This is a genomic window from Archangium sp. (assembly GCF_036277355.1).
Taxonomy (GTDB): Bacteria; Myxococcota; Myxococcia; order Myxococcales; family Myxococcaceae; genus Archangium.
Genome location: NZ_DASUNC010000037.1, coordinates 1 through 54,596, shown reverse-complemented (window position 1 = coordinate 54,596; position 54,596 = coordinate 1). Strand labels below are relative to the sequence as shown.

Sequence of the window (54,596 nt, the reverse complement as noted above, 5' to 3'; positions counted from 1 at the left end):
CAGCCAGTCCGTGGGGCCCTTCTTCGTCTCGAGGCCGATCAGCTCGAGCAGATCGTCTCTGTCCATCTTCTTCAGATCCTTGGCGCTGAACATCGCGGGCACTCCATGTGCGGCGGGTGGGAAGGCAAGTCAATCACACCTGGGAACCCTGGGGGCGGTCCGAACCACCGGCGTTGCCGGTCCCGGCCATGCGGGCCCCCGTCTCGACGCCGCGCAGCGCCGCCTCGGCCATGCCGATGAGCTCGTCCTTGACCATGGGCAGCGCCGCCAGCCGCACGCCCAGCCGCAGCAGCCGGCCCGTGGTGCGCGTGAAGAGCCCGCCGCCGAGCACGTAGCCCACGCCGAGCGCCGCGGCCATCATCAGGTACGGATTGCGATCCACGCGGCCCTTGAGGTCCAACGTGTCCTGCAGATCCGTCACCGCGCCGCGCGCGTCGTCCCACAGCTGCTGCGCGTCCGAGCCGATCCGGTCCACCCGATGGCCGAAGCCGTCCTGCCCCTGATTGCCCTGTGCCTGGCTGCCGTTGGAAGACGGGCCGCCATTGCCCGGGTTGCTCTGGAAGGTCGTCATGTAGGAACTCCGATGCGTCGAGAAATCGGTGACGGGCTCAGCGGCGCGAGGCGATGCGGCCGATGATGAAGCCCACGGCCACGGCGCCCAGCAGACAGGTGCCCGGGTTGGCGCGGATGAAGCTCACCACGCGCGTGTTCACATCCTCCAGGTTGCGCCGCGCCTCGTCGATCTGCGGCAGGAGGTTCTCCTGGAGCTGGCGGGCCTTGTCCTGAATCTGCTGCGGGTTGACGTCCATGGAAACCGTCTCCTCTCGGGGTGTTGGGAAGGGTGGTGGCGAAGATGGGGCGTCTCAGCGCCTTTGGCTATTGCCGATGAGGAAGCCGACGAAGAAAGCCGCCCCCAGGCACGTGTAGGGCCGCTCTCGCACCCACTGGCGCCAGTCCGTGCGCCGCGCCACCTCCTGGCGCAGCTCGCCCACGGACAGGGCCAGCTCGGCGCGGGTGCGTTCGATCTCCGCGCGGATCTGCTCGGCCGTCTGGGGCACGACACGCGCCTTGCCGTCAGCGGCCATGGCCGGCCTCCGGGGGAAGGGTCGCGGGCTGGACGGCCGGCACCGGAACCGGCGTCTGCGCGAGCGCCGTCACACTGCGGTTGAGCTCCTCGGCGGTGTCGTCCATGAGCCGGAAGGACTTGAGCCGCGAGGCGGCTCGCGCGATTCCCATTCCTCCGCCCACGAGGTTGACGGCGCCCACCAGCGCGAGCGCGCCGTCCCAGCCGATCCACCGGGCCAGGAAGGCGGACAGCGCCGCGCACAGGAAGCAGTAGCCCACCAGCACGAAGGGCACGAAGGCGGCGATACGCGCCACGTCCGTGCCCATGACGCGCGCGTCCTCCATCAACTCCACGCGCGCCAGCGTGAGGTGCTGAGTCACCAGTTTGCTGAAACCATCCGTCAAGCGCCCGAGGAGCGCGCTCAATCCGCGCTCCGTCTGTTCGGTGCCCAAGCCCATCTGCTCCCCAGCCGTCGCTCTCATTCGGAGGTCCCAACGTAGGATCCTCCCTTTCTCCGCGACAACCCCGCCACGGAGGAATCTGTCCGGCGTTCGTCAGCGTCGGCCATCGGACGGACCGGAGGCCCCAGGCTAGCCGATGAGCTCCACCGGTGCCGAGAGGGGGGGCCGGGCCTCCAGGGGCGCCTCGAAGCGCATCACCAGGGGCAGGTGATCCGAGGCCACCGCCGAGAGCGGGGTGCGGTGGGCCTGGAGCGACAGCGGCTTCACGCCCGCGTCCACGTAGATGCGATCCAAACGCAGCATCGGGAGGCGGGAGTGGTAGGTGCGCACCCGGATGCCCAGCTCCAGGGCCACGTCGTGGATGGCCTGGCGCACCAGCCCGGGCACCGCACCGGGGCCCCAATAGTTGAAGTCTCCACACACGACGACCGGATCATTCCGCACGGCGTCGCGGAGGATGTCGGCGGACAGCAACAGCGCCTCCTGACGGCGGCGCTCGCTCATGCTCAGGCCCAGGTGCAGGCAGAAGAGGTGGAGCTGCCGGCCATTGCCCAGGTCCAGGTCACAGCGCAGGGCGCCCCGGGGCTCGCGGCGGGGCACGCTCAGGTCGTAGTTCTTCGACTTGAGGATGGGCAGCCGCGAGAGGATGGCGTTGCCGTAGCGGCGGCCGTTGCGCACCACGTTGGGCCCGAAGGCCATGTGCAGCCCGAGCAGATCCGCCAGGTGCTCGGGCTGATCCTCGCGCGACGTCACGCCCCGGTAGTCCCCCACTTCCTGCAGGGCGATGACGTCCGCGTTGATCTCCCGCAGCACGTCCCCCACGCGGTTCAGATCGAACTGGCCATCCGTCCCGATGCCGCTGTGGATGTTGTAGGAGACGAGCGTCAGCTCCACGTGTGGCCTGTTCCCGGGCGACTAGCCCTGCACGAGCCGCATGCGCTGCGCGGCGAGACGGGCCGCTTCCATGGGCAGCGACAGCAGCCGCCCCGTGGCCCGGGTGGCGTCCTGGATGCCCGACTGGAGGGCGCGGAACTGGCGCAGGGCCTCGTCGAGCACGTCCCGGAGCGCCGCGCGCGAAACCATCGTCGGCTCCTCGGACACCGGCAGCGCGCCGATGGGCTGGCCCCGGTTGGTGGCGGAGGGCTTCACCGGCGCGTTGGCCGACAGCCCCGCCAGCGCCTCGAGCTGCGCGTTCATCGCGCGTACCTGGAACATCTCCTCCGTCTCCGCATGGCTGCGGCCGTAGTGGATCTCCTTGTCGGATCGGCGCTCCACCGCATGCCGCGCGGACAGGGCCTGCTTGTCCCGGCGGCGCACCCCACGGGCCGGAGTCGACGTCTTGGGTGCGTTGAAGTGCTCGAAACGGAAGTTGCGCGGCATCCGATTATCTCCCCCTCAGAAACAGAAAACGGATGACGCGCAAGCTAGGGAGCCATGCGAGCAGAGGGAACTTCGAGGCTCACATGGGCCCGCTCGTCCGCCTGCTCCTCGAAGGACGGAGCATGCGCCCCTCCTTCCTCCGGCAGGTGGCGCTGACAGCCACGCGGCGGACATTCGGGGGGTTGTCGCTGCCGGCATTCGTTGACGCCCTCCCCTTCCGCACGCATATCTCGCCCCCGTGCACACCGCCCCGCTCAGAAGGCTTCCGTTCCTCCTGCTGGCCCTCGGACTGTCCGCTCTCGCCGCCGAGGAGCGTCCCCTTCTCTCCCTTCAGCCCGCCGCCGCCCGTCCGGGAGATCCGGTGCTCGTCACCGTGCGGGGCCTCACCCAGGTTCCCACCGGGACGCTCGGAGAGCGCCCCCTGCGCTTCTATCCGACGCGCGAGGGGTTCCAGGCCCTCACCGGCCTTCCGGTGGAGCTGACGCCGGGACCGGTGCCGGTGAAGGTGTCCGTGCCCGCCCAGGGGCTCGTCACGCCCACGGAGCTCACGGGCACGCTGGACGTGGTGGCCGCGGGCTGGCCCTCGCGCACGCTGAAGGTGGCCAACAAGTTCACCGTGAAGAAGCCCGAGCCCGAGGTGCAGGCGCGCATGGAGGCGGACAAGGCCGCCTTCGCCGCCGCCTTCGCGCAACCCTTCGCCGCGCCTCTCTTCCAGGACAACTTCGCCTGGCCGCGCCAGGACACCATCACCGCGCCCTATGGCGATCTGCGCACCTACAACGGCAAGAAGCAGAGCCAGCACTACGGCACGGACATCCGCGGTGCCACCGGCACGCCCGTGTACGCGGCCAACGCGGGCACGGTGGTGATGTCGCGGGATGCGTACGCCTCGGGCAACACGGTGCTCGTGCACCACGGCGCGGGCCTCTACACGGCCTACTTCCACCTGTCCGCCACGGACGTGAAGGACGGCGATCGCGTGGAGCGCGGCCAGCTGCTCGGCAAGGTGGGCGCCACCGGCCGCGTCACCGGCCCCCACCTCCACTGGGGCGTGAAGGTGGATGACATGTGGGTGGACGGCGAGACGCTGCTCAAGCTCGACTTCACCGGCGAGCCCGCCCCCGCCGTCACCCAGCGCGACAAGGAGTAGCGGTCCTTCAGCGATCTTTCCACTTCGGGGGCCGCTTCTCGATGAAGGCGGTGACCCCCTCGGCGGCGTCCTCGGTCAGCACGTTGAGGGACAGCTGCGAGGACAGGTACTCCAGCGCGGCCGGCAGCGGCATGTCCTCGGCGGTGAAGAAGGCCCGGCGTCCGAGCGCCAACACCGCCTGGCTCTTGCCGGCCAGCTTCCCGGCGAGCCCCGTCACCGCCGTGTCCAGCTCCGCCGCGGACACCACCCGGTTGAGCAGCCCCAGCGCGAGCGCCTCGCGCGCCGCCATCCGCTCGCCCGTCAGCACCATCTCCAGCGCCCGCTTGCGGCCCACGTGCCGCTGCAGCAGCGCCATCATCATCATGGGGAAGAGCCCCACGTCGATCTCCGGCGTGCCCAGCTCGGCGTGCTCGGCGGCCACGGCCAGGTCACACGCGAGCACCAGGCCCAACCCGCCCGCGAGCGCATGCCCGTTGACGCGTGCCACCGTGGGCTTGCGCACGTCCTGCAGCCGCAGCAGCAACCGGCCATAGGCGCGGCGGCCCTCGTGGGAGGCCAGAAAACCCCCCTCCCCGCCCATCTGCCCGAGGTCTCCTCCCGCGCAGAACACCTTCTCTCCCGCGCCGGTGAGCACCACCACGCGCACGGCGGCATCCGCCTCGGCGCGATCCAACGCGGCCATCAACTCCCGCAGCACCTCGGGCGAGAGCGCGTTGCGCGCCTTCGGCCGATCGATGGTCAGGAGCGCTTGCCCGCCTTGGGCCTGGTACCGGACGACACCTTCTCCTGCTTCCATGACGCCTCCGCGGGAGTGGCGGCGCCGGGAAGGACGCCGCGAAGGAAGGACTCGGCGATCTGCAGCTTGGCGCGCTCCAGCGCCTCGGGGCCACGGTCCTCCATCAGGCCGGACACGAAGGCGGTGAGGCCCAGCTCGATGGCGCCGAAGAGGAGCGAGGCGCACAGCATCGGGTCCAGGTCCGCGCGCAGCTCGCCGGTGGACTGGGCGCGCGCGAACATGTCCGCGGCCATGCGGATGGTGTCGAGGTAGGCCTGCTGACGGCTGACGACCTGGGTGCCCGCGGGGCTGCGGGCCACCTCGAGGATGAGCACCTTCACCGCGCGCGGGTCCACCCGGTAGGCCTCGAAGGCCACGTCCGCGATGCCGCGCACCTTCTCCTCGAGCGAGGTGCTCTCCTCCTCCGCCACCGCGCGCATGCGCGAGACGAAGCCGCTCCACCCCGTCTCCACGACGGTCTCCAGCAGCTCGTCCTTGTTCTTGAAGTAGTGGTAGACGAGCCCGTAGGCCACGCCCGCCTCTCGCGCCACGTCCGCGATGCGGCACCCGTGGTAGCCCTTGCGCGCGAACACGTCGATCGCCGCGCGCAGGATGGTGCGGCGGCGCTCACTCTCCCGGTTCCCTGCCGCCTCCGACTTGCTCTGCCGCTGACTCACGCGGTGTCTCTCCCCGGCCCGTTGATTCGCCAATCAGCCGGGGAGGACGCTACGGATGCAGGGGCCCGGGGTCAATGCCCTTGCCGGGCCTCTGACTACTGGATGGTGCCCTCGACGATGGGAGCGAACACGAGGGCCTCGTGACCCTCCTCCGGCGAGGCGGTGAACCGGCAGGGCGCGCTCACCGAGTAGGCGATGGGCCGCGGGTAGTCCGGCGCCGGAGGGTTGGCGGCGGGATCGCGCACGTCCTCCACCGAGTACGTCATGAGCGTGTAGGCCGGGTAGGTGAAGGCCTTGCCCGAGAGGAACGTGGACACCTTCACGGGCCCCACCGAGCCATTCTCGCAGCCGTCCGACTCCGCGTTGCGGGCGATGCTGTTGAACCAGGGATCCGCCAGCAGGAACGAGGCGACGTACGCGTCGAACTTCAGCATGTTCCGCACGTTCCGGGGCGGGGTGCCACTCGGCGCCGGAACGAGCTGGCGCACCACGGCCTTGGGATTGCGCGAGTTGATGGCGCGGTCCAGCTCGTGCGGCCAGCCCGTCCAGAGGATGCGCTCCTGCACCCAGATGAGCGTGATGGAATCGTACTTGCCGTTCTTCCCGTCCCACTTGCCATTGCCGTTGGCGTCGACGTAGCGCTCCTTGGCATCCCAGGTGCCGTTGTCGTTGTTGTCGACGAAGGGCTCGGTCAGGTCCACGAAGGGCTCGTCCGCGTCGCGCACGCCGTTGTTGTTGTTGTCGTCGAAGGCTTCCTCGCCCGAGGTGACGGCGATCATGCTCACCAGGTTGTCGCGGGGGTTGTTCTCCTTGCCCGGACGGACGGGATCCTGCCGGCGCGGCTCCTGGAGGGTGGGCTCCGCGAGGTAGCCGGCGATGGGATCGTCCTGCCACATGAACGGGTGCATCCACAGCGGCGCGATGTACTCGCCGGTGTGGGTCTCGTCGTTGAGCGGATTCCAGGAGAAGGTGCCCGGGGTCACGTCGTCGGGCATGGGCAGCGAGGTCTTGTAGAGGACCTGGGCATTGCCCACCACGTCGGTGACGCTGGTGGCGCTGGGGCCGATGGTGCCGGCCTCGGTGAGGAAGGACACCTGCGCCCCGGCGATACCATCGCCGTTGCGGTCGGCCACGTGGGCGATGCAGTTCAGCTTCACACCCGCGATGAGGTGACGCGTCTCATCGTAGGCGCCAATGGCGTGCACACCACCGGAGCCATCACCGGAGACGGAGCCGCACTGGAACGTGAACTGGCGGGAGTTGGAGGAGGAGCCGGCGAAGGTGACCGCGGGGCTGGTCACCATCAGGTCCTCCACCCGGGCGATCACCACCACGGAGGAGACACGGCCGCCCTTGGCCACCACCTGGGTGGAGGCAATGCCGGTGCCCACGTCCGTGGTGGCCTCCGGGGGGTTGATTTCGACACCGGAGACGGGCGCCTGCGTCTCGAAGACGATGCGCACGCCCGGCTGCGGCTGACCACGAGAGTCGATGGCGCGAAAGCGCAAAGTGGTGATTTCCCCCAGCTTGGGCTGAAGGGGAGATTGATCCACGAACTCCAGCGTGGCCGGGAGGGAGGGCTGGCATGCCGCAAGCACTCCACTCGCGATCGCCATCCACACGGCGAGACCCAGACGCATCTGAGAAGACTCCTTAGAAGAGGACTTCCATCTTCCCGGTCTCAGATGCGTCCAGTCAAGGACAGCGGCCTTTTCAGGGCTGCCTGGGTCAGGCCGCGGAGCCGCTGAACATGGCCCGGGCCACGCCCAGCAGGCGGTCGACATCCCGGGCTGTCAGGCCCCTCGCGCGAGCGAAGTCCGACAACGGCCGCAGCAAATCCTCCGTCTGCGCCGGTGTCTCCTCCGTTCCCGCGAAGAGCTCGCCCAGGCTCACGCCCAGGGCCAAGGCCAGGGCGGCAAGGGTTTCCACATGCGCAACGCGCTCTCCCCGCTCGATCATCGAGAGGAAGGAGACGCTGATTTGCGCCCGCTCCGCGAGCTCCTCCTGCGTCCAACGCTCCGGGCGCTGGGTGCGAAGTTCACGAATACGCTGTCCGATACGTTTGCCGAGTTCCGACACGAAAGACCTCGTCCTCCTCAGGGGGAATCCAGTCAGGGAGTGAAGAACCACGCACACGCGACCAGGATTCCTGCCTCCCGGTTCCGAACGCCCCGAGCTCCGTAACCGTGAGGTTCACTCCGAAGTCCAGGCCCGCTCGCCCCCTTGTCGAGTCCTGCCGCCCCTACGAAAAACGGAGGGAGGACACGCCGCGAGCTTGTGGCGGTGTGACGGTCTCGTATCGCATCCCGAGTCCAAAGCCGAGCCCCTCGTTCACACGCGTGGTACGTCATCGGCCGTGCGGCCGGTGGGCATCCGTGTGAGCGAGCACTTCCAGGAAAAATATTCAGTCTGGAATGGGGGCAGCCGAGCTGACACTCGGCCGCATGAGGGAAAAGCCTTACGTCCCGGGACGGCTGGCGCCGCGTGCGTCAGCGGCGGGAGGGGCGCTGGAACTCGATGAAGACCTCGTTGCCCTCCTGGCGCGTCTCGAACGAGACCTGCTCCTTGAGCTTGATGGCGACCCGGACGGTGCGGGAGGGACCCGCATCGGCATTCACGGAGGCCACCGCCGTGTCGAAGAAGGAGGTGTTGAGCGAGCGGGTGTTGTTGGACTCGGAGATGCGGGTGTTCTCCAGCTCCAGCACCACTTCCTTGTTGCCCTCGGTGACGTTGTAGCGGACGGGCTCGTTGGTGCGCACGAAGACGCGCGCGCGAGCCGGCTGGAAGCCCACCAGCGTCATGACCTTGCTGCGCGAGGAGCCGCCCGCGCTGTCACCCTGCTCGGGCTCCCGGCGCGGCGTCTCGGCCTGGGCAACGCGAGTCTGGCGCGCCTCGGCCTGCTGGCGCTTCTTCTCCTCGGCGGCGGCGCGGCGCTCCTCGGCGGCGGCGCGAGCCTCCTCGAGCTTCGCCTCCCGCTCCTCGGCGGCCTGGCGCTTCTTCTCCTCGGCGGCGGCGCGGGCCTCGTCCTGCTGGCGCTTCTTCTCGGTGGCCGCGGCCTGGGCCTCCGCCTCGCGGCGAGCCTTCTCGTCGGCCTGCTGGCGCTGCTTCTCCGCGGCGGCGGCGCGGGCCTCGTCCTGCTGGCGCTGCTTCTCCGCGACCGCGGCGGCTTCCTTCGCCGCACGCTCCTCCTGGAGACGCCGCTGCTCGGCCTCCTTGGCCTGCTGGGCCGCCACCCGCGCGGCCTCCTCCTGCGCCTTGCGATCGGCCACCGCCCGGGCCTCGGCCTGCCGCCGGGCCTCGGCATCCGCCTGGGCCGCCGCGGTCGCCTGGGCCGCGGCCTTCTCCTGCTGCTGCCGGTCCGTCTGGGCCGCCGCGGTCGCCTGGGCCACGGCCTTCTCCTGCTGCCGCGGGTCCGCCTGGGCCGCCGCGGTCGCCTGGGCCGCGGCCTTCTCCTGCTGCTGCCGGTCCGTCCGCGCCGCCACGGCCGCCTGCTCCGCGGTGGTACCGGGCGGGGTGGCCGCCGCCGCCGGAGCCGTGCCCGCCGGAGCCGTGCCCGCCGGAGCCGTGCCCTGGGCGGCGCCAGGCCGCTCCGCCACGGCCGCGCCCCCACCGCCCGCGATGGTCACCACCAATGAATTGCCGGCGGCCTGGATGTCCGTCTCCACCTCCCGCTCGTAGCCGATGAGCACCCGGGCGATCGACGACTCGTCCGAGCCGTAGCTGGCCGTGCGGATGCCGGTGATGGTGCCATTGCCGACGGCGAGCTCCTCCTTCACGCCGGAGAAGACGGCCTCGGAGATGTCGATGACGAGCCGGGGCGGATCCGTCATCGTGAAGGTGGTGAAGTTGGGCTTCCGGGTGCCCACGATCTCCACCCGGCCGCCCGTCACGTTGACGGCCGTGATGGTGTTGAGATTGCCCGGGGCCTGCCCCTCCTGCGCCAGAGCCAGGGCTGGCACCATCACGCAGGCAAGCAACGCAACCAGGATGGCCTTCATCGGCGACTTCCCTCTGGACGGACGCATGGCGTCTCGAAGCTAGCACGCGGTACTCGGGCTCCAACTTTCCAGCAATCCCGCCGCGAGCGTGGTGGGTTCGTGCCCTGAAAATGGCCATCGGGCCGGGCACTTCCCACCTGGAACGGCCACACCCCGGCATCCGGTTCATCGGCCTCGAGCGGTGGCACTGGTAGACGTCTACCAGTGATGTAGGCCAATGTGCGTCTTCACTGGTAGACGTCTACCAGTGAAGCCCTCGGACGGCAGCACTTCCCTCGCGCGGCGGCCCGCTCAGCGCAGCCGGGGCAGTGCCGGCTTGCGGGTGCGGTGGGTGCGCGCGTACTCGATGAGGTTCTTGATGTCGTAGCAGATCTGCCGGATGTCGTGCCCCATCGTCAGCTCGATGTGGCTGTTGCCCTTCACCGGCCGCCACAGCAGGTACTCGCTCTGGGCCGCGTGGTACACGCTGCGCGTGGACTCCACCGAGGCCAGCGGATCCATGTCCCCGAAGATGATGGCCATGGGGATGTGGATCTTCGAGAAGCCCCGCTTGAAGTCGTACCCGGTGCGGTAGCAGACCATCTCGCCGCGGCGGATCCACCGGGCGAACTGCTCCACCACCTTGCGAGGCTCGCGCTCTCCACCCTCGCGCAGCAGCCAGCGCACGTCCTTGGAGCTGACGCGAGCGGGATTGCTCAACCGGTTGATGCGGGTGGTGAGGCGGTTGAAGACGGGATGGTCCTCGGCCCGGGCGAGCTGCTTCTCCGCGAACTTCAGCCAGTCATCCACCGGGATGTAGTGGAAGCGGTGCTGCTGGGGACCGTCCCTGGGCTCCAACCACCGGGCCAGCTTCTCGTTGACGGCGGAGGCCCCGCGCGCGAGCAGCATGCGCCCGGTGTGCCCGACGCGCTCCTCCAGGTTGAGGCCGGCGATGGCCGTGTCGATGGCCGCGCCCAACAACGGAGTGCCCAGGGCCAGCACGCGAAGCGCCGCGATGCCGCGGCCCAGGTCCGCCGGAGAGCCGATGGTGATGAGGCCATCGAAGTCGTCGTGGATGCCGGCGTAGCCGTAGCCGAGCATGCCGCCCATGGAGTGGCCGCAGTAGAAGATGCGCTCGCGCCGGGTGATGCGTTTGACCCCCGACACGGCCGCCGGCAAGTCATAGAGGAAGTAGCTGTCGATGTCCCAGCCGTAGTCCAGGTCCTGCGGCAGCGGGCGGCGGAAGCGCGCGGCGCGCTCCTTCTGGAACTCGATGGAGCTCTTGCCGTGGCCGCGCAGCTCGAGGATGTGGATGTCCACCCCGAAGAAGAGCAGGTTCTTGACGAACTGGCCGCTCGTCCAGGCGTGCCGGTTCTGCGAGAAGCCGTGCACCAGCAGCAGCGGCTCGCCGAACAGGGGCTGCGCGAAGGGCTGCTTGACGGGGCGATAGCGGGTGATGACGAGGGACCAGCCATCGGCCGTCTCCACCACGTACTTCGTCTTCTGGTAGAGCGACCGGAAGTCGAGCTCATCGACCGTCGGTGTATGGGGACCCGTTGGAGTCGCCGCTCTCCAATCCGGCAAGCGCATACCGTGAATCTACGAACTGTGATGCAACGCGCCAAGGTTTCCACCGAGCCTGGCGCGCACGGACCCCACCAAAAACAGTGAACCCGTGCACAGGATGACGTCCGCCGGCGCGGCGCGAGCCCGTGCGCCCGCCAGCGCCGCGTCCAGCGAGGGCCAGGCGTACACGTCCGCACACCACGCACGCGCCTCGTCGAGGTAAAGCTCGGGAGCCAGCGAGCGAGGGGTATCGAGCGGCGTGAGGTGGACCGAGGTACAGCTTGGCAGGAGCGCGCGCAGCATCGGTCCGCGGTCCTTGTCGGCCACGACGCCGAAGACGCAGTGGACCTTGCGGCCCGGGTACAAGGAGCGCAGGCCCGCGAGCAGCACTTGCACACCGGCGGGGTTGTGCGCGCCATCCAGCAGCACGGGGGGCGAGCCGCCCAGCTCCTCCAGGCGTCCGGGCCAGCGAGCCCCGGCGATTCCCGCCCGCAGGGCTTCCGGGGAGACGGAGACACCGCGTGCGGAGAGCTGCTCCAGGCAGGCGAGTGCCACCGCGGCGTTCTGCCGCTGGTGCTCCCCTCGGAGGCCCAGGGTGAGGCCCTCCAGCGAGAGGCCCGTTCCCTCGTAGGCGAGGCGGCCGTCCGGGCGAGGAACCACGGAGAAGTCACGGCCCTCGAGGAGCAGGGGCGCGCCCACCTCCCCAGCCCTGCGCTCGATGGCGGCGAGGGCCTCGGGCTCCTGACGGCTCACCACCACGGGGACGCCCGGCTTGAGGATGCCGGCCTTCTCCCCGGCGATGGCCCCCAGGGTGTTGCCCAGGTACTCCATGTGATCGAAGGACACCGCGGTGATGGCGGTGACGAGCGGCTCGCAGGCGCTCGTGGCATCCAGCCGGCCACCCAGGCCCACCTCCACCACGGCCACGTCCACGGCCTCGCGGGCGAAGTGCCAGAAGGCCACCACGGTGCCGAACTCGAAGTACGTGAGCGAGGTGGCCGCGGCCGGGTGCCGCTCGAGCACCTCCAGAATGCGCTGGCCGAACACCTCGTCGGAGATCTCCTCCCCGTTCACGCGGATGCGCTCGTTGACGCGCACCAGGTGGGGCGAGGTGTAGAGCCCCACCCGGTGGCCCGCGGCGTGGAGCGCGGCGGAGGAGAAGGCACAGGTGCTGCCCTTGCCGTTGGTACCCGCGACGTGGAGCACGGGGTAGCGGCGCTCGGGGTGGCCGAGCGCCTCCAGGGTCTCCCGCACGCGCTCGAGGCCGAGCTTGATGCTGGAGGGGCTGAGCCGGGAGAAGAACTCCAGGGCCTCCGCCGGCGTCCGGGGCAGCGTCATCACTCGCGGGGACTAGCCGAGCAGGGTGACGAGCTGGCCGAGCTTCGCGCGCAGCTCCTTGCGGTGCACGATGGCGTCGATCATCCCGTGCTCCACGAGGAACTCGGAGCGCTGGAAGCCCTCGGGGAGCTTCTGGCGGATGGTCTGTTCGATCACGCGCGGGCCGGCGAAGCCGATGAGGGCCTTGGGCTCGGCGAGGATGATGTCACCCAGCCACGAGAAGGAGGCCGCCACGCCGCCGGTGGTGGGGTGGAGCAGCACGGAGATGTAGGGCTTGCCCACGTTGCGGAAGCGGGCGATGGCCGCGCTCGTCTTGGCCATCTGCATGAGGGAGAAGATGCCCTCCTGCATGCGCGCGCCGCCCGAGGCGGAGAACACGATGGCCGGGCACTTCAGCTCATGGGCGCGCTCGAAGACGCGGGTGACCTTCTCGCCCACCACCGAGCCCATGGAGCCGCCCATGAACTCGAAGACGAAGCAGCCCACGGACACCGGCTTGCCCTCGATGCGGCCCACGCCGGAGATGAAGGCGTCGTTCTCGCCGAGCGCCTTGCGGGTGGAGCGCAGCCGGTCCTTGTACTTCTTGGAGTCGGTGAACCCGAGCGGATCCTGCGGCTCCAGCTCCTTGTCGAACTCCTCGAAGCTGTCGGGGTCCAACAGAGACGTCAGGCGGGCGCGCGCCGTCCAGGGGAGGTGGTGCTCGCAGTGGGGGCAGACGTTGAGGTTCTTCTCCAGCTCCTGCCGGTAGATGATCTCGTCGCAGCTCTCGCACTTGGCCCAGAGCCCCTGCATGCGGCTGGGGGCTTCGATGGGCTCGGGGGCGGTGGCGATACGGGGCTTCTTGGAGAACCAGGCCATGGGAGGGCGGTTAACCGCACTCCCCGGGGCCCGTCAAGCCTCAGAACTCGAAGGTATCGCCCAGCTCGAGGATCTCCACCGGCATCTCCCGCAGCTCCTTCTTCAACTGGGGAAGGAAGGCCGGCTTGAGGTGGTAGACGAGCACGTTGCAGCCGTTGCGCTGGAACTTGGTCAGCTCGTCCTCGAGCATCTTCGGCGTGAGGTGGCCGGAGACCTCGGCCAGTTGATGCAGTGCGTTGGGGAAGCTCGTCTCCACCAGGAGCGCCTTGAGGGTGGGCGTCTGGTTGAGCACCTTCCACAGCTTGTCCGTGGGCCCGGTGTCCCCGCTCATGGCCATGGAGGTCCGGCCGCGGGTGATCACGAAGCCGCAGGACTCCACCGGGTGGTGTACGGGGATGGACTGCACCGTGTACGGGCCCACCTGGAACGTGCTGCCGGCCCGGAAGGGCTTGATGCGCAGCACCGGCTCCTTGCGCGTGGGAATGCGCGTGAAGTCCGGCCAGAGCGCGTTGTTGAACATGTTCTCGCGCAGCGCACGGGCGCACTCGCGCGAGGCATGGATGGTGACCGGCTTGTCCCGCCGGCCGATGATCAGATCCGCCATCAACGGCAGATCCTTCACATGATCGAAGTGGCTGTGGCCGACGAGGATGTCGTCCACCTTGCAGAGCTGCTCCAGCGACAACGTGCTGGTGAGCGCGCCCGCGTCCAGCGCGAGCACGTCATCCACCAGGAAGCACGTGGTGCGGCACGAGGGAAGCTCACCGCCATGGCAGCCGAGAACCTGGAGCTTCACGCTAGAGCTCTCCGAACTTCCACTTCATCTCCAGGTATTGGAGGAAGTCGTGGACGCGCGCGGTGTCATACACGGTGAGTCTGTCACCCGAGCGCTCCACCAGGCCAGCCCGCTCCAGACGATCCAGCATGTTGCGGATGGCCGGCTCGCCCACGCCGATCTGCCGGGGCAGCTCGCGCACCGCCAGCTCGATCTCCACGCCTTCCTCCATGGGCCGCCCGCGCGTCTGGCACACCTGGAGGATGTGGTGCACCACCCGGCTCGCCGGATCCGCGTGCAGCAGGTTCTCGATCTGCGCGTCCGCCTCGGACAGCCGCTCCGCCAGCTTCTTGATCATCCGCACGGCGATCTCCGCGTTGCCGCGGATCATCCCCTCGAACGTCTTGGGATCGATCACCAGGAGCTTGGCGTCCTCGCTCACGCTGGCCGAGGCATTGCGAGGCTTGTTGGAGATGATGGCCATCTCGCCGAAGAACTCGCCCGGGCCGAGCACGGCCAGGACCTTCTCCACGTCCCGCACTCGCTTGGAGATGGCGATTCGTCCCGACTGAATGACGAACATCTCCTTGCCGGGCTCGCCCTCTCGAAAGAGGACGGTGCCCTTCGGGAATTCCTTGCCGAATCGCTGAAAGAGGGTTTCCTCGGCGCCCATCGCAGGGCGAGTTAAGCCGTCCCCACTCGCAGGGTCAAATTCCGGCCGGATTTTGATGGCTTGTGGACCCTCGGTGTCGTCCAGACGCCCACCCCACCCGAGGCGCCTGGGAGCCCCCTTTGGAGCCCCCGCGTCCAGGACGACGCGAATGTGACACCCGGGGTGCTTCCGGCCGAGACAAGCAGAGGGGGAAGCCGATAGAAGGCCCGGCCGTGGGAACGACCTACAAGCAGGCAGGAGTGGACATCGAGGCGGGCGATGCGTTCGTGGAGCGCATCAAGCCCTATGCGGCGCGGACGGTGAGGCCGGAGGTGGTGGCCGGGGTGGGCGGCTTCGGGGGACTGTTCGCCCTGCCGCCCGGGAAGTACCGCGAGCCGGTGCTGGTGGCGGGCACGGACGGGGTGGGCACCAAGCTGAAGGTGGCCTTCCAGGCGGGCCGGCACGGGACGGTGGGAATCGACCTGGTGGCCATGTCGGTGAACGACATCCTCACCTGCGGGGCCGAGCCGCTCTTCTTCCTGGACTACTTCGCCACGGGGCGGCTGGAGGTGGACGCCGCGGCCGAGGTGGTGAAGGGGATCGCCCAGGGCTGTGAGCAGGCGGGGTGCACGCTGCTGGGCGGGGAGACGGCGGAGATGCCGGGCTTCTACGCGCGGGGCGAGTACGACCTGGCCGGCTTCTGCGTGGGCGTGGTGGAGCGCTCGGAGATCATCGACGGCAAGAGCGTGGCGCCGGGCGATGCGCTCATCGGGATGAGCTCCTCGGGCCTGCACTCCAACGGCTACTCGCTGGCGCGCAAGGTGCTGCTGGAGGACGCGAAGCTGAAGCTGGACGCGGTGCCCGAGGGCCTGGAGCGGCCGCTGGCGGACGCGCTGCTGGAGCCCACGCGCATCTACGTGAAGGACGCGCTGGCGCTGGCGAAGGCGGTGAAGGTGAAGGGCTTCGCGCACATCACCGGCAGCGGGATTCCGGGCAACCTGCCGCGGTGCCTGCCGGACGGGACGCGGGCGGTGCTGGACGAGAAGACGTGGAAGCGGCCCGCCATCTTCGAGCTCATCCAGAAGCTGGGCGGAGTCGAGCGCCAGGAGATGTACGACACCTTCAACATGGGCCTGGGGCTCATCGCGGTGGTGGCGAAGGCGGACGTGCCGGCGGCGCTGGCGCTGCTGAAGGGGCGCGGGGTGGAGGCGGCGGAGGTGGGCCGCGTGGAGGCGGGCCAGGGCGAGGCCACGGCGGTCATCGAGGCATGAGCGGCCGGACGAAGCTGGGCGTGCTGGTGTCGGGCAGTGGGAGCAACCTGCAGGCGCTGCTCGACGCGTGCGCGCGGCCGGACTTCCCGGCCGAGGTGGCGCTGGTGGTGTCCAACGTGCCCACGGCCTTCGCGCTGGAGCGGGCGAAGAAGGCCGGGGTGCCGGCGGTGGTGCTGGAGCACAAGGCCTTCGGCTCGCGGGCGGACTTCGAGAAGGCGCTGGTGGAGAAGCTGGTGTCGGCGGGCGTGGAGTGGGTGTGCCTGGCCGGCTTCATGCGGCTGCTGGGCGTGGACTTCCTGGGGCGCTTCGCGGGCAAGGTGCTGAACATCCACCCCTCGCTGCTGCCGGCCTTCACCGGACTGCATGCCCAGCGGCAGGCGCTGGAGCGAGGGGTGAAGATGGCCGGGTGCACGGTGCACTTCGTGGACCCGGGCATGGACACGGGCCCCATCATCGCGCAGGCGGCGGTGCCGGTGTTGCCGGGAGACGATGAGGCGGCGCTCACGGCGCGCATCCTGAAGGAGGAGCACCGGCTGTATCCGCTGGTGGTGAAGCTGGTGGCCACGGGCGCGGTGCGGCTGGAGGGCGGGCGCGTGGTGACGACGGCGGGCCCGGCCGTGGGCGAGCTGAGCCTGCGCAACCCCGGGGAGCCGGGATGACGCGCGAGGAGCGGCTGGCGGCACTGCGCGAGGCGCCGGTGGTGCTGGTGAGCGCGTGCCTGCTGGGCGAGGCGTGCCGGTACGACGGCAAGTCGAAGGGCTCGAGCCCGGTGATGAAGGCGCTGGAGGGCAAGGAGGTGGTGCCCGTGTGTCCGGAGACGGGCGCGGGCCTGGGCATCCCGCGGCCGGCGGTGGAGCTCAAGGGCGGCGCGGGCGCGGAGGTGCTGGCGGGCCGGGCCCGGGCGGCGGAGGTGGAGTCGGGGAAGGACCGGACGGAGGCCTTCCGCCTGGGCGCGGAGCTGGCGCTGGCGGCGGCGCGGCGTTTCGGGGTGCGCGTGGCGGTGCTCAAGGAGCGCAGCCCCTCGTGCGGCACCCAGGGCACACACGTGGATGGCCAGGTGGTGCGGGGCCAGGGCGTCACGGCCGCCCTGCTCTCCCAGGCCGGGCTCATCGTGGTGAGCGACGAGGAGCTGTGACGGCTCGCTAGAAGAGCGGCCCGGCACCCGGCGGAAGGCCGCCTCGACCCCGGGCCGCGCCCTTGTTAGACCTTCCCCCACCCACCGAGCGTGGGCTGCCATGGCCACCATCCTGGGACATACCGTCGAGCCACCCGGCCCCTGCAACTACCTGCCGGACCAGACCTCCTCGCTGGAGCAGCTGGTGATGCAGGACGTGACGGCCGAGGAGTACGAGCGGATGCTCGTGCGCGGGTGGCGCCGCTTCGGCCCGCTGTACTTCCGGCCCGCGTGCCAGGCGTGCAACCGGTGCGTCTCGCTGCGCATCCCCACGGCCACCTTCCAGCCCAACCGCAGCCAGCGCCGGGCCCGGGCCGCGTGCGCCCACTTCCGCGTGGAGGTGGGCCCGCCCCGCGTGGACGAGCCCCGGCTGGCGCTCTACCGCGCCTGGCACGCCGAGCGGGAACAGACGCGCGACTGGGACGCCTCACCGCTCGGGATGCGCGACTACTTCCTCCAGTTCGCCTTCCCCCACCCGTCCGCGCGCGAGGTGGCGTACTACGACGACACCGCCGAGGGCGGGCCCCGGCTGGTGGGCCTGGGCATCTGCGACGAGACGCCCCACGCCTGGAGCGCGGTGTACTTCTTCTTCGATCCGGCATACGCGCGCTGCTCGCCGGGCTCCGCCAACGTGGTGTTCCAGGTGGAGCTGGCGCGAGCGCGGGGCATCCCCCACGTGTACCTCGGCTACCGCGTCCAGGAGTGCGCGTCCCTGCGCTACAAGGGCACCTTCCGCCCCCACGAGCTGCTCGAGGGCCGTCCCGCGCCGGGAGAGCCCCCGCGCTGGCTTCCCCCGGAGCCCTCCGGAGAGCCCCCGCCGTAGCGGCTCCCCTCCCTCCTTTTTGGACCCCTTGGGCGGGAAAGCGCTGCCGGGCCCACGGCAACGTGTGTAGTGTGCGCCCCGCAATGTCGACGCCTGTCGCCAGATCCAAGCCGCTCCCCTCCACCACGGCCCCCTCCCGGCACGTCTATGACGTGATCGTCCTGGGCAGCCAGCTGGGCGGGGCGCTCGCCGCGGCACTGCTCGCCAAGCGGGGGTACAGCGTTCTCCTGGTGGAGCACGACGGGACCGGGCCGGGCTACGAGCACGACGGCTACGTGCTGCCCTACGCCCCCTTCGTCGCCCCGGCGCTCAAGACGATGCCCGCGGTGGAAGAGTCCTTCACCGAGCTGTCGCTCACCGCGGCGCTCCAGCGCAACCTCCAGCCCCACTCGCCCGAGTTGCAGCTGGTGATGCCGCGCCACCGCGTGGACCTGCACACCGACGCCGCCCGCCGGCGCGCCGAGCTGGTGCGCGAGTTCGACGCCGACGCCGAGCGCATCCTCGCGGACCTCACCGCCACGGCCCTCCAGCACGAGCCCTCCGACGCCTTCTTGAAGCAAGGCCCGCCGCTGCCGCCGGACGGCATCCTGGAGTCCTGGAACCTCAAGAAGCGCGTGGGCCAGCACCCCGGGCTCCAGACGGAGCCGCGGCTGGCCGGAGAGGACGAGCCCTCCAAGCTGCTGCGCGGCCTGCTGCCCTTCGTCGTCCACCTGGACCAGCCCGCCTCGCCCCTGGCGCGCACGCGCCCCCTGTCCCAGGCCCTGCAGAGCCCCTGGCGCTACCCGGGCGGCCGCGATGGCCTGCGCAAGCTGCTCTTCGAGCGGCTCGTGGAGCTGGGGGGAGACCTGCTCAGCCCCGAGAACACGGACACCTACGTGGTGGAGGAGCTGCACTTCGAGGGCGGCCGCTTCTCCGCGGTGAAGCTGCTGCGCTCGGACACGCTCTACCGGGCCTCGTGCCTGGTGTCCGCCACGGACGCGGGGGCGCTGCGCCGGCTCATCACGGACCGCAAGAAGCACCGCGGCCTGAGCGAGCAGCTGGATCTCTCCACCCTCAAGTCCTTCCTCTTCGCGGTGAACTGGGTGGTGCCCGAGGCGGTGCTGCCCCGCGGCATGGGCGAGCTGTTGCTGATGGACACCCAGGACGCCGAGCTCGGCCCCCTGCTCGTCCAGCAGCACCCCGCCCGCACGCCCGAGGGCAAGGAGGACCCCGCGCTGCGCGTCATCTGCGCCGGGGGTTTCGTCCCGGCGAGCGTGCGCGACCTGGGTGAGGGCTATCTGCAGTCGCTGGCCATGCGCATCGACGCCCACCTGGACGCGCTGATGCCCTTCACGAAGGACAAGCGCCTGCTGCGCTCGGCTCCCTACCTGGATGCCGGAGCGGTGCGGGGCAGCCGGCTCATGCCCCACCCGCATTACGTCTTCGACACGGAAGCGGTGCTGGGCGTCTCGGGGTTGAAGCAGCACACTCCCACGAAGAACCTGCTGCTGGCCGGGCGCGAGGTCCTCCCCGGCCTGGGGCTCGAGGGAGAATTCCTGGCCGGAGCCCGGGCGGTGCGCCTGGTCCAGGAGATGATGAAGAAGAAGGCGGTCCTCAAGCGCTGAGGGCCGATCAGACTGGATTTTCCAGTGGTTTGTAGGTAGGTTCCGCCGCTCTCTTAGGGCGGGCTCTCATTTCGTCCCTGATTTCAAGGAGTTGGCAGTCATGGCCTGGAAGTGTGACATCTGCGGGAAGCGGCCGCTCGTGGGCAATAACGTCAGCCACGCGAACAACAAGACGAAGAAGCGGACCCTCCCGAATCTGCAGAAGATCCGGGCGTCCGTCGAAGGGCGCACGGAGCGCGTGCTGGCCTGCACCCGCTGCATCAAGGCGGGCAAGGTGACGAAGGCCGCCTGAGGTAGCCCGTCGTGAGCTCGCGGGTGGGAAGATCGCGTTCGAAGAAGACCGCGCTTCCGCCCAGCGAGCGGCAGCACCCCCGGTCGGAGGATCTGGACCTCGTCTCCACGGAGGAGATCGTCCGCCGGTTGCATGAAGAAGACGTAGCCGCCGTCCGTGCGGTCCGTCCCGCGCTCGCGGAAGTCGCGCGAGTGGCTCGGATCGTCGCGGATGCATTGCGGGACGGTGGCCGCCTGCTCTACGTGGGCGCGGGCACCAGCGGGCGCCTCGGGGTGCTCGATGCGAGCGAGTGCCCGCCCACGTTCGGAGCCTCCCCTTCCCAGGTGCAAGCGGTGATCGCCGGTGGACGCCGGGCGATGACGCGCGCGGTGGAAGGCGCGGAGGACGACGTCGAGGCCGGTGCCGCGTCGATGATCCGGCTGCGCGTGGGCCCCCGGGACGTGGTGTGCGGCATCTCCGCGAGCGCCCGGACGCCCTTCGTGCTGGGCGCGCTGGACGAGGCGCGGCGGCGGGGAGCGCGCACGGTGCTGGTGTGCTGCAACCGGCCGGGCCCGAAGGCGAAGGCGGACCACGTGCTGCTGGCCGAGACGGGGCCGGAGCTGGTGGCGGGCAGCACGCGGCTGAAGGCGGGCACGGCGACGAAGCTGCTCCTGAACGCGCTCACCACGACGGCCTTCGTGACGCTGGGGAAGGTGTACCGGGGACGGATGGTGGACGTGCGGCCCACGAACGAGAAGCTGCGGGCCCGGGCGGCGCGGATGGTGGCGGAGCTGACGGACCTGAAGCCGGCGGCGGCGAAGCAACTGCTGGAGCAGGCGGGCCACGAGGTGAAGGTGGCGCTGGCGATGCACTTCACGGGACTGACCGCGAAGGAAGCCAGACGCCGCCTGAAACAGACCCCCCTGCGGAACCTGGCCGACAACCACCCCTCGCCCTCCGGGAGAGGGACGGGGTGAGGGTGCCCGGGCCTCGGGTTCACCCCCGAGAGCCCCCACCGTCCCTACCCGCGCAACCACTCCACCGCACGGTCGAACACGGCCGTGAACCCACGCTCGACCTCCGCCTCATCGGCGCCCTGCAGGGGAAACGGGTTCGCGTGGTCATACGCGTACGCCATGTCCAGGATCTCCACCCGAGCGCCAGAGCCCGACAAGGTCCCCGCGACGGCCTCGGCCGGCATCACGCTGTCCTTGCGCAGCGGAATCGCCCGGACCCGCGGACCGATCCGCTGAAGAGCGGCCTCACGAGCGGCATGGAGCCGGTCATCGCGCACCATGAGCTCGAAGGCCTGGCCCACGGCGTCCTCGGAGATGAGCCGGCTCAGCTCGGGCCGGAGCTGCTTGTGCGAGTCGAGCTGATCGAGAAACACGTGCAGCGCGCGAGCGGCCGCGCTGTCGAGAATCTCCCGGGCCAGGGGCGACGTCTGTGACAGCAGACAACCCCCGCAGAAGTTCACGAGCCGGGAGTCGGCGAACCGCCCGCCCTCATCGGCCATGAAGAGGAGCTCGGCCAGGAACGCGCCGATGGAGTACGCGAAGACGTCCAGCCGGGCGCCGGGAGCCAGGAGCGGCTCCTCTCCGCGGTGGACGATCTCGGCCAGGCGCGAGACATCCTTCAGGGTGCGGACACCGGACCAGACGAAGCGCTCCGGCCGGGCGTGGATGCGGGTGCTCAGGGCGGCGTTCGCGAAGCTGGAGGCCTCGAGCTCCGGCATGCGGCGCATGCGCTCGCGGCTGAGCAGCCGCATGGAGCGAGGGTCCGACCAGAGCGCCGGGGACCTGTCCATGTGGAAGGCGACGGGGAAGAGGATGACGGGGACGCCGAGCCCCTCGACGAGGGCCCTGGCCCACGGCAGGTACTTCTCCCAGCGGCGCTCGTTGAGGCCATGCAGGAGGAGCACGCCTCGAGAGCTCCGCTCGCAGCCGGGCGGAGCGAGGACGCGGTACGGAAAGTCGAGGTTCTCCTCGACGCCCTCGTCCCGGTCGAGCAGGCCCTTGTGGGACTCCGGCTCGAGAGCGGCCTCGGGCACCGGGAACGGCGGGGGGCTTCCGCCGGACGGCTCGGACGCGGAGCGGAACCGGCGCTGATGCAGGACGAGCCCGGTGTCCATGCTTCCAGCACCCCGCCCGTCCTGAAAGGCCTCGGCGAGCCTGCGGTACGTGCCGATGTAGCTCATGCAACCCCTCCCGCCGGGAGACCGCCCTCCCGCGCCCCCATGGTGTCATGAGGACGAAGGGCAGGACAGGGCCACCCATCACCCTGCCCTGCCCCCGGTTCATCCCGAGAAGGTGGCGTTACGGCGCGGAGCAGCTGTTCGCGCTCTGGCCCACGGCGAACAGCAAGGCCTCCTTCAGCGTGCCCGGCTGATCCGCGCGGTAGAAGCCGCCGCGGCCCGCCAGCGCGATGCTCTGGAGCATGGGGCTGCTGTCACCGTAGCCGACGACGAACGTCCGCACCGTCTGGCTTCCACCCATGTCGCTCCGCAGGTCCGTATGCGACAGGAAGAAGGCCACGTCATCCATGAAGTTCTTGTTGCCCACGCCAAGGCCGGTCGGCCAGTTGTAGTCGGTGTAATCACACGCCTCCTTGGTGACGCCAAACAGGTGGCAGTAGTTCACGCCTCCCACGTTGGGGTTCGTAATAGGGTTGGCCGCATCGAACGTGAGCAGCGAGCCATCCGGGTGCCTGGCGCCATTGGCCTCGAGAATGTCCATCATCTTGGTGATGGGCACCGAGTTGTCGAACCGGGGCGCGCCAGCGCTCACCACGATGATGTTGTTGCTCTGTGAGGCATTGCAGACGGATCTGTCAGACCCGGTGCCCTCCCAGGGCTGGCCCGGCAGGTACTTTCCGGTATAGGGGTCCGTATAGGGCGTCTTGAGCCACTCCTTGGCGTCCACGGCCCAGAAGGCACCCGGCTTGCCGGTATACGGGTCGTCGTAGGTGCCACCATTGCAGCAGCCCGGCCAGCCGAAGTATCCGGGATTGAGGGGCTGCTGGAACCAGGACCCCCACCGGTTGTCCGCCACCTGCGAGGAGAAGTAGCCACCCAGCCCGAAGAGGGCCTCGCCGATGGAGCGCTCGTTGTTGCGGAACCTCACCTCGTTGACGGCTTGCCTCAGCCTGGGCCGGTTCAGCGCCGCCTCGTTGAAGACGGGGTAGGACTGATCGCACGACGGACGGAGCTTCTCGCGCATCTCCGGCGGGTCGAACCAGCCATGATCCTCGCCGAACGTGGCCACGCCCATGCGGACGTTGAGCACCGAGCTGATGACGTCCTTGAGCGCCTTGCGCGCGATCACGAACTTGGGCGGACGCACGTTGAGCACGCGGCCACTGACCACCCACTTGCGGAACGCCTCGGGGGGAAGCGCCGGCTCGTCCAGCGCCTTGGTGGGGCCCGCCTGACCCGGATTGGTGGCCTGGGTCCTGGAGGTCACGATCGGACCCCGCCACCACCCCTTGGTGTTCAGACACGTCATGCACTCGTTCATGAGCGGCGCGTTGCCGGTGGACCCGCCATAGGGGTAGTCCGTCGTGTCCCAGCCCACGCTCGCGTAGCAGGCCGACAGCGTATCCCCGTAGCTGTTCAAGGGGCCCGCGAAGTCGTTGCCGTTGATCGACCACGGGCCCTCCTTCACGTTCCAGGCGAGGCGCCGGCCGCGCGAGAAGTAGAACCGGTTCGGGTCGAAGAACGGCGACTTCAGGTCGCTGTCCGAGTCAAAGGGAATGGCGCCATTCTTCGCCGGATCCACGCTGGCCTTGTCGAACCAGCTCATCGCGGACACCAAGGCCGGGTCCGAGCAGCCCGTGTTGATGGCCAATCCCGCGGACCCTTCCCCTCCGAGGTCACCCCGGGCGGGGTTCGTGGGCGTGGGGTAGTAGCCGGGCGTGAAGGCCTCGGGCAGGTACTGCGGGTAGTTCTGCATGGCCTCGCTGTTGTCCAACAGGAAGACCACACCCGGTGGCACCTCCTGCGCCTGGACCGGAAGGGACAGCAGCCCCGAGACTCCAGCCGCCACCACGCCCACCGTCAATCCCAGCCGCTGGCCGAGCGGCCGCCTCGAAAAAGCTACACGTCTGCCCAAATCACTGTGCATGTCACGGGCTCCTGGGGAGGAATCTTCCAACGCCTCACACGGCCACGGCCGGTCTCGAGGCGCAATCTTGATACCGCAACGAGCAAGCACTTGTACATGCCCAAATCAAATCCTGACATCGAATTCCCGTCCCCATCCACCCCCGAAACAAAGGTGCGGTGAGAGCGAAAGACGCCTCATGTCAGGCCATGCAGTGATTGCGGTACGCAATGTTTGCGGTGTGCAGGCTTTGCGGTGTGCAAGGCTTGCGGAGTCCGTCCGGAGTCCCCCGCGCACGCCGTACGTATTTCTCTGTATGGCCGCCGGAAACGACGAAGGCCAGGACAGGGGCCTCACCGCGCCCTGCCCTGGCCTCGTCTCATCGCGTCAACGGGGTGCTACGGCGTGGAGCCCGGGGACGAGCGAAGGTCGTTGAGCGCGTGCCGGAGGGCATCCCGCAGCTCGGCGACGTTGTTCGACCGGTAGACCCGCCACCACCAGTCCCACGGTCAATCCCATACATCGATTCGATTCATTTCTCATATCACGGCCTCCAGACGTCCAAACCACACCACCACGGCCTCGACCGGCCTCGAGGTTTCCTCCCTGTTCGGGGAGGAGCGCGGGTCTGACGTGGATACACCCGGTGCCTGACACGCTCGGAGACACGCACGCGGGGTCCCGGCCAGGACTGTCCGTCATCGCCATGTGACTCCGGGTGCGGGCGGATTTGCTGGCGCGGGCCCGGAGAGCGGTGCACATTGCCGCCGCCTACCCCACGGCAACACTTCAAAAGGAGTCCCACGAATGAAGCTCTACTACTCCCCGGGTGCCTGCTCGCTGTCGCCGCACATCGTCCTGCGCGAGACGGGCCTGACCTTCGACGTCGAGAAGGTGGACCTGCGCAGCAAGAAGACGGAGTCCGGCAAGGACTTCACCACCATCAACCCCAAGGGCTACGTCCCGACCCTGCAGCTCGATGACGGCAGCATCCTCACCGAGGGCCCGGCCATCGTTCAGTACATCGCCGACAAGGCGCCCCAGTCCAAGCTGGCCCCGGCCAACGGCACCCTGGAGCGCTACCGCCTCCAGGAGCTGCTCAACTTCATCAGCACCGAGCTGCACAAGGGCTTCAGCCCCCTCTTCAACCCCTCCTATCCCGAGGACGCGAAGAAGATCGTCACCGAGAACCTCTTCAAGCGCTTCAACTACCTGAACACCTTCCTCGAGAAGGGCCCCTACCTCACGGGCGAGCAGTTCACCGTGGCCGATGCCTACCTCTTCACCGTGCTGGGCTGGACGGCGTTCGTGAAGATCGACCTGGGCCAGTGGCCGGTGCTCAAGGCCTACCACGCGCGCGTGGCCGGCCGTCCCGCCGTGCAGGCCGCCCTCAAGGCCGAGGGGCTGCTGAAGTAGTCCCCTGCTGTCCCGGTGCCCGGGCCTCCACGGTCCGGGCACCCCGTGCGCGAGAGGAATGGGCAGCGCAGGCGCGGCCGTGCTCTAGTCGGCGCCCCTGTCCCGGACCGGAGACCGCACGGTGAAATCCCTCCCCCTCCTCGCCCTCGTCCTCGCCGCGATTGTCTGGCCCGCTGCCCCCGCGCGCGCCGCGAAGGCCCCCCTCCCCGCCCTCGAGGGCCTCGACGCGCTCTACCCCGAGCTCGACGCCCTCTACAGGGATCTGCACCAGAACCCGGAGCTCTCCCACCAGGAGGAGAAGACATCGGCGAAGCTCGCCGAGCGCCTGCGCGCGCTGGGTTTCGAGGTGACACCCAAGATCGGCGGCCATGGCGTGGTGGCCGTGCTGCGCAACGGCAAGGGCCCCACGGTGCTGCTGCGCACCGACATGGATGCCCTCCCGGTGGAGGAGAAGACGGGGCTGCCCTACGCCAGCAAGGCGACGGCGAAGGATGAGACGGGCCAGGGCGTGTCCGTGATGCACGCCTGCGGGCACGACGTCCACATGACGGCCTGGGTGGGCACCGCCACCCTCCTGGCGCGCGCGAAGGACCGGTGGCGCGGCACGCTCGTCATGGTGGGCCAGCCCGCCGAGGAGCGCGGCAGCGGCGCCCGGGGAATGCTCGAGGATGGGCTCTACAAGCGCTTCCCCAAGCCGGATTTCGCCGTGGCCCTCCACAACAGCGCCACCGCCGTGGCGGGCTCCGTCGAGTACGTGGCCGGCTACGCCCTGGCCAACGTGGACTCCGTGGACATCACCCTCTACGGCAAGGGCGGGCACGGCGCCTACCCGCACACCACCGTGGATCCCATCGTGCTCGCGGCCCGCACCATCCTCTCGCTGCAGACGCTGGTGAGCCGGGAGAAGTCCCCGCTTGAGCCCGCGGTGGTGACGGTGGGCTCCATCCACGGCGGCACCAAGCACAACATCATCCCGGACGAGGTGAAGCTCCAGCTCACCGTGCGCTCCTACAAGCCCGAGGTCCGCAAGCAGCTGCTCTCCGGCATCGAGCGCGTGGTGAACGCCGAGGCCACCGCGGCCAACGCGCCCCGCAAGCCCGAGGTGACCGTCTCCGAGGGCACTCCCGCCACCTACAACGATCCGGAGCTGACGAAGCGGCTGGCCGGCGCCGTCACCCGGGTGCTCGGCAAGGAGAACCTCCGCGAGGCCACGCCCGTCATGGGCGGCGAGGACTTCTCCGAGTACGGCCTCGCCGGAGTCCCCGCCGTCATGCTCTGGCTGGGCACCGTGGAGCCCAAGCGGCACGCGGAGGCGAAGGCAGCGGGAGAGACGCTCCCCTCGCTGCACTCGCCCCTCTTCCACCCGGACCGCGAGCGGACGCTGCGCACCGGCGTCACCACGCTGACCACCGCCGCCCTGGAGCTGCTGGGCAAGCCCTGATCACTTCGCCAGCAGCTCCAGCCCCGAGATGGAGGGCGCGAAGAAGTACTCACCTCCCGTGGGAATGACCCAGTCCCGCTCCGGCTGGCCCATGACGGCGGTGGATACGCGCTCGAGCCGGGGATTGCCCTGGCCGTCCACGAACGTGAGGTTGAACTCGCGGACGCGGTCCCGGGCGCCCTGGGCGTTCGGGTTGTTGTTCTGGCCGATGATGGGATCATGCCCGCCCCGCTGCGTGGCGTCTGGAGGCTGGCTCGACTCCTTGAAGCCCGGGTTGTTCACCCAGGCGCGGGTGACGAACTCGAACTGATCCACCAGCGACGTCTCGTAGGCCAGGAAGAGCAGCCCGCGATCATCCTCGAGCTCGCCCGCGCGAGTGGGGCGCCGGTCGCGGGCATCGGGCCGGGGATGGGCCGGCGTCGAGTCCGAGGCCCTCCCGTAGGGGAGTCCCCGCCGCAGCATGCGGTGGGTCTGCGTCGTGGTCTCGTTGAGCAGCGTCTGTGGGATGTTGGGGGGATTCGAGGTGGACACGTCATCGCGCGGGTACGCCTTGCGCACATGGCCGGTGAACGGGCAGAGCCGGCCCGCGACGTCCGCGGGTGCCGCCTGGAAGAGCGTGCCCGGGTGCCGGGGATCCTCGTCCGTGCTGTCGAACGGGCCCGCCGCGTCCGAGGGCAGGAGCGGATCGGACGCATCCTGGAACTCGAAGTGGTTGTTCACGCTGTCATCGACGGCCATGGCCGGGTTGTCCCGATCGTTCTTCGTGGGATCGGCGCCGCCGGTGCGCATGACGGGGGCGCCGCTGCGCCAGCGGCCGACGAACCGCGCACCCACGAGATCCGCGGCGGAGTCCCCCACCGGCACGCCCGGAGGAGGCGGCTCGCTCTGGGGAGGCGGTGCCGGCACCTGGAACTGCTGGGCCACCTTCTCGAGGAACCTGTGGAACAGCCCCACGTTCTGCCGCAACCGCCGGATGACGAGGTAGGAGCCGTCATCGGCCCACTCCGGACCCGCCTTGGCGATGGGGCCCGGGGACTCGAAGTCGATGGCGTTGTCCCCCTCGCCGCTCTCGTTCGGGACGCCCCCCGGGTAGCCAAAGACGAACTCTCCCGGCCAGATGAGCTCGTGGCCCGGCTTGCCCTGCTCACGGTTCTTGGGGTTCTGCCGGGGCGTCAGCACGTCGTGCGGATCGTCGGAGAGCCGGCCGCGGACCCCTGGCTGGGACACGCCGTCCAGGAAGCCGAAGTGCTCGTGCCCGGCCAGCTTCTTCTGGGCCGGCAGGTTGTGGCCGCGCTGCACCTTGACGGCGCCGAAGCTCCCGAGCCCGGGACGGTGGCCCTCTCCCCGGAGCAGACGGTGGAGCGCCGTGCCTGGGACCTCCCGCACCTCGCGCTTGTCATCGCTGGCGATGATGAGCACCAGGTGGATCTCCTCGCGGGTGCCGCCGATCACCCAGTTGTCCGGGTGGCCCTCCTCGTGCTTCTGCTCATCCGCGGCGGGGTCGCCCAGGATGCCCTGCTTGGAGCGGCTCGCCATGCCCTGCAGGAACGCGGGATCCTGGAAGCCGAGGTCCAGGGAGGGGTCGAACTTCTTCATGACCTCGAGGCCACGCGCGGTGAAGGCGATGTTGATCCACGTCGCCTTGAGCCCGAGCGGCTCCTGCTGCTGCCGCGAGCGCATCTCCTTGTAGAGCCGGTTGAAGGCCACCACCTCCGCCGTGGTGGCGATCAGGGGGATGGTCTCCCGGAGCCACTTCTTGAAGGCCCGGACCGTCGGGAACTCCTGGTCCGGCGTGGCACCCGGTTGATTGTTCCGTCGCAAGGTGAGGAACACGAGCGCCTGATGGTCCTTGTTGAACCCTCCCAGGATGTTCCCCTGGATGTTGTCGATCTTGAGAACCGGCTCGGCGGAGGCATCGGGAAAGGCGGGATCCGTCCCCGGAGGGAAGATGGGCTCCGGGAAGGGAGCCTCGCGCACGGGTTCCACGGCCCCCGAGGAAGAGGAGTCCCCTGGTGCCGGAGGCGAAGCCGGGCCACGGGCCTCGAGCGCGGGAGCCGACGGCTCGGGGCTCCCGATGGAGTTCTGGGTGGTGGTGTCGTCCTTCATGGTTTCTCTCCCTTTTCCACCCCTGTGAGGGGTTGATAGTCAGGTAGAGGCCACTGAAGGGATTTGTGAGCGGAGGCGGTTTCAGGGGACCGCCCGCTGCCCCGGCGAAGGCCTCGTCGAGAAGGCTCGCGGACCAGCCCCCCCCTGCTCGGGCTGCTGCCCGGCGAGCGCCTGGCCGGTCTTCCTGGGCCTGGACCCGCGAGGAACCATTCCGGGCAGGCGTGCCTCAGCCGCAGACGCCGCAATCACTCATGCAACTCTCGGCGATGGTCCCGGTGCCGCACTTCTCGGTGATCTGACAGGTGCCATCTCCGCACGTGTAGATCTCCTCCTTGCGGATGCGGGTGGTGAGGGGCTGGTAGGTGACGCCGTTGTAGGTGCAGGACGTGTAGAACGTCTTCGACACGTCCTGGACGCAGAAGTTGCCGCAGTTGCCGCGAATCCGGACGAGCGGCAGGCACTCCTGGCTCGTGTTGTTCTCCACGGTGGAGAGGGCGCAGCCGCGTGCGGTGCTGTCCTCGACGTGGAGCGGAGGGGCATCACTGACGGCGTAGATGCCCTCGTTGTTGAAGAGGTTGCCGAAGAAGCAGCCCTCGCGCTCGGAGAACGTCGTGAGCTCGGAGGACGTGTAGGGGATGGTCACCGCCTTGGCGTTCTTGCCCAGCACGGACATGGGGATGCGGACGCCATACTTGTTGCCGTGGGCGGCGAGGCAGGCGGAGACGACCTGCTGCTCCTGCACGGTGGAGGGCTTGCCGCTGGCCCAGTCCGGCGCCAATCCCAGATTCCCCATCCAGGTGTAGGTGATGCCCGTGCTGGGACTGGTATAGGTGCGCGTCTGCCCCGAGGGGACCGCGCACTGCACCATGTAGCTCATCAGCATGTTGCGCAGCGCCGGTTCCTCCTGGAACCAGGAATGGAACGCCGTGGAGTTCAAGCCGTTGAGCGTCAGCCCATTGAACGCGAGGCCGTTGAACGCCAGTCCATTGAACGCGAGGCCGTTGAACGCCAGTCCATTGGAGACAGCGATCTCCTGGGACCGGGCCTGGAGGGTGGAGGACTCGGAGGGAACCTCCTCCGCCGGACCGCACGCACACAACAGGAGCAGCACCCACCCCAAGAGGGTCCACTGCCGGTAGACCGCTTGCGTGGAATGGCTCCTCAGATGGCCAGACAGCGCGGAGGCTGGAGTCAGCATGTCGTGCTCCTGTGGGACGGAGTTGGACCGTGACGCGGGGACGTCACCACGACACTCAAATTGCAACATCCGCTTAAACCTGGAAGTCCGATTGAGCAGGTTTTTTCGTGATTGTGATGTGAACGACAGGAGAGCGGGTCTCCCGTCGTCCACTGAAGGACAAGCGGGTCCAGGTCAGCGGTGGATCCGCCCCATCCGGCCGCTCTGGTAGTCCTCGAACGCCTGGAGGATCTCCGCCTGGGTATTCATCACGAACGGCCCGTAGCGAACCATCGGCTCCTTCAGGGGCACTCCCGACAGCAACAGGAGCTGCAGGGGCTCCGTCCCCGTGTTCTCCATCACCACCGTGTCCGCGTCGTTGGCGAACAGCACCGCCTGCCCGTCCACCGCCCGCGTCCCCTCCGGGCCGAACCGGCCCTCACCCCCGAACACGTAGGCGAAGGCGTTGTGGTCCCCCGGCACCCGCTGCTCGAAGCGGCCTCCCGGCTCGAGCGTGAAGTGCAGGTACTGGATGGGCGTGCGCGTGTCGATGGCCGCCCGCACGCCGAGTGACTCGCCGGCAATCACCTTCACCCTCACCCGGCCATCCGGCGTCGAGGCCACCGGGATGCTCGCGGACGGCAGCTCCTGGTAGCGCGGCGGCATCATCTTGTCGCGCCGAGGCAGGTTCACCCACACCTGGAAGCCGTGCATCCGGCCCCCCGTGCGAGCGAACTCGCGCGCTGGCATCTCCGAGTGCACCACCCCCGCCCCCGCCGTCATCCACTGCACGTCCCCGGGACCCAGCTCGCCCGCATGGCCCGCCGAGTCCGCGTGCTCGTGCCGGCCCTCCAGGATGTAGCTGACCGTCTCGAAGCCCCGGTGCGGATGATCCGGCGCCCCCTTCGCCTCGCCCGGCGGCAGCTCCACCGGCCCCATCTCGTCCAGCAGCAGGAACGGATCGAACTGCATGAAGCCCGGGATGGGGAACGGACGGCGCACCACGAAGCCCTCGCCCTCGAGGGTCCGGACGGCGTCCACCACCTTCACCACGGCTCGCGTGCTCATGCCCGCACCTGCTCCCCCAGCCCACCGCGAGCGAAGAGCCGGTTGAACGGCGGCAGCACCTCGTGACGGCGCGCCAGCCCGACCACCACGGCGAGCACCAGGAACACGATCGGCGCTCCCACGTGCGAGGCCTCACCCGCCTTCAGGTGCGTCAGCACCGCCCCCACCATGGTGCCCACGTACAGGCCCGCTCCCAGCGTCGCCGTGCGCGGCACGAGCAGCAGCAGCGCCGCCACCACCTCGGTGGCCCCCGTGACGTACATGAACCACAGCGGGAAACCCCACCGCACGAAGCTCTCCGGGTGCGGCGCCACCCCCGCCAGCTTCGAGCCTCCCGCCCCCAGGAACGCCACCGCGAGCAGCACCGTGAGGACCCACAGACCCACCTTCTTCGCCTTGACCATGACCGTCTCCTCTTTCTTCGAACCCTAATGGTTCGTACTGGAACTAAATGCGCGAGCGAAAACTTCGTTGCGGGGAACTCGAACGCGGAGGGCTCAGCTCCCGGACAGGGAGAGGCCCAGCTTCTTGCAGAGCGCGCCGAGCGTCTCCTGCTCCTCGGCGGTCAGGGCCCCCATCAGCGCCGCGACATGGGCGGCATGGGCGGGAAACACCCGCTCGATGACACGCCGGCCCTCGGGGGTGAGGCTCACCACCACCACCCGGCGATCCTCCGGGCTGCGCTCCCGGTGAATCCAATTGCCGCGCTCGAGGTTGTCCAGCAGCGCCGTCATGTTGGGGTTGCTGCGCAGCAGCTTGCGGCCCAGCTCGCTCTGGCTCATGGGCCCCACGTGCAGCAGGGCCTCCAGCACCGCCAGTTGAGGCGGGGTGATCTCCAGGCTGGCCAGGTGCCGCTGGAGCTGCGCCCCGAGCGTCTCCATCGCCCGCGTCAGCTTGACGAAGGTGTCGAGCGCCCGCACTTCCCGGGCGCTCCCTTTGTAGCGGGTCGGCATCGTTCGGGCCCGAAAGGTTCGCACCGTGAAGGTCGCGAACGAAAAGGTTCGTATTGGAAGTAATCCACTCCCGGGCCGTTCGCAAGCGCGCGCTCCCATCCCATCCGGAATCCCGGGCTGGCGCCAGTCCCCCCGCCTGCTGTCCGGACGGCGCTCCAGGACTCACGACAGAGCGCACTAGCATCGGCTCCAAGATGCGCGCCGTACTGCTTGCCCTGCTTCTGCTTCCCGCCCTCGCGTCCGCCACGGACGTGCGGGGAACCCTCTCCACGTCCACCGTCTGGACGAGGCGTGGCAGCCCCTATGTGCTGCACGGTGATGTCACCGTGGCCTGGGGCACGAAGCTCACCATCGAGCCCGGTGTCCAGGTCATCGCCGCCGCCAGCGACGCGCTGAAGTCCGGCGTGGATCCGCGGCGCGTGGAGCTGATCGTCGATGGAACGCTGCGGGTGCACGGCACCGCGGCGAGCCCCGTCGAGCTCACCTCGCACGGCGGCAGCGGCGCCTGGTACGGCATCCGCGTGCGCGGAGGCCGGGGCACGGAGATCCACGGCGCCGTCATCACCCAGGCGCACCAGGGCATCGCGCTGGGCATGAGCGCGGCCGTGCGGAACACCTCGGTGAGCGCCATCGCGGAGAACTGCATCGCCGTGAGCTGGGGCACCGCCACGCTGGCCGGCAATGAGCTGAGCGGCTGTGGACGGCGCGAAACGGAGCAGGCCCCTCGGATGGCGGCGGCGGCCCTCCCGTCCCCTCCTTCGAGCGAGCCCAGTGTCCGGGGCCGGCGCATCGTGCTGGTGGCCCGGCAGGGCACCCGTCCCTCTTCCAGTTCCACCGCGCTCGCGCGGCACACGCCGGGCCTCGCGCCCGCCGTCCTCGTCCGCTCGACGGGTGAGGCCAGCGCGCGCATCGCCACCTTCCGGCCGGCGGAGACGCTCGGGTCCTTCAGGCGAAGGCCCTGGAGCCGGCCCGTCCCACCCGGTGGGAATCCCGCTCCCGATACGCCTTCCATGTCTGGAGCACTCCAGGCCCTGCGCGAGCCAGACCGTCCGGCACCGTCCCTCCTGCATTCAGGAACCGGAGGCTCCGCGGCGGATCCCCCTCCAGGGGAGGAGTGTGCCCGCGTCCCGCAGGTGCTCGAGTCCCCGCGGTGTCCCGGCCTCCGGAAATGGAGACAGGAACGGGAACCCCAGGCGAGCGCTGGCGAGCAAGGTCCAGCACCACCCGGTCCCTGGCGCCGGGAACGCGGGCGCCTGACAGCCCCTGGCTGATTCCATCCGCCGACGAAAGCCCCTCCCCGGGAGACGGGGCGGCCATGCGCGCCGAGCGTCCGCCCTCCCCCGCGCTCCGGCCCGGGATTCGGCGTCACAAGCCCGCGTGGTCCCCATCCTTCCGTGGGAGGAGGCCATGCCATGGAATCGCCGCGGCACCACACCGGCAGGCGCTGGGCGAAGCTGCGCAGCCTGGAGTCCACCCTGCGCTTCCTGGAGGAGCAACAGGAGGGGCCATGCTCCCCCCAGACCGCGAGCATCCTCAAGAACCTGCACGAGCGTCTGGCGCAGGCCAAGGCCGGGCTCGAGGCATGGCGCTGGAGGCCCCGCTTCCCCCTGGACAACTGCCAGTTCTGGGAGCTCGTCCACGGCGTCGCCGCGGACCTGCTGCTCATCCTGCCACTCGACCTGCTCGCCACCGAGGCCCTCATGGTGGAGGAGAACTTCCGGCGCAACATCCACGAGCCCATCGCCCGCTCCACCTGGCTGGGGAGCGATGAGAGGTCGGGTCCGTTGTGCGCCGCGGTCCGGTGCGCCGTGGAGCTCTCCCACCGCGTGGAGGCCCTGAAACCCGAGGAGGAGCTGAAGCTGCGCCACGCCCGGCAGATCCTCCGCATCGCGCTGCGCCAGGTGCTCCGGCACTCGGACAAGCACTACCTGCAGCTCGACCTCACCATGATGATCCGCAGCCTGAGCGGGTCCCTGCTCGTGCTGATGTTCTTCCTGACGGTGATGACGAAGCTGCCCGCGCAGTTCGCCGGGCTCATCCTCAAGAACCCCATCGAGCTGCCCTGGCGGGCCTCCACCCTGAGCACGCTGTCGCTCGTCCTGCTCGGAGCGGGGGGCGCCATCACGGCCAACATGCTCTCGGAGCGGCCGGTGCTCGTCATGCGCGGCCCCTTCTGGCGGCAGTTCGTCTACTACCTGTTCGTCAAACCCTCCATCGGCGCCGTCGCCGCGTTCCTCTTCTACCTGCTGTCCATCTCCCAGCTCTTCTTCAGCATCGAGACCGTCCCCTCCGCGCCAGGCGCGCTCGATCCACTCGAGAGCATGGGCCAGCTCCAGCCCGCCCTGCGCATCGTCCTGGGCAACAACGAGGCCCTGGTGTGCACCTACGCCATCCTCCTCATCGCGGTGGGCTTCTCCGCCGAGCGCTTCCTCAGCCCCATCATGGACCGGGTGATGAACAGGCTCTTCCTCACGGCGGACAGGACCGAGCCCTCTCCGGGAACGCCCGTCCCGGCGACGCCTCCCGCCAGGACGCCGGCCCCGGGCGCCCCCCCACCGGCCCCCTTCTTCCCCGGGGAGCCCATCCAGAGCACGTAGCCCGGAGCCCGGAGGATGGTTCCCAAGCCTCCGGGCTGACACTCCGGCCCCCCGGGGGCGGCGGATGTGGGGCCCGGGCTTTACACTTGAGGGCATGAGCTCGCGACCGCCCCCTCCCAACTCCCGTCTGTGCGTCGGCCTGCTGTCTGGCACCAGCGTGGATGCCGTGGAGGCCGTGCTGTGCCGCGTCGAAGGCACCGGCCCCGAGGTGCGCATCTCCCTCCTGGCCCACGTCTCCCGGCCCTTCACCCCCGAGTTCACCCGGCGGGTCCTCGCCGCCAACGACGCCCGCTCCCTGTGCGAGCTCAACTTCACCCTGGGTGAACACTTCGCCGAGGCCACCCTGGAGGTCATCGCCCGGGCGGGCCTGCGCCCCGAGGACGTGGACGTCATCGGCTCGCACGGCCAGACGGTGGCCCACCTCCCGGCGAGCCTCTCCGAGACGCCCTCCACGCTCCAGCTGGGGGAGCCCTCCGTCATCGCCGAGCGCACCGGCCTGCCCGTGGTGAGTGATTTCCGCACCCGGGACGTGGCCGCCGGGGGCCAGGGGGCGCCGCTGGTGCCCTACCTGGACTGGGCCCTGTTCCGGAAGCCGGGGGTGGCGCGGGCGCTGCAGAACATCGGCGGCATCGGCAACGTGAGCGTGGTGAGCGACCGGCTCGAGGACACCATCGCCTTCGACACCGGCCCGGGCAACATGGTGATGGACGGGCTGGCCCGGCGCATCTCCGGCGGCCAGCTCCAGTGCGACCTGGACGGGAGCCTCTCGCGCCAGGGCCACGTCATTCCCGAGCTGCTCACGGAACTGCTCGCGCACCCCTTCCTGGCCCTCCCCCCGCCCCGCAGCGCCGGCCGCGAGGGCTTCGGCGACGCGCTGGTGGAGCGGCTGTGGGAGCGCCACGGGGCCACGCGTCCCCATGACTTGATGGCCACGGCGGTGGCGTTCACCGTGGAGGCCACCGCCCGGGCCTACGAGCGGTGGCTGCTGCCGCGCTTCGCCCTGGAGGCGGTGTACGTCTCCGGCGGCGGTACCCGGAATCCGGTGCTGATGGAGCGGCTCACGGCGCGGCTGGCTCCCCTGCCCGTCCGCCCCCTGGACGTGCTGGGGCTGCCCGAGGGCGCCAAGGAAGCCGTGTGCTTCGCCCTCCTGGCGAACGAGCACCTGTCGAGGACCCCCGCGAATGTGCCGTCGGCAACTGGCGCGAAGAGGCGAGTCGTTCTAGGTAAGCTCACACCGTGAGCAGCGTGAACCTGGTAGCCCGCGAAGTGGCTGTGAAGATCGTCTTCTACGGACCGGGTCTGTCCGGAAAGACGACGAGCCTGCGCAAGGTGTACGAGACGGTGCGCCCCGCGCATCGCGGCGAGATGATGTCCATCGCCACCGAGGGAGACCGGACGCTCTTCTTCGACTTCCTCCCCGTGAAGGTGGAGCGGGTGAATGACTGCACGGTGCGGCTCGCGCTGTACACGGTGCCCGGCCAGGTCTTCTACAACGCCACGCGCAAGCTGGTGCTGCAGGGGGCGGATGGCGTGGTGTTCGTGGCGGACTCGCAGCCGGAGATGATGGACGCCAACCGCGAGTCGCTGGCCAACCTGGAGGAGAACCTGCTCGAGCAGGGCGTCCGGTTGGAGCGCTTCCCGTTGGTGTTCCAGTGGAACAAGCGCGACATCCCCAAGGCCCTGCCCGTGGCCGAGCTGCGCGCCGCGCTCAACCCGCGCAACGTCCCCGACTTCGAGACCGAGGCCCTCAGCGGCCGCGGCGTGCTCGACGCCCTCAAGGCCATCACCCGGCTGGTCATCCAGGACCTGCGCGTCAAGCGCATCGTCCCCCCGCCCCGGGCCGCGACCCCGGCGGTTCCCTCCCTGGGCTCGCCCAAGGCCAGCGGTGGGGGCGGACTGGAGGCCCAGCTCAACCAGCACCTCGCGGGCCGCGCTCCCGGTGTCACGGCCCCGGCCACGGCGACGGCCTCCGCCGCCCCCATGGTGGCACGGCCCTCGCGCAGCATGCCGGCCATCGGCCACCCGCAGCCCCAGGTGCACGTCCAGGTGGCCCCGGCCGTCGCGCCCCCCGCCCTCACCGGACAGCGGCCGCTCGGGCCCGCGAGCGCCCTGGCGCCCTCGGACCTGTTCGACCACGCGCGCGCCGCCGAGGGGGCCTTCTCCTCCGGGGATTATGGGACGTGCATCCAGGCCTGCCTCGATGCCGCGCGGCGCGGGCTCGCGTTCGCCGGCGAGGGCCCCCTGGGCGCCCAGGCCCACCTGCTCCACGTGGACGGGGCGGATCTGCTCCGGCTGCAGACGCTGGCGGCACGCTCCAGCAACCGCGTGGATGACGCGGCGTTCGCGCTCTACGTCCTGATGCAGATCTTCTCCCGGCTGCATGCCGCGGGACTGCCCGCCCCCGCGGCGGAGTGACGCTCAGCGCAGGTGCAGCAGACCCATCCGCTTCAGCTTGGCCAGCGTCTTGAGCGTGTCCAGCTCGCGCGCGGAGCTGGCCAGCACCAGCGTGGACACGTCCCAGGAGCCGTTGATGAGCCCGGCCACCTGCCGCTCCTCCTGCTTGAGCAGCGTCTGCGCCTCCGGATCCGGCCGCAGCTCCGGGACCGCCAGCGGCGGCAGCTCCGTGTAGAGCGCGGCCACGTGCTCGCTCTGCGCCATGCGCGCGAACTCGCGCACCCGCCGGTCCGCCGGATCGCTCGACAGCAGGGAGGCGCACACCAGCCCCGCCGCGTCGTACTGGCCCTCGCGGATGAGCACCGCGCCCTTCTCCAGCATGTCGCTCACCGGATCCACCACCACCTCCGGTGCGCCCTCCACCTCCACCTGTCTGGCCCGCAGCAGCTCGAAGACCCGGCGGGTGATGGACGAGCGCGACAGGCCCAGCGACAGCCGCAGCCGCCCCAGGTTCTGCCCGCCCGCGCACATGGTCAGCAGGATGCGTTGCAGCAACGGCTGGCGCGGGCTCGGCTGCACCAGGGAGCGCACCGTCAGCGCGTCTCCCGGCAGCACCCGGTCCACATCCGGCTGCTCGTCCAGCCAGCGCAGCGACTCGAAGAGCAGCTCCCGGAGGCTCATCTCGCAGGGGCCCCACTCCTCGCCCGTGCGGTCCAGGTCCTCCGTCCAGTGGAAGGCGCCATGGCCCCCGCGCGTCTGGTCCACCATGGAGCCGAGCAGCTCCTCGCGCACCAGCTCGCGCACCAGCTTCATGTCCACCTTGTGCTCGCGGAAGAACGGCTCCACGTCCTCCGTGCCCGGCGGAACCGCGTTGAAGGCCGCCAGCACCGCCGCGCCATCCGCCAGTTTCGCCAGGGAGAGCACCCGGGCCACGCGCCCCCACAGCCCCTCGTGGGCCACGGAGAGCACCTGCCCGGAGAGCAGGAACATCTTGCGCTCGCCGCCCTCCCAGGTGAGGAGCTGGAGCGTGCCCGTCTTGCGGGAGCTATCCAACCACTGGAGCAGTTCGGGAAGCGGGAAGCTGGAGAAGTCGCCGTGGAGAGCCATGAGTGTCTTGCAGCCAGGATACAGTCCTACGCAATGCGCGTCGTAGTCCTGTTCATCGATGGGGTTGGCATCGGACGAAACGAGCCGGAGGCGAATCCACTCGCCCACCGCGACTATCTCCTCTCCCACTTCCGGGATGAAGCCCCCCGTGCGCTTCCCGAAGGGGGTCAATGTTACCCCGTGGACCCCACCTTCGGCGTGGCCGGGCGGCCACAGTCCGCCTCCAACCAGACGGCCATCCTCACCGGCCACCCCGCCCCCGTCCTCATCGGCCGGCACGTGCTGGGCTACCCGGACGCCCCCCTGCGCGAGCTGCTGGCGCGTCACTCCATCGTCAAACGGCTGGTGGCCGCGGGCCGCAGCGCCACCTTCGCCAACAGCTACCCGGTGGCCTACCTGGACGCGCTGAAGCTCACCCGGCGCCCCTCCTCCAGCCCCCCCGAGTTCACCCTCCCCCCGGCCGCCCTGCGCCGCCTGAAGGCCTCCGCCAGCACCCTGGCCTTCGCCGCCGCGGACGTCCCCCTGCGCACCCTGGAGGACGCCCGGGCCGGCCAGGGCCTCACCCATGACATCACCGGCGAGCGGGCCCGGGCCCGGAGCCTGTCCGCCCCCCAGCGCACCCCGGCCGAGGCCGCCGCCGTCCTCTGGCGGGTGTCCCAGGAGGCGGACTTCACCTTCTTCGAGCACTACCTGGCCGACGAGGCCGGACACGCCCAGGACTTCGCCGCCGCCCGCGAGGCCCTGGACACCTTCGATGCCTTCGCCCGGGCCGTCCTCTCCACCCGCCCCCCCGACGCCCGCGTCCTGGTGTGCAGCGACCATGGAAACGTGGAGGATCTGACTACACGTTCCCACACCCTCAACCCCGTCCCCGTGCTCTACTTCGGACCGCCAGCTCCCGGACTGGAGACCCTGGCCACCGTGGCGGACGTGGGCCGCACGGTGCTGCACTGGCTGGACGTGGAATGAGGATGGAGATGGGCAACGTGGCGTTGGGAGTGGCGTTGGGAGTCCTGGTGCTGCTGTCGGGCTGCGCCTCCACCCGGTTCTCGGCCCCCGGGGCGGCGCTCGAGGCCTCCCTGCCCCCCCTGGAGACGGCCGCCGGCGAGTTCCGCATCGACTACGACTCCCGGAACGCCCAGGACGCCGGCCGCATCCGGCAGGCCGTGCTCGAGGCCCTGCCCAAGCTGGAGCGCTGGGGCGCGCTGCGCGAGCCCGTCACCATCCGGGTGATGCCCGACCACGCGGCGCTGGAGTCCGCCGTCCGGGCGCGCGGCTACGACTGGCTGCGCGCCTGGAGCCGCTATGACGAAGTGTTCGTCCAGGCCCCCTCCACCTGGGACAAGGCCGGGGCCACCCAGGCGCAGATCAACGAGCTGCTCCTGCACGAGCTCACCCACAGCGTGATGTACCAACTGGTGGAGGATCGGCGGACGAGCAAACGGATTCCCCTGTGGTTCCGCGAGGGCATGGCCTCGTACACGGCGGAGCAGGCATACCGGTGGGTGTCGCTGGAGGAGATCGCCAAACACTATGAGCGCGCGCCCACGAGCGATCCGGTGCGCAATCCGGGGGATTTGTACCGGGACGATTCGAACTTCATCTACGGGGTGGCCCACCACACCTTCGCGTTCCTGGTGAAGCGCTACGGCGAGGAGCCGGTGCGCGGCCTGCTGCGCGAGATGAGGAGCGGCAAGGAGTTCCCCGAGGCCTTCGAGAGCGCCATCGGGCTGCCGCCGGATGCCTTCGTGCGCGACTTCACCCGGTATGTCCGCTGGCGCGCGTTCAGCGGCGGACGCGTACAGCCCCGGGCCCCCACGCCCGCCCCCGCGCCTCCGCCCACGAATTGAGCCCCGTTGCGTCGTTCAGGAACATCTGGATGTCATCGTGAAGGCGCGGTGCGTCGGTGCCCGCCTCCTCGCGGGCCTACCTGCCACCTCCTGAGGGTGTCCCCCCACCCCATTGGCCCACCCGCCCGCTTTTCTGTTACGACAGCCGTGGACATTCCCCACCCCGGTCCGCGTCCCCCCTCGGACCGGGAGTGCGAGGAGATTGCACGATGAAGCTGCGTACGCTGGGCCTGACGGTACTCGGTGCGGTGGGACTCTCCGCCCTGACGGCCTGCAAGAAGGACGAGGCCGCTCCCGCCGCCGCCGCCCAGGCTCCGGCTCCGGCCGCTCCCGCCATCAAGGCCGCGCCCCTGCCCGCCGATACGCCCCTGCCCCAGGAGCCCCAGGAGGAGGCCGCCCAGGCCCCCCAGGGTGGCGGCACCGTGCGCGGCATCGTCACCTTCAAGGGCAAGGCGCCCGCTCCCAACCCCATCATCCCGGGGACGGATCCCAACTGCGAGGGCATGGACCTGGTGGATCAACCCGTGCTCGTGACGGACGGCAAGCTGGCCAATGTGCTGGTGCGCGTGCAGGGCAACGTGCCCGGCCAGCCCACGACGCCGCCGAGCACCCTGGTCGTGGTGGACCAGAACCGGTGCATGTACAAGCCGCGCGTGCAGGGCGCCGTCATCCACCAGCCGCTGGTGCTGATGAACAGCGACAGCACGCTGCACAACGTGCGGGGCGTGTCCGGGGGCAAGCAGCTCTTCAACGTGACGCAGCCGCCCCTGAAGACGAAGGAGGCCCAGCCCCCGAAGGAAGCGGACGTCATCCGCCTCAAGTGCGACATCCACCCGTGGATGACGGCGTTCGTGGTGATGAGCCCCCACCCGTACTTCGCCACCACCGGCGAGGACGGCGCCTTCTCCATCCAGGGCCTGCCACCGGGCACGTACACGCTCGAGGCCTGGCACGAGACGCTCGGCACGAAGACGGCCCAGGTCACGGTGAAGGAGGGCCAGGAGGCCACCGCGTCCTTCGAGTTCGTGGCCGCGAAGTAGCGGCGCGGGCTCGCGTCAGGTGGGGCCCGCCTGGGGCGCGGCTGGCGGGCCCAGCCGCAGCGGATCCCAGATGTACTCTTCTATGGGAGTCAGCTTCATGTTCGTCAGCCCATGCCGCTTGACGAACTCGACGAAGCGCTCGGAGACGAGGATGCAGCCCTGGAGACCCCGGGGGCGGAAGACGTCCTCGCCCTGCCAGGTGCCCGGCTCCAGGGTGAAGCCGTGAATGGAGTCCCTGCCGGGATCGCGGCACTCCGGACAGGTCACGGGCACGAGGCGGCGCACGCGGCTCCGTCCATCATCCACGGCGGCGCGGCTGAAACAGACGGTGACGGCGAAGTAGCGGGGCACGGCACCGGGCTTGGGGCCCTTGCGCTTCCTCTTCACCCGGACCACCTCGACGGGGTTGAACCCGAGCAGTCCCGTCAAACCTTCCGCTCGGAATGCGTCCGCGAAGCGCTCGGAGATGAGGACGCTGTACCCGGTCCCCGCGATGAAGTCGCCCAGACCCTGGCCATACAGTTCCAGGTTGACGCGGTAGGGTGGCAGCCATGCCAGCATACCGATGGCACCGCCACACCGTGGGCATTCGGGGGCGTCTCCAACGTTGTCACGATCAACTTTGCTGACCTGGGTGTCATGGGGCCCCCACATGTCATCCTGGAGCATGAAGAAGCGCGGGGACTCATCTACCTGGGAAGCCATTGGGGAACCTCTTGAGCATCTCCGGGCGACTGTAGATGCCACGCAGGAAATCCTCGAACTCCTTCCTCGTTGCCTTGGGGAATCTTTGGAGCCACTCGATGACCTCCCTGTCCACGTCGCGGTGCCATTGCTGATAACCGCAGTGCGACTCCCTGTCCTTCGCCCTGGTCACGAAGCGCTCATCCCGAGGCGTGTAGAGCCCGCGAAGCGTTTTGTGCTGCTCCAGCTCCTCGGAGATGGGCCGGGAGATGATGTGGTGATTCTGGCCCGTACAGTGGGGAGGCTCGCCTGAATCCTCCGCGACTTCCGCGTCCGATGGCGCCTGCGTCTCCTCCTCGAGCCGATCCCCCTCCGGCTGGGTCATCTCATGGAGCACTCGGGCGCCATTGAGCACCTCGGCGATCTCCGCCGCGCTGGCCCCACATTGTTCCGCCGCATTCAGAGGCCATCTCTGGATGCAGCAGCTCATCGTGTTCCAGCAGGTGACCTGGGCCAGGTAGACGGGGCTGCTCGCGGCGGAGGGGCTGCTCGCAGTGGAGTGGGCCCCCACGGAACAGCCCGCCGTGACGCTCGCGAGCACGGCCAGCATGCACAGAACGAGAACGCGACCTGTCGTGTGGGTGCCAACCATGGGCTGCTCCCTCGAAACGGAGTGGACCTGACACAGGGTCCTCCTCCGGATGGACACAGCCCGAGCATACCACGGGCTCCAGGTGCGACCGCCCCCGGAGCCCGGTACCGCGGAACTACTTCTTGATCGTCAGCTTCGTCTCGGTGGCCTTGCTGCCACCCTCGGCCTTGATGGTGACCGCGCCGGCCTTCACGGCCTTCACGTTCCCGGCCGCGTCCACCGTGGCGACCTTCTCGTCGCTGGTGGTGAAGGTGAAGGACACGCCCTGGATGGCCGCGCCGTCCGTGCCCTTGGCCACCACCGCCAGCGCCGCGCTCTCGCCCACCTTCAGCGTCGCCGGCACCGTCTCGAACGCCACCGCGTCCACCTCGGGCAGCTTCACGGTGACCTCGAACTCCTGCGTCAGCTTGCCGGACGTCACCGTCACCTTCGCGGTGCCCACCGCCTTGGCCGTCAGCCGGTTGCCCTCCACCTGCACCACGTTGGCGTCCGCCGCCGAGTACTCCAGCTTCGAGTCCTTCACCGGACGGCCCGCGTCATCCTTCACCTCGGCCTCCACCACCGCCTCCGAGCCCAGGCCCGTCAGCGTGAAGGGCGCGCCCTGGATGACGATCGCCGAGGGAATCACCACCTCCACCGGGGCCGAGGCGCTCACCTCACCCGAGGTGACCGTGATGTTCGCCGAGCCGCTCTTCACCGCCGTCACCTTGCCCGTGGCGTCCACGGTGGCGACCTTCGTGTTGGTGGAGGCAAACGCGAGCTCCGCCTTCTCCACCGGCTTGCCCTCCGCCGTCACGCCCCGCGCCGACAGCGCCACGGACTGGCCCGCCTCGGACAGCGCCACCTTGGCCGGCTTCACCTCGATCCGCTCCACCTTCGCGCACGCCGACGCCAGCACGACCACGGACGCGGCCATCAGCGGATTCAGAAACCTCTTCATGTTGAATGTGCCTCCCACTCGCCCTCGGGCGAGCGATTGATGTCGAATTCAGCCGAGGAACTTGGTGTTCCAAGGACCCGGGTGGTAAAACCCGTCACGCCTCAGCAATTCGTGTTCCATTTCCAACAGCCCTCTGGAGGGCGTCGGAGGCCGTGGAGAAAAGGGGCAGCCCACCTGGGGCGTTGTCCTTTTTCTCCACACCTGCGCGCGACAGCCCGAATCCGGGTACGGTGGAACGCGCCAGCATCGAGCACCATGGAGCACGACATCAGCGCCGCCGAGACACACGCCAGGTCCGAGCCCCGGAGGGACGCACGGTGAAGGGGCTGTGGCTTCCGTTGCTCCTGGTGGGCCTCACCGCGGGGGCCGTCCCACCGGGGATGCCCGTGTGCGAGCGGCCCCATGTCGCGGCGCCGGCTGAAACGCGGCCCTTCCCCGAGGAGGTGCAGCGGGCCCTGGACGCGCTCGTGCGCGCGGAGCTCACCCGGGAGCCGCACGCGGGCCTCGCCGTGGGCGTGCTGCGGGGCGCCGAGCGTTGGGTGGGGACGTACGGGATGAGGGACGTGGCGCGGGGCCTGCCGGCGACGCCGCGCACCACCTGGCGCATGGCCTCCATCACGAAAACATTCACCGCCGTGGCCGTGCTGCAGCTCGTGGAGCAGGGCCGCATGGACCTCGACGCGGACATCCGCACCCTCGTGCCCGCGTGGCCGGAGAAGCGCTGGCCGGTGACGGTGCGGCAGCTGCTCGGCCATCTGGGAGGCGTGACGAACTACGGCCGCTTCGGCCCCAGCCATGACAGCGGCCCGGTGGACACCGCGGGGGCGCTCGCGCTCGTGGCGGGCTACGAGCTGGAGGCCGAGCCCGGCACCCGCTTCATCTACAGCACCTGGGCCTACAACCTGCTCGGCGCCGCCATCGAGGCCGTGTCCGGACAGAGCTACGGCGAGTACCTCCAGGAGCACGTCTTCGGCCCCGCCGGCATGGAGCACGCGGCGCTGGACGATCGCCGCACGCGCGACGAGCACCACGCCGCGGGCTACCGGATTCGGGACGGGCAGCGGGTGGCCTCCAAGGTCATCGACGTGTCCGGCCGCTTCGCCGGTGGCGGCACCCGCGCGTCCATCGAGGATCTGCTCGGCTTCGGTGAAGCACTGCTCGACTACCGGCTGCTGTCACGCACCAGCTCGGGGTGGATGCAGACGCCGATGAGCACCCGGGACGGACGGCTCACCGACTACGGCATGGGCTTCGCGACCTGGCCGCTCCGGGGCCACTACCTGGTGGCCCACTCGGGCGCCCAACCGGAGACGTCCACGCTGCTCCTGCTGCTGCCCGGAGAGGACGTGGCCATCGCCCTGGCGAGCAACGTGGAGGGCCAGGCCGCCTCGCTCAAGCGCATCGCCTACGGCGTCATCGAGCTGCTGCTCGAGGACCAGGGGCCCCGGCTGAGCGCGCACCGCCAGGGCCCGGTGGACGCGGTGGTGAACGAGGCGCTGGGCCGCGTCTTCGGCTACGGGCTCGCGTACCACCAGTGGGCCACGCACGGGCCGGGGACACTCCCGGGGAAGGGCGAGTTCCCGGAGGCCTTCGAGCAGGTGACGCGGATGCTCGACCGGGCGGCGATCGAGCGGGCGCCAGAGGCCACGCGTGAGCGCATCCTCGCCGCCCATGAGCCGCGCGAGGACTGGCTCTTCGTCCGCGTGGGCGCGTACATGGCCCGGACCCTGGAGGAGGCGCTGGGACCCGAGCGGCTGCGCAGCTACTCCGCCCGGGGCCCGCTCGCCTTCTTCAATGACTACCTGGCCGTCTGCGAAACGAAGCAGTGCCCCGAGCCCTTCCGCTTCAACGAAGCGCTGCGCGCGGACCTGCGCCGCTTCAGCGGAAACAACATCGAGCCCGCACGGCACTGAGCGCCCCGCTCCAGCCACCGGAAGATCCGCCGATTCCGCACGAGAATCCGCTCTGATACCGGGCCGGACCCGCGCGTATCCATGGGAACCATGACGAGGAGGAAGACCCCGCGGGAAACGAAGAAGCCCTCGCCGAGCCACGAGGACTTCAAGCGGCACCACCTCCCGGTCTGGGTGGGGCGCTACAGCCACGGCCATGCCCAGAATCGCGCCGCCCGGCCGGGGACCTTCACCCATTCGTATGCCGTCATCTTCCTGGTGACGCGGGGCCAGTCGACCATCCACCACAGCGGCCAGCTGGTGCTGCGAGCGGGAGACGTCCACCTCATTCCCCCCGGGGACCCGCACGGAGCGCCGCACGCCGGTGACGCGGAGGGATGGGTGATCTCCTTCCACCCGGAGGCGTTTCCCCACGAAGACCCGAGCTGGGGCAGCAGCGAGGGACTCCGGCTGGGACCCATGCTGCGGATCCGGAGCGGATGCCACCCGGTGCTCCGCCCGAATGCCGCCCAACGCAAGCGCCTGGAGCGGTGGATGCGGCTCATGGAGTCCGAGTTCACCGGCGACGAGCGCTCCCGCGACGAGGCCGTGAGCGCCCTGCTCCGGTTGGTGCTGATCGAGCTGGAGCGCATCACGGGGCTCGAGACCCCACCGGATCCTGCGGGCCAGAGCCTGGCGCGGCGGGCGCTCACGTTCATCGAGGCGAACGCGCTCGGGCCGCTCTCCCTCACGGAGGTGGCACGAGCCGTCGAGCGCTCCGCCACACACGTGGCCGGCGTGCTCCGCAAGGAGACGGGCCGCACGGTGGGACAGTGGATCCTCGAGTACCGCATGGCCGAGGCCCGGCGGAGGCTCCGGGGCACGGACGAGCGGGTGGACATCATCGCCGAGCGCGTGGGCTACGCGGACGCCACGCACTTCATCCGCCTCTTCCGGCGTGCCCACGGCCTCACGCCCGCCGCGTGGAGACGCCAGGCCACGCTGTCGACTCGTACATGAGCCAACGGAAGGCGCGCGCTCCGCCCACCGGAGTGACACCTTTCGGATGAATGCTCCACCCCGCGCAGCAGGGTGCCGCCGCCCGTGCTCCCCTACTCCTTTCGTTTCGGCGACTCGAAGCGCGGAGAGGGCATATGGCGGACGCATTCGACGTGGTGGTCATCGGCGGAGGCCCGGCCGGGGAGAACGCGGCGGCGCGGACCGCCGCGGGAGGACTGGCGACGGCCCTCGTGGAGACGGAGCTGCTCGGCGGCGAGTGCTCCTATTGGGCCTGCATCCCCAGCAAGGCGCTGCTCCGGCCTCCCGAGGTGCACTGGCTGGCCCGGCACTCGCCCGGTGTCCGTGAGGCGGCGAAGAAGCCGCTCGATGCCTCCGAGGTCCTCGCCTACCGGGACAAGATGGTCCACGGCTACGACGACAAGGGCCAGGCGAAGTGGGCGCGAGACGCGAAGCTGGAGGTGGTGCGAGGGCACGGCCGGCTCGCGGGCCCGAAGACGGTCCGGGTGACGACTCGCGATGGAGGGACACGCGAGCTGACGGCACGCCGCGCGGTGGTGCTGGCCACGGGCAGCCGTGCGCGCATCCCGGACATCCCCGGCCTGCGCGAGGCGAAGCCGTGGACGAACCGCGAGGGCACTGGCTCCAAGGCCGTCCCCCGGCGGCTGGTGGTGATGGGAGGCGGCGTGGTGGCCGCGGAGCTGAGCCAGGCATGGAAGTCGCTCGGCGCGGAGGAGGTGACGCTCATCCAACGCAGCGCGCACATCCTCACCCGCCTGGAGCCCTTCGCCGCCGGGCTCGTGGAGAAGGCCCTGCGCGAGAGCGGCGTCACGGTCCGCACGAGCACCCAGGTGACACGCGTCCACCGTCCCGGCGGCCAGGGCGAGGTGACGCTCACGCTCGACTCCGGCGAGACGCTGCGCGCGGACGAGGTGCTGGTGGCCATGGGCCGGGACGTGGCCACGCGGGACGTGGGCCTGGAGACGGTGGGGCTGACGCCGGGCAAGCCGGTGGAGGTGGACGATCTGCTCCGAGCCAGGGGCGTGGAGGGCGGCTGGCTGTACGCGTGCGGAGACGTGAACGGACGCAACCTCCTCACGCACATGGGCAAGTACCAGGCGCGTCTCGCGGGAGACAACATCCTGGGCCGGCAGGAGGAGGCGTGGGCGGATGCGCGGGCCACGCCCCAGGTGATCTTCACGCACCCGCAGGTGGGCGCGGTGGGACTCACCGAGGCCGAGGCCCGCCAGCGTGGCCTGCCGGTGCGCACGGTGCAGGTGGACCTGGACTCGGTGGCGGGCACGAGCCTGCTGGGACAGGGCTTCGACGGAGGGGTGAAGCTGGTGCTGGACGAGCAGCGGCGCGTGATCCTCGGCGCCACCTTCGTGGGCCCCGGCGTGGGCGAGCTGCTGCACGCGGCCACCATCGCGGTGGCCGGTGAAGTGCCGCTCGACAGACTCTGGCACGCCGTGCCGTCCTTCCCCTCCGTCAGCGAGGTGTGGCTCCGGCTGCTGGAGGCCTATGGCTTGTGAGCGGCCTTCGCGAAGGAGTCGAAGGCGGAGATGACCTCGGGCGGGGCCTGCACCAGTTCGATGAGCACGCCCTCGCCCCCGAGCGGGAACTGCTCGTTGCCCTTGGGGTGGATGAACGTCACGTCGAAGCCGGCCGCGCCCTTGCGGATACCGCCGGGAGCGAAGCGCACGCCCTGCCCCTCGAGCCACGTCACCGCCGCGCGCAGGTCATCCACCCAGAGGCCCAGGTGGTTGAGCGCGGGGTCGTGCACGCGCGGCTTCCCGTTCGGGTCCACTGGCTGCATCAAATCCACCTCCACGCGGAAGGGCCCGGCTCCGGCCACGACGATGTCCTCGTCGACGTTCTCGCGCTCGCTGCGGTAGGTGCCATGGGGCTCGAGGCCCAGCACGTCCACCCACAGCTTGCGCAGGGGCGCCTTGTCGGGCGCGCCAATGGCCACCTGCTGGAGGCCCAGGATGCGAAAGGGTCGTGTCGTCATGGGCGCGCACCGTCGCAGAGGGCACGTCCGTGGACAAGGGCCCGCCGCACCAATGTCAGAAGCCCGGCGGCACCCGGCCATGCAGACACGTGATGGTGTTGGGCACGCGAGGCCCCGACCACAGCGCATGCCGCATCCCCGTGCGCACCTCGGGCGGCACGCCCTCCTCCACCGGCCAGTGCGGCTCCTCGCCCGGACGCAGCGAGTGCAACCCGCTCTGCCAGGGCCCGATGACGTAGGTGTGCCCCGCGGCGCGGCAACCGAAGAAGCGCGTCCACGCCCTGGCGAAGGCATGCCCCCGGGCCGTCCCGAACGTCTCGCAGGTGCGGAACCACCAGAGCGCGTCTCCGCCGGGCACGAGCCGCTCGCGCAACTCCGCCAGCCGCGCGTGCCACGGATGGCCCGGCTCGAGCGCCCGGACATCCATCGGCACCCGGTCGATGAGCACACAGCCCCAGTTGCCATGGCCCCAGAACTGGATCTCCGCGATGGGCCGCTCGCGTGAACGGGCGAGCAACCAGTCGAGCGCTTCGGGCCAGCTCGCCACACCTTTCCAGTCATCCAAGCGGCCGAGCGCGCGGTACAGCACGCCTCCCACCCGCCACGAGAAGGTGAGGCCCGGAAGACCCCAGCGCCCGCCACAGGTGCGGTCGTACACCATCAGCCTCGAGCCCACGGTCCGCTCAGCCATGGTCCCTCCGTACTAGACTCTCCCGCGAAGACATCCAACCCATCGGGTACCGGGAGAATGAAAGCATGCACGCAACCCAGAGTCTCTATGACCAGCTCGGCGGCGAGGAGATGGTCACCAGGACCGTCAACATCTTCTACAAGAAGGTGCTGGCGGATCCCCGCCTGAAGCCCTTCTTCGAGAACATGGACATGAGCCGGCTGCAGTCCATGCAGCGGGCCTTCCTGTGCACGGCCTTCGGGGGCCCCGGCGCGTACAGCGGCCGGGACATGCGCCGCGCCCACACCCGGCTGGTGGCGCGGGGACTGAGCGATATCCACTTCGACGCCGTGCTCGGCCATCTGGACGGCACCCTGGAGGAGCTCGGCGTGGGCAAGCCCCTCCGGGACTGGGCCCAGGCCCTCACCGAGAGCCTGCGCAAGGACATCCTGAACCGTTGAGCCCGGATGAATATCTCCGGGGGTGGGACGTCCCGCTCATCCCCGACCCAGGCCCGGAGTCAGCGGACTCAGCCGCCCAGCGCGCCGTTGATCAGCGGCGCGAGGATGTCCATGCCCGGATCATCATCGTTGTAGCCGTTGGGCGGCTCGTAGATGCGGATGCGCTGGTTCTCGTTGATGAAGCGGGAGAGGAACACGTCCATCGGCACGAACTCGCTGTTGCACTTCCAGTTCTGCCACGGCTCGGAGACGTACTCATACCAGCGCTTCTTCTCCATCCGCTGGCAGGCGTGCGCGCCCACGAAGGTGATGATCGTGGTGCAGTGGCTCTCATTGATGGGCCGGGCATGCGGGATGAAATAGCTGAAGTTGTTGTAGAGCTTCAGCTCGTTGACCAGACGGTCCTGGTCCTCCTTCCAGTAGCCCAGCACCGACTCCTTGTCGTTGGGCGTCAGGAAGCGCTCGTAGGAGAAGCGCGAGTAGTTGTAGTCGCGCGTATAGGCCGTGTAGGCGAGCTGATCATTGGGGAACTCCATGGCCACCATGCGGTTGATGGTGCCCATGTTGTTCTGGTCGAACGAGGCCGGCAGCTGGCCGAAGACCGAGTTCAGGTTCCACGACTGGCGGATCTTGTCGTGCAGGGCGCGCGAGCGATCATTGACGTTGGCCGCCAGGTAGATGGGGCCCGAGTCATTCAGGTAATAGCCACGCGCCGGGTTGACGGCGCGGCGCACGAAGTAATACGCGGACGCGGTGGCGGTGCCGCCAGCGCTGAAGCCCGTGACGAACAGCTTGTTGACGCTGGGGAACTGCGTCTTGGCGTAATTGGCCGCGGCGAGCGTGTTGGTATATCCCGAGTGGTGCCAGGTGAGCGGCGGCTGCGCGCCCGTGGGGTCCGTGTAGGTGACGACGTTGTTGCCCACGTGCACGTCGCCCGTGCAGTACGGCATGTAGACGATGTTCCAGTCCTTGGTCACCAGGTCCTTGCGGCTGCGGAACGGCAGGCCCGGATCCGCCCCGTTCACGATCGGCGAGACATACTTCGCCGTGAACTGCTGCATGTAGTCGTCCGTGAGCCCGTTGGGATTGGCCGCGCCCAGCACGCCCGCGCGACCGCTGCAGGTGTCGTAATCCCAACACGCGCCGCCGCCCTCGAACATGAACAGCAGGTTCTGCGAGCCCGTGTCACTGCGATGGACGAAGAACTTGTACTGGGAGCCGTTGCCACACTTCGTCCCCGGCAGCTCCACCTTCTGCCAGCTGTAGCTGTTGCCTCCGTCCACGAGCACATCGACAATGCCAGAGACGAGGACCTCGGCCCGGGCGGGGGCCGCCGGCACGGCCGCGGCCGCGAGAAGACCCAACAAGAGATGGTTTCTCATCCCAACTCCTTCCATGGTTGGTTTGTGGTGAGACACACAGAACTAGCACAAGCCGTGAAATAGTTGTATCTCCAGACGGAACAGGCTTTTCCCACTTTTCGAGATTGTGACAAACACGCATCCCGAGGTATCTCTTTCGTCATGGCTGTGAATGGTCGACCGAAGATTCTGCCGTGGTTGCTCGCGGCCCCGGCAGTCGTGCTGCTGGTGCTGGTGCTCGCCGGTGTCTTCCGCACGGGCCCGTCCACGGATGACGCACCCTGGCAAGAATCACGCGCCGCGGTACCCGCGCGGCCACCGCCCGCCCCCGGGCCACGGACCGCCCCCGCGGCTGTCGCGGCCGTGGGGACCGATGCCGGACTCGCGCCCGTCGCCGAGGCGGCTCCCAGCGAGACGCCCGCACGGCATCCGGTGGACCTGGAGAAGCTGCGCGCGCTGCTGCCCGGCAACCTCTACTGGGAGATGGGCGTGCCCACGAAGGACCCGGAGGTGCTGCGCAAGCGCGACGAGGAAGGACGGCGCTGGAACGAGCTCTACGGCAAGGTGCAGTCGAACACGGCCACCGAGCAGGAGATCCACCAGTACTACGAGCACCGCCGCAAGCTGTCGGAGGACTCCATCGCGTTCGCGAGCGCGGTGCTCGAGCAGTTCGGCCCCCAGCTCCCGGAGCAGGAGCAGGGCCTGTACGCGCTGAGCATCCAGATGCACCGCACGCGCCTGGAGGAGCTGCCCCGGCAGATAGAGGAGGCGCTCGCGCGCAAGAGCGCCCAGGACCAGCGCCGCGAGGCCTGGCGCCGCGGGGGTGGTGGCAACTGAGCGGCGGGCCCGTCCGTTCTGTCGCTCGCCATGCAACCAGCACGCGGGGACCCCTTCCCGCCCGCCATGCGCGCCCTCACCCTGTAGGGCAGCCATGGATCTCTCCGCTCTGTCCGAATCCGACAAGCGGCGCTGGCTCGCGCTCGCGGGCCTGGCCGCCGTCCCCGTCTACGTCATTCCCGTGGGCCTCTTCGGCCTGCGCGCCCTCTGGCCCCGGACGCTGCGCACCGCCACCTCGGGCGCCATCGCCCTGGGCATGGTGTCCCTGCTCGGCCTGGGCCTGAAGGGGCTCACCCGGGCGAAGGCCAGCAGCCAGCCGGGCAACCGCGAGCGCTGGCGGCTGCCCTTCCGCATGCCCGTCATGCCGGAGGAGTTCGCCGCCTCGGCCGCTTCCGGCCACTGAGTCGTTGGAACTCCAGCCATCACGCCATGCGTCATCGAGGGCGGAAGTGTCCTCGATGATGCATTCCGTCATGCACGCCCTGTCACGGCCGGGTGGATGCCCCTCGCACGAGAGGCCCGCGCGGCAAGTGGCACCCGCTTGCGGTATAGGTTCGCCTGCCCTCGGGCGGGAGGCGGTTCGTGTCACTCAGTGTCTTCGATATGTTCACCATCGGGATCGGGCCCTCGAGCTCGCACACGGTGGGGCCGATGCGTGCGGCGCGGCAGTTCGTGGAGAGTCTCGCGAAGGAAGCGGGAGGGCTCGGCGGCGTCGAGTCCGTGAAGGCGGAGCTGTTCGGCTCGCTGGGGCACACCGGCAAGGGACACGGCAGCGACATCGCGGTGCTGCTCGGCCTGGAGGGCGAGCGCCCCGAGGAGGTGGACTGTGACGCCGTGCCCGCGCGCATCTCGGGCATCACCGAGACGGCGAAGCTGAAGCTGCTCGGCCAGCAGACGGTGAAGTTCCGTCCCTCCGAGGACATCGTCTTCCACAAGCGGCAGTCGCTGCCGCGCCACCCCAACGGCATGCGCTTCACCGCGGTGCTCGCCGGGCGGAGCGAGCCCTTCAGCCGCATCTACTATTCGGTGGGCGGCGGCTTCGTCATCAACGACGACGGCACCTCGGCGCACGCCGTGGGCGTGAAGGACTCGCGCATCCCCTACCCCTTCAAGACGGGCGCGGAGCTGCTCGCGCTCTGCCACCAGCACGGGCTGAGCATCAGCACGCTGATGATGGAGAACGAGAAGGCGCTGCGGCCGGAGGCGCAGGTGCGCGCGGGACTGCTGCGCATCTGGGAGGTGATGCAGGCGTGCGTGAAGCGCGGCTGCGAGCGCGAGGGCATCCTCCCGGGCGGGCTGAAGGTGAAGCGGCGCGCGGCGGCCATCTACCGCAAGCTCAAGGGCGACATGCGCGGCAACGCGGATCCGCTGCTGCCAATGGACTGGGTGAACCTCTACGCGCTCGCGGTGAACGAGGAGAACGCGGCGCAGGGGCGCGTGGTGACGGCGCCCACCAACGGCGCGGCCGGCATCATCCCCGCGGTGCTGCACTACTACCGGCGCTTCGTGCCGGGCGCGGATGACGAGGGCGCCATCCGCTTCCTGCTCACCGCCGGGGGCATCGGCATGCTCTACAAGCTCAACGCCTCCATCTCCGGCGCCGAGGTGGGCTGCCAGGGTGAAGTGGGCGTGGCGTGCTCCATGGCGGCCGCGGCCCTCACCGAGGTGATGGGCGGCACGCCGGAGCAGGTGGAGAACGCGGCGGAGATCGGCATGGAGCACAACCTGGGGCTCACGTGCGATCCCATCGGCGGGCTCGTCCAGGTGCCGTGCATCGAGCGCAACGCCATGGGCTCCATCAAGGCCATCAACGCCGCGCGGCTCGCGCTGCAGGGCGATGGCAAGCACAAGGTGTCGCTCGACAAGGTCATCGCGACGATGCGCCAGACGGGCGCGGACATGATGACCAAGTACAAGGAGACCGCGCGCGGCGGCCTCGCGGTGAACATCATCGAGTGCTGAAACCCCTCCGGGGGCGCTGAAACCGCCCCCCCGCCCGACCATGTGGATATTCGGCTACGGCTCACTCATCTTCCGTCCCTCATTCCCCTACGAGGAGCGCCGTGAGGCGTGGTTGAGGGGCTGGGCGCGGCGTTTCTGGCAGGGCTCGATGGACCACCGCGGAGTACCGGAAGCCCCCGGGCGGGTGGTGACGCTGGTGCCAGAGCCCGGCGCGCGCTGCTGGGGTATGGCGTACCGGATCGCCACCGAGCGCGTGGAGGAGGTGCTGGCCCACCTGGATTTCCGGGAACAGGGCGGCTACGAGCGGCACCGGGTGCAGCTGGAGATACGCGACTCTCCGTCCCTGGAGGCCGTGGTGTACGTGGCCGGCCCAGCCAACCCCCACTACCTCGGGCCCGCGACGCTGGAGACCATCGCCCAGGTGGTGCGCTCCGCCCACGGCCCCAGCGGCTCGAACCGCGACTACCTGCAGAGGCTGGCGGAGGCGCTCACCCAGGCCGGCGAGCATGACGAGCACGTGGCGGAGTTGGTGCGGCTGTTGTAGGCGAGCGCCCGGCCCGAGGGAAGCCTCCGGCGGCGGCTTCGATCCCGCCGCTTCCAATAGAGTTTGCCCGCCGCCTTGAGTCGAACCCACTCCTAACGAGGAGGCGTGGAGCATCTTGGGGGACCAAATCGGTTCTTGTCGGAGTAGAGGGGGGCGGGAGGCGCGGTGCGTAAGGGTCCGGTCCAGCCCAGGGTGTAGGCCATCAAGAAGCGTGGCACGGTGGCCGCGTGATGGACGGCACGTCGACAAGCCTATCGCTGCTGAGCCTGCTGCTGGGCCCACGCCTCGGGGAGGAGCTCCGCGAGGCGGGAGGCGGGGAAGCGGGTGTCGCCGAGCTTGGGCAGCACGTCGCGAAAATAGGCCCACGGGTCCATGCCCAGCCGGTAGCAGCTGAGCACGAGGGAGTAGACATGGGCGGCGCGGTGGCCGGCCGCGTCGCTGCCCAGGAAGAGCCAGTTCTTGCGTCCGAGGACAATGAGCTTGATGAGGCGCTCCACC

57 protein-coding genes (1 of these 57 running past the window's edge) are annotated in these 54,596 nt (G+C 69.6%); 25 read left to right on the top strand and 32 right to left on the bottom strand.

Features of this window, described 5'->3' with window-relative positions; all coding sequences use genetic code 11:
* The 7 genes from VFZ09_RS09185 to VFZ09_RS09155 all read right to left on the bottom strand — a co-directional run.
* Window positions 1-93, bottom strand: the 5' end (the start) of a protein-coding gene (locus VFZ09_RS09185; protein ID WP_329727130.1) for a YtxH domain-containing protein. Its footprint begins 180 nt before the window's first position; only the first 93 of its 273 coding nucleotides appear in the window; its start codon is at window positions 91-93; its stop codon lies off the left edge, out of view.
* A gap of 40 nt (window positions 94-133) precedes the next feature.
* Window positions 134-571, bottom strand: coding sequence for a hypothetical protein (locus tag VFZ09_RS09180; protein WP_329727129.1), 438 nt, complete (start codon window positions 569-571; stop codon window positions 134-136).
* Window positions 572-608: 37 nt separating this feature from the next.
* Window positions 609-809 (bottom strand): hypothetical protein, encoded by a 201-nt coding sequence (locus VFZ09_RS09175; RefSeq protein WP_329727128.1) that lies wholly within the window; start codon window positions 807-809, stop codon window positions 609-611.
* Window positions 810-863: 54 nt separating this feature from the next.
* Complete coding sequence (locus VFZ09_RS09170) at window positions 864-1,085, bottom strand: DUF3618 domain-containing protein (RefSeq protein ID WP_329727127.1); 222 nt, start codon at window positions 1,083-1,085, stop codon at window positions 864-866.
* Window positions 1,075-1,524: a phage holin family protein gene (locus tag VFZ09_RS09165; protein ID WP_329727202.1), complete on the bottom strand. Its 450-nt coding sequence runs from the start codon at window positions 1,522-1,524 to the stop codon at window positions 1,075-1,077. Before VFZ09_RS09165 ends, VFZ09_RS09170 begins: the two co-directional genes overlap by 11 nt.
* Window positions 1,525-1,656: 132 nt before the next feature.
* Window positions 1,657-2,421, bottom strand: a complete 765-nt coding sequence (locus VFZ09_RS09160) for an endonuclease/exonuclease/phosphatase family protein (RefSeq protein WP_329727126.1) — start codon at window positions 2,419-2,421, stop codon at window positions 1,657-1,659.
* A gap of 21 nt (window positions 2,422-2,442) precedes the next feature.
* The gene (locus tag VFZ09_RS09155) at window positions 2,443-2,907 is read right to left on the bottom strand and encodes a hypothetical protein (RefSeq protein ID WP_329727125.1); all 465 of its coding nucleotides are present in this window, start codon (window positions 2,905-2,907) and stop codon (window positions 2,443-2,445) included.
* A 238-nt stretch (window positions 2,908-3,145) separates the two neighbouring features.
* On the opposite strand from VFZ09_RS09155, the gene VFZ09_RS09150 reads away from it, so the two are divergent.
* Window positions 3,146-4,057 carry a M23 family metallopeptidase gene (locus tag VFZ09_RS09150; protein WP_329727124.1) on the top strand — a complete coding sequence of 304 codons (912 nt, stop codon included), beginning with the start codon at window positions 3,146-3,148 and terminating at the stop codon, window positions 4,055-4,057.
* Between the two features lie 7 nt (window positions 4,058-4,064).
* On the opposite strand, the gene VFZ09_RS09145 is transcribed toward VFZ09_RS09150, so the two are convergent.
* The 10 genes from VFZ09_RS09145 to VFZ09_RS09100 all read right to left on the bottom strand — a co-directional run bounded on the left by VFZ09_RS09145 (window position 4,065) and on the right by VFZ09_RS09100 (window position 14,696).
* Window positions 4,065-4,853, bottom strand: coding sequence for an enoyl-CoA hydratase/isomerase family protein (locus VFZ09_RS09145; protein ID WP_329727123.1), 789 nt, complete (start codon window positions 4,851-4,853; stop codon window positions 4,065-4,067).
* Window positions 4,796-5,509: a TetR/AcrR family transcriptional regulator gene (locus VFZ09_RS09140; protein ID WP_329727122.1), complete on the bottom strand. Its 714-nt coding sequence runs from the start codon at window positions 5,507-5,509 to the stop codon at window positions 4,796-4,798. Before VFZ09_RS09140 ends, VFZ09_RS09145 begins: the two co-directional genes overlap by 58 nt.
* A gap of 95 nt (window positions 5,510-5,604) precedes the next feature.
* Window positions 5,605-7,149: a hypothetical protein gene (locus VFZ09_RS09135; protein WP_329727121.1), complete on the bottom strand. Its 1,545-nt coding sequence runs from the start codon at window positions 7,147-7,149 to the stop codon at window positions 5,605-5,607.
* 88 nt (window positions 7,150-7,237) lie between these two features.
* A complete protein-coding gene (locus tag VFZ09_RS09130) occupies window positions 7,238-7,588 on the bottom strand; it encodes a helix-turn-helix domain-containing protein (protein ID WP_047862667.1) in 351 nt (116 codons plus the stop codon).
* Window positions 7,589-7,998: 410 nt separating this feature from the next.
* Complete coding sequence (locus tag VFZ09_RS09125; protein WP_329727120.1) at window positions 7,999-9,507, bottom strand: AMIN domain-containing protein; 1,509 nt, start codon at window positions 9,505-9,507, stop codon at window positions 7,999-8,001.
* A gap of 291 nt (window positions 9,508-9,798) precedes the next feature.
* Window positions 9,799-11,076, bottom strand: coding sequence for an alpha/beta fold hydrolase (locus VFZ09_RS09120; protein ID WP_329727119.1), 1,278 nt, complete (start codon window positions 11,074-11,076; stop codon window positions 9,799-9,801).
* A 9-nt stretch (window positions 11,077-11,085) separates the two neighbouring features.
* The gene (locus VFZ09_RS09115; RefSeq protein WP_329727118.1) at window positions 11,086-12,390 is read right to left on the bottom strand and encodes a folylpolyglutamate synthase/dihydrofolate synthase family protein; all 1,305 of its coding nucleotides are present in this window, start codon (window positions 12,388-12,390) and stop codon (window positions 11,086-11,088) included.
* 12 nt (window positions 12,391-12,402) lie between these two features.
* Window positions 12,403-13,248, bottom strand: a complete 846-nt coding sequence (accD, locus tag VFZ09_RS09110; RefSeq protein WP_329727117.1) for an acetyl-CoA carboxylase, carboxyltransferase subunit beta — start codon at window positions 13,246-13,248, stop codon at window positions 12,403-12,405.
* A 40-nt stretch (window positions 13,249-13,288) separates the two neighbouring features.
* Window positions 13,289-14,044, bottom strand: a complete 756-nt coding sequence (locus VFZ09_RS09105; RefSeq protein WP_329727116.1) for a 3',5'-cyclic-nucleotide phosphodiesterase — start codon at window positions 14,042-14,044, stop codon at window positions 13,289-13,291.
* A 1-nt stretch (window position 14,045) separates the two neighbouring features.
* Complete coding sequence (locus tag VFZ09_RS09100; RefSeq protein WP_329727115.1) at window positions 14,046-14,696, bottom strand: Crp/Fnr family transcriptional regulator; 651 nt, start codon at window positions 14,694-14,696, stop codon at window positions 14,046-14,048.
* 212 nt (window positions 14,697-14,908) lie between these two features.
* Between VFZ09_RS09100 and purM the strand changes: the two genes are divergently transcribed.
* The 7 genes from purM (at window position 14,909) to murQ (ending at window position 20,795) form a co-directional block, all read left to right on the top strand.
* Window positions 14,909-15,946, top strand: a complete 1,038-nt coding sequence (gene purM / locus VFZ09_RS09095) for a phosphoribosylformylglycinamidine cyclo-ligase (RefSeq protein WP_329727114.1) — start codon at window positions 14,909-14,911, stop codon at window positions 15,944-15,946.
* Complete coding sequence (purN, locus tag VFZ09_RS09090) at window positions 15,943-16,605, top strand: phosphoribosylglycinamide formyltransferase (RefSeq protein WP_329727113.1); 663 nt, start codon at window positions 15,943-15,945, stop codon at window positions 16,603-16,605. Before purM ends, purN begins: the two co-directional genes overlap by 4 nt.
* Window positions 16,602-17,081 (top strand): DUF523 domain-containing protein, encoded by a 480-nt coding sequence (locus tag VFZ09_RS09085; RefSeq protein WP_329727112.1) that lies wholly within the window; start codon window positions 16,602-16,604, stop codon window positions 17,079-17,081. The genes purN and VFZ09_RS09085 overlap by 4 nt, the downstream gene beginning before the upstream one ends.
* 100 nt (window positions 17,082-17,181) lie before the next feature.
* A complete protein-coding gene (locus VFZ09_RS09080) occupies window positions 17,182-17,943 on the top strand; it encodes an arginyltransferase (protein ID WP_329727111.1) in 762 nt (253 codons plus the stop codon).
* 83 nt (window positions 17,944-18,026) lie between these two features.
* Window positions 18,027-19,547 carry an NAD(P)-binding protein gene (locus VFZ09_RS09075; protein ID WP_329727110.1) on the top strand — a complete coding sequence of 507 codons (1,521 nt, stop codon included), beginning with the start codon at window positions 18,027-18,029 and terminating at the stop codon, window positions 19,545-19,547.
* Window positions 19,548-19,647: 100 nt separating this feature from the next.
* Complete coding sequence (gene rpmB, locus VFZ09_RS09070) at window positions 19,648-19,839, top strand: 50S ribosomal protein L28 (protein ID WP_043403428.1); 192 nt, start codon at window positions 19,648-19,650, stop codon at window positions 19,837-19,839.
* A gap of 23 nt (window positions 19,840-19,862) precedes the next feature.
* Window positions 19,863-20,795 (top strand): N-acetylmuramic acid 6-phosphate etherase, encoded by a 933-nt coding sequence (gene murQ / locus VFZ09_RS09065; RefSeq protein ID WP_329727109.1) that lies wholly within the window; start codon window positions 19,863-19,865, stop codon window positions 20,793-20,795.
* A 44-nt stretch (window positions 20,796-20,839) separates the two neighbouring features.
* Here the strand turns inward: murQ and VFZ09_RS09060 are convergent, their stop codons facing one another.
* Both VFZ09_RS09060 and VFZ09_RS09055 read right to left on the bottom strand, forming a co-directional pair.
* Window positions 20,840-22,015 carry a DUF6051 family protein gene (locus VFZ09_RS09060; protein WP_329727108.1) on the bottom strand — a complete coding sequence of 392 codons (1,176 nt, stop codon included), beginning with the start codon at window positions 22,013-22,015 and terminating at the stop codon, window positions 20,840-20,842.
* Window positions 22,016-22,133: 118 nt separating this feature from the next.
* Window positions 22,134-23,939: a hypothetical protein gene (locus tag VFZ09_RS09055; protein ID WP_329727107.1), complete on the bottom strand. Its 1,806-nt coding sequence runs from the start codon at window positions 23,937-23,939 to the stop codon at window positions 22,134-22,136.
* Window positions 23,940-24,725: 786 nt separating this feature from the next.
* Between VFZ09_RS09055 and gstA the strand changes: the two genes are divergently transcribed.
* Window positions 24,726-25,334 carry a glutathione transferase GstA gene (gstA, locus tag VFZ09_RS09050; protein ID WP_329727106.1) on the top strand — a complete coding sequence of 203 codons (609 nt, stop codon included), beginning with the start codon at window positions 24,726-24,728 and terminating at the stop codon, window positions 25,332-25,334.
* A gap of 121 nt (window positions 25,335-25,455) precedes the next feature.
* Window positions 25,456-26,775, top strand: coding sequence for an amidohydrolase (locus VFZ09_RS09045; RefSeq protein ID WP_329727105.1), 1,320 nt, complete (start codon window positions 25,456-25,458; stop codon window positions 26,773-26,775).
* Here the strand turns inward: VFZ09_RS09045 and VFZ09_RS09040 are convergent, their stop codons facing one another.
* The 5 genes from VFZ09_RS09040 to VFZ09_RS09020 form a co-directional block, all read right to left on the bottom strand.
* Window positions 26,776-28,881 carry a hypothetical protein gene (locus VFZ09_RS09040; protein WP_329727104.1) on the bottom strand — a complete coding sequence of 702 codons (2,106 nt, stop codon included), beginning with the start codon at window positions 28,879-28,881 and terminating at the stop codon, window positions 26,776-26,778. It abuts the gene before it with no gap.
* A 226-nt stretch (window positions 28,882-29,107) separates the two neighbouring features.
* Window positions 29,108-30,079 carry a hypothetical protein gene (locus VFZ09_RS09035; RefSeq protein WP_329727103.1) on the bottom strand — a complete coding sequence of 324 codons (972 nt, stop codon included), beginning with the start codon at window positions 30,077-30,079 and terminating at the stop codon, window positions 29,108-29,110.
* A gap of 174 nt (window positions 30,080-30,253) precedes the next feature.
* Window positions 30,254-31,126 carry a pirin family protein gene (locus tag VFZ09_RS09030; RefSeq protein WP_329727102.1) on the bottom strand — a complete coding sequence of 291 codons (873 nt, stop codon included), beginning with the start codon at window positions 31,124-31,126 and terminating at the stop codon, window positions 30,254-30,256.
* Window positions 31,123-31,530 carry a DoxX family protein gene (locus VFZ09_RS09025; protein ID WP_329727101.1) on the bottom strand — a complete coding sequence of 136 codons (408 nt, stop codon included), beginning with the start codon at window positions 31,528-31,530 and terminating at the stop codon, window positions 31,123-31,125. The genes VFZ09_RS09030 and VFZ09_RS09025 overlap by 4 nt, the downstream gene beginning before the upstream one ends.
* A 93-nt stretch (window positions 31,531-31,623) precedes the next feature.
* Window positions 31,624-32,079 carry a MarR family transcriptional regulator gene (locus VFZ09_RS09020; protein WP_329727100.1) on the bottom strand — a complete coding sequence of 152 codons (456 nt, stop codon included), beginning with the start codon at window positions 32,077-32,079 and terminating at the stop codon, window positions 31,624-31,626.
* A 194-nt stretch (window positions 32,080-32,273) separates the two neighbouring features.
* Here VFZ09_RS09020 and VFZ09_RS09015 point away from each other — a divergent pair, with 194 nt between their 5' ends.
* The 4 genes from VFZ09_RS09015 (at window position 32,274) to VFZ09_RS09000 (ending at window position 37,091) form a co-directional block, all read left to right on the top strand.
* Entirely contained in the window at window positions 32,274-33,350 is a 1,077-nt protein-coding gene (locus VFZ09_RS09015; protein ID WP_329727099.1) for a hypothetical protein, read from the top strand.
* Window positions 33,351-33,491: 141 nt separating this feature from the next.
* Window positions 33,492-34,676: a hypothetical protein gene (locus VFZ09_RS09010; protein WP_329727098.1), complete on the top strand. Its 1,185-nt coding sequence runs from the start codon at window positions 33,492-33,494 to the stop codon at window positions 34,674-34,676.
* Between the two features lie 94 nt (window positions 34,677-34,770).
* Entirely contained in the window at window positions 34,771-35,916 is a 1,146-nt protein-coding gene (locus VFZ09_RS09005; RefSeq protein ID WP_329727097.1) for an anhydro-N-acetylmuramic acid kinase, read from the top strand.
* Complete coding sequence (locus VFZ09_RS09000) at window positions 35,913-37,091, top strand: GTP-binding protein (RefSeq protein WP_329727096.1); 1,179 nt, start codon at window positions 35,913-35,915, stop codon at window positions 37,089-37,091. The genes VFZ09_RS09005 and VFZ09_RS09000 overlap by 4 nt, the downstream gene beginning before the upstream one ends.
* Window positions 37,092-37,094: 3 nt before the next feature.
* On the opposite strand, the gene VFZ09_RS08995 is transcribed toward VFZ09_RS09000, so the two are convergent.
* Entirely contained in the window at window positions 37,095-38,177 is a 1,083-nt protein-coding gene (locus VFZ09_RS08995) for a DUF4388 domain-containing protein (protein ID WP_329727095.1), read from the bottom strand.
* A gap of 33 nt (window positions 38,178-38,210) precedes the next feature.
* On the opposite strand from VFZ09_RS08995, the gene VFZ09_RS08990 reads away from it, so the two are divergent.
* The 3 genes from VFZ09_RS08990 to VFZ09_RS08980 all read left to right on the top strand — a co-directional run bounded on the left by VFZ09_RS08990 (window position 38,211) and on the right by VFZ09_RS08980 (window position 41,067).
* Complete coding sequence (locus VFZ09_RS08990) at window positions 38,211-39,146, top strand: metalloenzyme (protein WP_329727094.1); 936 nt, start codon at window positions 38,211-38,213, stop codon at window positions 39,144-39,146.
* Window positions 39,143-40,027, top strand: a complete 885-nt coding sequence (locus tag VFZ09_RS08985; protein ID WP_329727093.1) for a peptidase MA family metallohydrolase — start codon at window positions 39,143-39,145, stop codon at window positions 40,025-40,027. The genes VFZ09_RS08990 and VFZ09_RS08985 overlap by 4 nt, the downstream gene beginning before the upstream one ends.
* A gap of 209 nt (window positions 40,028-40,236) precedes the next feature.
* A complete protein-coding gene (locus VFZ09_RS08980) occupies window positions 40,237-41,067 on the top strand; it encodes a carboxypeptidase regulatory-like domain-containing protein (RefSeq protein WP_329727092.1) in 831 nt (276 codons plus the stop codon).
* Between the two features lie 15 nt (window positions 41,068-41,082).
* Here the strand turns inward: VFZ09_RS08980 and VFZ09_RS08975 are convergent, their stop codons facing one another.
* From VFZ09_RS08975 to VFZ09_RS08965, 3 genes are all read right to left on the bottom strand, one after another.
* Window positions 41,083-41,628, bottom strand: a complete 546-nt coding sequence (locus tag VFZ09_RS08975; RefSeq protein WP_329727091.1) for an imm11 family protein — start codon at window positions 41,626-41,628, stop codon at window positions 41,083-41,085.
* A 124-nt stretch (window positions 41,629-41,752) separates the two neighbouring features.
* Window positions 41,753-42,403: a Wall-associated protein precursor gene (locus VFZ09_RS08970; protein WP_329727090.1), complete on the bottom strand. Its 651-nt coding sequence runs from the start codon at window positions 42,401-42,403 to the stop codon at window positions 41,753-41,755.
* A 115-nt stretch (window positions 42,404-42,518) separates the two neighbouring features.
* A complete protein-coding gene (locus VFZ09_RS08965; protein WP_329727089.1) occupies window positions 42,519-43,343 on the bottom strand; it encodes an Ig-like domain-containing protein in 825 nt (274 codons plus the stop codon).
* 317 nt (window positions 43,344-43,660) lie between these two features.
* On the opposite strand from VFZ09_RS08965, the gene VFZ09_RS08960 reads away from it, so the two are divergent.
* The 3 genes from VFZ09_RS08960 to VFZ09_RS08950 all read left to right on the top strand — a co-directional run bounded on the left by VFZ09_RS08960 (window position 43,661) and on the right by VFZ09_RS08950 (window position 47,784).
* Window positions 43,661-45,256, top strand: coding sequence for a serine hydrolase domain-containing protein (locus VFZ09_RS08960; RefSeq protein ID WP_329727088.1), 1,596 nt, complete (start codon window positions 43,661-43,663; stop codon window positions 45,254-45,256).
* 90 nt (window positions 45,257-45,346) lie between these two features.
* Window positions 45,347-46,255: an AraC family transcriptional regulator gene (locus tag VFZ09_RS08955; protein WP_329727087.1), complete on the top strand. Its 909-nt coding sequence runs from the start codon at window positions 45,347-45,349 to the stop codon at window positions 46,253-46,255.
* A 134-nt stretch (window positions 46,256-46,389) separates the two neighbouring features.
* Window positions 46,390-47,784, top strand: a complete 1,395-nt coding sequence (locus VFZ09_RS08950; RefSeq protein WP_329727086.1) for an NAD(P)/FAD-dependent oxidoreductase — start codon at window positions 46,390-46,392, stop codon at window positions 47,782-47,784.
* Here VFZ09_RS08950 and VFZ09_RS08945 read toward each other — a convergent pair.
* Window positions 47,772-48,263: a VOC family protein gene (locus VFZ09_RS08945; RefSeq protein WP_329727085.1), complete on the bottom strand. Its 492-nt coding sequence runs from the start codon at window positions 48,261-48,263 to the stop codon at window positions 47,772-47,774. The genes VFZ09_RS08950 and VFZ09_RS08945 overlap by 13 nt on opposite strands.
* Window positions 48,264-48,318: 55 nt before the next feature.
* Window positions 48,319-48,954 carry a hypothetical protein gene (locus VFZ09_RS08940; RefSeq protein ID WP_329727084.1) on the bottom strand — a complete coding sequence of 212 codons (636 nt, stop codon included), beginning with the start codon at window positions 48,952-48,954 and terminating at the stop codon, window positions 48,319-48,321.
* Between the two features lie 65 nt (window positions 48,955-49,019).
* Between VFZ09_RS08940 and VFZ09_RS08935 the strand changes: the two genes are divergently transcribed.
* The gene (locus tag VFZ09_RS08935) at window positions 49,020-49,394 is read left to right on the top strand and encodes a group 1 truncated hemoglobin (protein WP_329727083.1); all 375 of its coding nucleotides are present in this window, start codon (window positions 49,020-49,022) and stop codon (window positions 49,392-49,394) included.
* A 68-nt stretch (window positions 49,395-49,462) separates the two neighbouring features.
* On the opposite strand, the gene VFZ09_RS08930 is transcribed toward VFZ09_RS08935, so the two are convergent.
* The gene (locus VFZ09_RS08930; RefSeq protein WP_329727082.1) at window positions 49,463-50,776 is read right to left on the bottom strand and encodes a pectin acetylesterase-family hydrolase; all 1,314 of its coding nucleotides are present in this window, start codon (window positions 50,774-50,776) and stop codon (window positions 49,463-49,465) included.
* A 141-nt stretch (window positions 50,777-50,917) separates the two neighbouring features.
* On the opposite strand from VFZ09_RS08930, the gene VFZ09_RS08925 reads away from it, so the two are divergent.
* From VFZ09_RS08925 to VFZ09_RS08910, 4 genes are all read left to right on the top strand, one after another.
* Window positions 50,918-51,592: a hypothetical protein gene (locus tag VFZ09_RS08925; protein ID WP_329727081.1), complete on the top strand. Its 675-nt coding sequence runs from the start codon at window positions 50,918-50,920 to the stop codon at window positions 51,590-51,592.
* A gap of 94 nt (window positions 51,593-51,686) precedes the next feature.
* On the top strand, window positions 51,687-51,995 hold the full coding sequence (locus VFZ09_RS08920) for a hypothetical protein (RefSeq protein WP_329727080.1): 309 nt from the start codon (window positions 51,687-51,689) through the stop codon (window positions 51,993-51,995).
* Between the two features lie 179 nt (window positions 51,996-52,174).
* Window positions 52,175-53,554, top strand: a complete 1,380-nt coding sequence (locus tag VFZ09_RS08915) for an L-serine ammonia-lyase (protein WP_329727079.1) — start codon at window positions 52,175-52,177, stop codon at window positions 53,552-53,554.
* Between the two features lie 40 nt (window positions 53,555-53,594).
* Window positions 53,595-54,098, top strand: a complete 504-nt coding sequence (locus VFZ09_RS08910) for a gamma-glutamylcyclotransferase (protein WP_329727078.1) — start codon at window positions 53,595-53,597, stop codon at window positions 54,096-54,098.
* A gap of 251 nt (window positions 54,099-54,349) precedes the next feature.
* Here VFZ09_RS08910 and VFZ09_RS08905 read toward each other — a convergent pair.
* Window positions 54,350-54,596: transposase domain-containing protein (locus VFZ09_RS08905; RefSeq protein WP_329727077.1), on the bottom strand; the 247-nt coding region annotated here is incomplete at its 5' end.

Bases quoted from the DNA above. Each gene is read 5' to 3' on its own strand.
- VFZ09_RS09180 (WP_329727129.1), bottom strand. From the start codon at position 571: ATGACGACCTTCCAGAGCAACCCGGGCAATGGCGGCCCGTCTTCCAAC.
- VFZ09_RS09175 (WP_329727128.1), bottom strand. From the start codon at position 809: ATGGACGTCAACCCGCAGCAGATTCAGGACAAGGCCCGCCAGCTCCAG.
- VFZ09_RS09170 (WP_329727127.1), bottom strand. From the start codon at position 1,085: ATGGCCGCTGACGGCAAGGCGCGTGTCGTGCCCCAGACGGCCGAGCAG.
- VFZ09_RS09165 (WP_329727202.1), bottom strand. From the start codon at position 1,524: ATGGGCTTGGGCACCGAACAGACGGAGCGCGGATTGAGCGCGCTCCTC.
- VFZ09_RS09155 (WP_329727125.1), bottom strand. From the start codon at position 2,907: ATGCCGCGCAACTTCCGTTTCGAGCACTTCAACGCACCCAAGACGTCG.
- VFZ09_RS09145 (WP_329727123.1), bottom strand. From the start codon at position 4,853: ATGGAAGCAGGAGAAGGTGTCGTCCGGTACCAGGCCCAAGGCGGGCAA.
- VFZ09_RS09135 (WP_329727121.1), bottom strand. From the start codon at position 7,149: ATGCGTCTGGGTCTCGCCGTGTGGATGGCGATCGCGAGTGGAGTGCTT.
- VFZ09_RS09125 (WP_329727120.1), bottom strand. From the start codon at position 9,507: ATGAAGGCCATCCTGGTTGCGTTGCTTGCCTGCGTGATGGTGCCAGCC.
- VFZ09_RS09120 (WP_329727119.1), bottom strand. From the start codon at position 11,076: ATGCGCTTGCCGGATTGGAGAGCGGCGACTCCAACGGGTCCCCATACA.
- VFZ09_RS09115 (WP_329727118.1), bottom strand. From the start codon at position 12,390: ATGACGCTGCCCCGGACGCCGGCGGAGGCCCTGGAGTTCTTCTCCCGG.
- accD (WP_329727117.1), bottom strand. From the start codon at position 13,248: ATGGCCTGGTTCTCCAAGAAGCCCCGTATCGCCACCGCCCCCGAGCCC.
- VFZ09_RS09100 (WP_329727115.1), bottom strand. From the start codon at position 14,696: ATGGGCGCCGAGGAAACCCTCTTTCAGCGATTCGGCAAGGAATTCCCG.
- purN (WP_329727113.1), top strand. From the start codon at position 15,943: ATGAGCGGCCGGACGAAGCTGGGCGTGCTGGTGTCGGGCAGTGGGAGC.
- VFZ09_RS09085 (WP_329727112.1), top strand. From the start codon at position 16,602: ATGACGCGCGAGGAGCGGCTGGCGGCACTGCGCGAGGCGCCGGTGGTG.
- VFZ09_RS09080 (WP_329727111.1), top strand. From the start codon at position 17,182: ATGGCCACCATCCTGGGACATACCGTCGAGCCACCCGGCCCCTGCAAC.
- VFZ09_RS09075 (WP_329727110.1), top strand. From the start codon at position 18,027: ATGTCGACGCCTGTCGCCAGATCCAAGCCGCTCCCCTCCACCACGGCC.
- rpmB (WP_043403428.1), top strand. From the start codon at position 19,648: ATGGCCTGGAAGTGTGACATCTGCGGGAAGCGGCCGCTCGTGGGCAAT.
- VFZ09_RS09060 (WP_329727108.1), bottom strand. From the start codon at position 22,015: ATGAGCTACATCGGCACGTACCGCAGGCTCGCCGAGGCCTTTCAGGAC.
- VFZ09_RS09055 (WP_329727107.1), bottom strand. From the start codon at position 23,939: ATGCACAGTGATTTGGGCAGACGTGTAGCTTTTTCGAGGCGGCCGCTC.
- gstA (WP_329727106.1), top strand. From the start codon at position 24,726: ATGAAGCTCTACTACTCCCCGGGTGCCTGCTCGCTGTCGCCGCACATC.
- VFZ09_RS09040 (WP_329727104.1), bottom strand. From the start codon at position 28,881: ATGAAGGACGACACCACCACCCAGAACTCCATCGGGAGCCCCGAGCCG.
- VFZ09_RS09035 (WP_329727103.1), bottom strand. From the start codon at position 30,079: ATGCTGACTCCAGCCTCCGCGCTGTCTGGCCATCTGAGGAGCCATTCC.
- VFZ09_RS09030 (WP_329727102.1), bottom strand. From the start codon at position 31,126: ATGAGCACGCGAGCCGTGGTGAAGGTGGTGGACGCCGTCCGGACCCTC.
- VFZ09_RS09025 (WP_329727101.1), bottom strand. From the start codon at position 31,530: ATGGTCAAGGCGAAGAAGGTGGGTCTGTGGGTCCTCACGGTGCTGCTC.
- VFZ09_RS09020 (WP_329727100.1), bottom strand. From the start codon at position 32,079: ATGCCGACCCGCTACAAAGGGAGCGCCCGGGAAGTGCGGGCGCTCGAC.
- VFZ09_RS09015 (WP_329727099.1), top strand. From the start codon at position 32,274: ATGCGCGCCGTACTGCTTGCCCTGCTTCTGCTTCCCGCCCTCGCGTCC.
- VFZ09_RS09010 (WP_329727098.1), top strand. From the start codon at position 33,492: ATGGAATCGCCGCGGCACCACACCGGCAGGCGCTGGGCGAAGCTGCGC.
- VFZ09_RS09005 (WP_329727097.1), top strand. From the start codon at position 34,771: ATGAGCTCGCGACCGCCCCCTCCCAACTCCCGTCTGTGCGTCGGCCTG.
- VFZ09_RS08995 (WP_329727095.1), bottom strand. From the start codon at position 38,177: ATGGCTCTCCACGGCGACTTCTCCAGCTTCCCGCTTCCCGAACTGCTC.
- VFZ09_RS08990 (WP_329727094.1), top strand. From the start codon at position 38,211: ATGCGCGTCGTAGTCCTGTTCATCGATGGGGTTGGCATCGGACGAAAC.
- VFZ09_RS08985 (WP_329727093.1), top strand. From the start codon at position 39,143: ATGAGGATGGAGATGGGCAACGTGGCGTTGGGAGTGGCGTTGGGAGTC.
- VFZ09_RS08980 (WP_329727092.1), top strand. From the start codon at position 40,237: ATGAAGCTGCGTACGCTGGGCCTGACGGTACTCGGTGCGGTGGGACTC.
- VFZ09_RS08975 (WP_329727091.1), bottom strand. From the start codon at position 41,628: ATGCTGGCATGGCTGCCACCCTACCGCGTCAACCTGGAACTGTATGGC.
- VFZ09_RS08970 (WP_329727090.1), bottom strand. From the start codon at position 42,403: ATGGTTGGCACCCACACGACAGGTCGCGTTCTCGTTCTGTGCATGCTG.
- VFZ09_RS08965 (WP_329727089.1), bottom strand. From the start codon at position 43,343: ATGAAGAGGTTTCTGAATCCGCTGATGGCCGCGTCCGTGGTCGTGCTG.
- VFZ09_RS08955 (WP_329727087.1), top strand. From the start codon at position 45,347: ATGACGAGGAGGAAGACCCCGCGGGAAACGAAGAAGCCCTCGCCGAGC.
- VFZ09_RS08950 (WP_329727086.1), top strand. From the start codon at position 46,390: ATGGCGGACGCATTCGACGTGGTGGTCATCGGCGGAGGCCCGGCCGGG.
- VFZ09_RS08945 (WP_329727085.1), bottom strand. From the start codon at position 48,263: ATGACGACACGACCCTTTCGCATCCTGGGCCTCCAGCAGGTGGCCATT.
- VFZ09_RS08940 (WP_329727084.1), bottom strand. From the start codon at position 48,954: ATGGCTGAGCGGACCGTGGGCTCGAGGCTGATGGTGTACGACCGCACC.
- VFZ09_RS08935 (WP_329727083.1), top strand. From the start codon at position 49,020: ATGCACGCAACCCAGAGTCTCTATGACCAGCTCGGCGGCGAGGAGATG.
- VFZ09_RS08930 (WP_329727082.1), bottom strand. From the start codon at position 50,776: ATGAGAAACCATCTCTTGTTGGGTCTTCTCGCGGCCGCGGCCGTGCCG.
- VFZ09_RS08925 (WP_329727081.1), top strand. From the start codon at position 50,918: ATGGCTGTGAATGGTCGACCGAAGATTCTGCCGTGGTTGCTCGCGGCC.
- VFZ09_RS08920 (WP_329727080.1), top strand. From the start codon at position 51,687: ATGGATCTCTCCGCTCTGTCCGAATCCGACAAGCGGCGCTGGCTCGCG.
- VFZ09_RS08910 (WP_329727078.1), top strand. From the start codon at position 53,595: ATGTGGATATTCGGCTACGGCTCACTCATCTTCCGTCCCTCATTCCCC.